Annotated in this window: 69 protein-coding genes, 1 tRNA gene and 1 pseudogene (2 of these 71 running past the window's edge); 55 read left to right on the forward strand and 16 right to left on the reverse strand. The window is 41.3% G+C overall.

Annotated features, from left to right (window positions below):
- The 11 genes from I3B46_RS22375 to I3B46_RS09465 form a co-directional block, all read left to right on the forward strand.
- Window positions 1-694, forward strand: partial view of a conserved phage C-terminal domain-containing protein gene (locus tag I3B46_RS22375; protein WP_196993188.1) — the 3' portion only. It extends 368 nt beyond the left edge of the window; the window shows 694 of its 1,062 coding nt (coding positions 369-1,062); the start codon falls outside the window, past its left edge; the stop codon is at window positions 692-694.
- The gene (locus tag I3B46_RS09420; RefSeq protein WP_140181310.1) at window positions 691-927 is read left to right on the forward strand and encodes a hypothetical protein; all 237 of its coding nucleotides are present in this window, start codon (window positions 691-693) and stop codon (window positions 925-927) included. The genes I3B46_RS22375 and I3B46_RS09420 overlap by 4 nt, the downstream gene beginning before the upstream one ends.
- Window positions 927-1,460, forward strand: coding sequence for a phage N-6-adenine-methyltransferase (locus I3B46_RS09425; protein WP_140181308.1), 534 nt, complete (start codon window positions 927-929; stop codon window positions 1,458-1,460). The genes I3B46_RS09420 and I3B46_RS09425 overlap by 1 nt, the downstream gene beginning before the upstream one ends.
- Window positions 1,457-1,855, forward strand: coding sequence for a hypothetical protein (locus I3B46_RS22380; RefSeq protein ID WP_196993189.1), 399 nt, complete (start codon window positions 1,457-1,459; stop codon window positions 1,853-1,855). Before I3B46_RS09425 ends, I3B46_RS22380 begins: the two co-directional genes overlap by 4 nt.
- Window positions 1,852-2,055, forward strand: a complete 204-nt coding sequence (locus tag I3B46_RS09435) for a hypothetical protein (protein WP_036940668.1) — start codon at window positions 1,852-1,854, stop codon at window positions 2,053-2,055. Before I3B46_RS22380 ends, I3B46_RS09435 begins: the two co-directional genes overlap by 4 nt.
- Window positions 2,048-2,425: a RusA family crossover junction endodeoxyribonuclease gene (locus I3B46_RS09440; protein ID WP_196993190.1), complete on the forward strand. Its 378-nt coding sequence runs from the start codon at window positions 2,048-2,050 to the stop codon at window positions 2,423-2,425. The genes I3B46_RS09435 and I3B46_RS09440 overlap by 8 nt, the downstream gene beginning before the upstream one ends.
- A complete protein-coding gene (locus I3B46_RS09445) occupies window positions 2,422-3,390 on the forward strand; it encodes a DUF968 domain-containing protein (protein ID WP_196993191.1) in 969 nt (322 codons plus the stop codon). Before I3B46_RS09440 ends, I3B46_RS09445 begins: the two co-directional genes overlap by 4 nt.
- Window positions 3,391-3,421: 31 nt before the next feature.
- Window positions 3,422-3,829, forward strand: a complete 408-nt coding sequence (locus I3B46_RS09450; RefSeq protein ID WP_196993192.1) for an antiterminator Q family protein — start codon at window positions 3,422-3,424, stop codon at window positions 3,827-3,829.
- Between the two features lie 905 nt (window positions 3,830-4,734).
- Window positions 4,735-4,983, forward strand: coding sequence for a hypothetical protein (locus I3B46_RS09455; RefSeq protein WP_014657887.1), 249 nt, complete (start codon window positions 4,735-4,737; stop codon window positions 4,981-4,983).
- Window positions 4,984-5,012: 29 nt separating this feature from the next.
- Window positions 5,013-5,088, forward strand: a tRNA-Met gene (locus tag I3B46_RS09460).
- A gap of 81 nt (window positions 5,089-5,169) precedes the next feature.
- Window positions 5,170-5,610, forward strand: a complete 441-nt coding sequence (locus I3B46_RS09465; protein WP_196993193.1) for a DUF1327 domain-containing protein — start codon at window positions 5,170-5,172, stop codon at window positions 5,608-5,610.
- Between the two features lie 3 nt (window positions 5,611-5,613).
- Here the strand turns inward: I3B46_RS09465 and I3B46_RS09470 are convergent, their stop codons facing one another.
- Window positions 5,614-5,856: a hypothetical protein gene (locus I3B46_RS09470; RefSeq protein WP_150376625.1), complete on the reverse strand. Its 243-nt coding sequence runs from the start codon at window positions 5,854-5,856 to the stop codon at window positions 5,614-5,616.
- Between the two features lie 158 nt (window positions 5,857-6,014).
- Between I3B46_RS09470 and I3B46_RS09475 the strand changes: the two genes are divergently transcribed.
- The 29 genes from I3B46_RS09475 (at window position 6,015) to I3B46_RS09610 (ending at window position 30,319) form a co-directional block, all read left to right on the forward strand.
- Window positions 6,015-6,332, forward strand: coding sequence for a phage holin, lambda family (locus I3B46_RS09475; protein WP_004916437.1), 318 nt, complete (start codon window positions 6,015-6,017; stop codon window positions 6,330-6,332).
- The gene (locus I3B46_RS09480) at window positions 6,325-6,741 is read left to right on the forward strand and encodes a structural protein (protein ID WP_154640065.1); all 417 of its coding nucleotides are present in this window, start codon (window positions 6,325-6,327) and stop codon (window positions 6,739-6,741) included. The genes I3B46_RS09475 and I3B46_RS09480 overlap by 8 nt, the downstream gene beginning before the upstream one ends.
- Window positions 6,738-7,133, forward strand: coding sequence for a hypothetical protein (locus I3B46_RS09485; protein ID WP_231405917.1), 396 nt, complete (start codon window positions 6,738-6,740; stop codon window positions 7,131-7,133). The genes I3B46_RS09480 and I3B46_RS09485 overlap by 4 nt, the downstream gene beginning before the upstream one ends.
- Window positions 7,051-7,284, forward strand: coding sequence for an Rz1-like lysis system protein LysC (lysC, locus tag I3B46_RS22670; protein ID WP_439652931.1), 234 nt, complete (start codon window positions 7,051-7,053; stop codon window positions 7,282-7,284). Before I3B46_RS09485 ends, lysC begins: the two co-directional genes overlap by 83 nt.
- Window positions 7,285-7,299: 15 nt before the next feature.
- Entirely contained in the window at window positions 7,300-7,524 is a 225-nt protein-coding gene (locus I3B46_RS09490; protein ID WP_036940646.1) for a hypothetical protein, read from the forward strand.
- A gap of 427 nt (window positions 7,525-7,951) precedes the next feature.
- Window positions 7,952-8,683, forward strand: coding sequence for a hypothetical protein (locus I3B46_RS22385; RefSeq protein WP_196993194.1), 732 nt, complete (start codon window positions 7,952-7,954; stop codon window positions 8,681-8,683).
- Window positions 8,680-9,018, forward strand: coding sequence for an HNH endonuclease signature motif containing protein (locus tag I3B46_RS09500; RefSeq protein WP_196993195.1), 339 nt, complete (start codon window positions 8,680-8,682; stop codon window positions 9,016-9,018). Before I3B46_RS22385 ends, I3B46_RS09500 begins: the two co-directional genes overlap by 4 nt.
- A 36-nt stretch (window positions 9,019-9,054) precedes the next feature.
- Window positions 9,055-9,264: a hypothetical protein gene (locus tag I3B46_RS09505; protein WP_036940637.1), complete on the forward strand. Its 210-nt coding sequence runs from the start codon at window positions 9,055-9,057 to the stop codon at window positions 9,262-9,264.
- A 122-nt stretch (window positions 9,265-9,386) separates the two neighbouring features.
- Window positions 9,387-9,863, forward strand: a complete 477-nt coding sequence (locus tag I3B46_RS09510; protein WP_036940634.1) for a hypothetical protein — start codon at window positions 9,387-9,389, stop codon at window positions 9,861-9,863.
- A 9-nt stretch (window positions 9,864-9,872) separates the two neighbouring features.
- Window positions 9,873-11,390 (forward strand): terminase large subunit, encoded by a 1,518-nt coding sequence (locus tag I3B46_RS09515; protein WP_196993196.1) that lies wholly within the window; start codon window positions 9,873-9,875, stop codon window positions 11,388-11,390.
- Window positions 11,390-12,706, forward strand: a complete 1,317-nt coding sequence (locus I3B46_RS09520; protein ID WP_196993197.1) for a phage portal protein — start codon at window positions 11,390-11,392, stop codon at window positions 12,704-12,706. Before I3B46_RS09515 ends, I3B46_RS09520 begins: the two co-directional genes overlap by 1 nt.
- 5 nt (window positions 12,707-12,711) lie before the next feature.
- Window positions 12,712-13,563 carry a head maturation protease, ClpP-related gene (locus tag I3B46_RS09525; protein ID WP_196993198.1) on the forward strand — a complete coding sequence of 284 codons (852 nt, stop codon included), beginning with the start codon at window positions 12,712-12,714 and terminating at the stop codon, window positions 13,561-13,563.
- A gap of 11 nt (window positions 13,564-13,574) precedes the next feature.
- Window positions 13,575-14,789, forward strand: a complete 1,215-nt coding sequence (locus I3B46_RS09530; protein WP_196993199.1) for a phage major capsid protein — start codon at window positions 13,575-13,577, stop codon at window positions 14,787-14,789.
- 47 nt (window positions 14,790-14,836) lie between these two features.
- Window positions 14,837-15,022: a DUF7210 family protein gene (locus tag I3B46_RS09535; RefSeq protein ID WP_014656488.1), complete on the forward strand. Its 186-nt coding sequence runs from the start codon at window positions 14,837-14,839 to the stop codon at window positions 15,020-15,022.
- Window positions 15,022-15,348: a head-tail connector protein gene (locus tag I3B46_RS09540; RefSeq protein WP_196993200.1), complete on the forward strand. Its 327-nt coding sequence runs from the start codon at window positions 15,022-15,024 to the stop codon at window positions 15,346-15,348. The genes I3B46_RS09535 and I3B46_RS09540 overlap by 1 nt, the downstream gene beginning before the upstream one ends.
- Window positions 15,349-15,357: 9 nt before the next feature.
- Window positions 15,358-15,681: a phage head closure protein gene (locus I3B46_RS09545; RefSeq protein WP_196993201.1), complete on the forward strand. Its 324-nt coding sequence runs from the start codon at window positions 15,358-15,360 to the stop codon at window positions 15,679-15,681.
- Window positions 15,674-16,123: an HK97-gp10 family putative phage morphogenesis protein gene (locus I3B46_RS09550; protein WP_014656485.1), complete on the forward strand. Its 450-nt coding sequence runs from the start codon at window positions 15,674-15,676 to the stop codon at window positions 16,121-16,123. The genes I3B46_RS09545 and I3B46_RS09550 overlap by 8 nt, the downstream gene beginning before the upstream one ends.
- Entirely contained in the window at window positions 16,120-16,452 is a 333-nt protein-coding gene (locus tag I3B46_RS09555; RefSeq protein ID WP_014656484.1) for a hypothetical protein, read from the forward strand. Before I3B46_RS09550 ends, I3B46_RS09555 begins: the two co-directional genes overlap by 4 nt.
- A 61-nt stretch (window positions 16,453-16,513) precedes the next feature.
- Window positions 16,514-16,996, forward strand: a complete 483-nt coding sequence (locus tag I3B46_RS09560) for a phage tail tube protein (protein ID WP_196993202.1) — start codon at window positions 16,514-16,516, stop codon at window positions 16,994-16,996.
- On the forward strand, window positions 16,996-17,388 hold the full coding sequence (locus I3B46_RS09565; protein ID WP_196993203.1) for a phage tail assembly chaperone: 393 nt from the start codon (window positions 16,996-16,998) through the stop codon (window positions 17,386-17,388). Before I3B46_RS09560 ends, I3B46_RS09565 begins: the two co-directional genes overlap by 1 nt.
- Before the next feature lie 62 nt (window positions 17,389-17,450).
- Window positions 17,451-17,690, forward strand: coding sequence for a phage tail assembly protein T (locus tag I3B46_RS09570; RefSeq protein WP_395756058.1), 240 nt, complete (start codon window positions 17,451-17,453; stop codon window positions 17,688-17,690).
- A 54-nt stretch (window positions 17,691-17,744) separates the two neighbouring features.
- Window positions 17,745-18,176 carry a hypothetical protein gene (locus tag I3B46_RS09575; protein ID WP_196993204.1) on the forward strand — a complete coding sequence of 144 codons (432 nt, stop codon included), beginning with the start codon at window positions 17,745-17,747 and terminating at the stop codon, window positions 18,174-18,176.
- A gap of 43 nt (window positions 18,177-18,219) precedes the next feature.
- Window positions 18,220-21,657 carry a phage tail tape measure protein gene (locus I3B46_RS09580; RefSeq protein WP_196993205.1) on the forward strand — a complete coding sequence of 1,146 codons (3,438 nt, stop codon included), beginning with the start codon at window positions 18,220-18,222 and terminating at the stop codon, window positions 21,655-21,657.
- A 5-nt stretch (window positions 21,658-21,662) separates the two neighbouring features.
- Window positions 21,663-21,998, forward strand: a complete 336-nt coding sequence (locus I3B46_RS09585) for a phage tail protein (RefSeq protein WP_196993206.1) — start codon at window positions 21,663-21,665, stop codon at window positions 21,996-21,998.
- Window positions 21,995-22,738, forward strand: coding sequence for a phage minor tail protein L (locus I3B46_RS09590; RefSeq protein ID WP_196993207.1), 744 nt, complete (start codon window positions 21,995-21,997; stop codon window positions 22,736-22,738). The genes I3B46_RS09585 and I3B46_RS09590 overlap by 4 nt, the downstream gene beginning before the upstream one ends.
- Window positions 22,735-23,445 carry a C40 family peptidase gene (locus I3B46_RS09595; RefSeq protein ID WP_113532814.1) on the forward strand — a complete coding sequence of 237 codons (711 nt, stop codon included), beginning with the start codon at window positions 22,735-22,737 and terminating at the stop codon, window positions 23,443-23,445. The genes I3B46_RS09590 and I3B46_RS09595 overlap by 4 nt, the downstream gene beginning before the upstream one ends.
- Entirely contained in the window at window positions 23,442-24,047 is a 606-nt protein-coding gene (locus I3B46_RS09600) for a tail assembly protein (protein WP_014657920.1), read from the forward strand. The genes I3B46_RS09595 and I3B46_RS09600 overlap by 4 nt, the downstream gene beginning before the upstream one ends.
- Window positions 24,048-24,099: 52 nt before the next feature.
- Window positions 24,100-28,920: a TipJ family phage tail tip protein gene (gpJ, locus tag I3B46_RS09605; protein WP_196993208.1), complete on the forward strand. Its 4,821-nt coding sequence runs from the start codon at window positions 24,100-24,102 to the stop codon at window positions 28,918-28,920.
- 64 nt (window positions 28,921-28,984) lie between these two features.
- Entirely contained in the window at window positions 28,985-30,319 is a 1,335-nt protein-coding gene (locus I3B46_RS09610; protein WP_196993209.1) for a phage tail fiber protein, read from the forward strand.
- A gap of 4 nt (window positions 30,320-30,323) precedes the next feature.
- On the opposite strand, the gene I3B46_RS09615 is transcribed toward I3B46_RS09610, so the two are convergent.
- Both I3B46_RS09615 and I3B46_RS22390 read right to left on the reverse strand, forming a co-directional pair.
- The gene (locus tag I3B46_RS09615) at window positions 30,324-30,554 is read right to left on the reverse strand and encodes a DNA polymerase III subunit theta (RefSeq protein ID WP_196993216.1); all 231 of its coding nucleotides are present in this window, start codon (window positions 30,552-30,554) and stop codon (window positions 30,324-30,326) included.
- Between the two features lie 295 nt (window positions 30,555-30,849).
- Window positions 30,850-31,050 carry a hypothetical protein gene (locus I3B46_RS22390; RefSeq protein ID WP_196993230.1) on the reverse strand — a complete coding sequence of 67 codons (201 nt, stop codon included), beginning with the start codon at window positions 31,048-31,050 and terminating at the stop codon, window positions 30,850-30,852.
- Window positions 31,051-31,335: 285 nt separating this feature from the next.
- Here I3B46_RS22390 and I3B46_RS09625 point away from each other — a divergent pair.
- From I3B46_RS09625 to I3B46_RS09645, 5 genes and pseudogenes are all read left to right on the forward strand, one after another.
- Window positions 31,336-31,503: pseudogene (locus tag I3B46_RS09625) on the forward strand (isocitrate/isopropylmalate family dehydrogenase); the annotation flags it as partial.
- Window positions 31,504-31,764: 261 nt separating this feature from the next.
- Window positions 31,765-32,040 (forward strand): hypothetical protein, encoded by a 276-nt coding sequence (locus I3B46_RS09630; RefSeq protein ID WP_104873540.1) that lies wholly within the window; start codon window positions 31,765-31,767, stop codon window positions 32,038-32,040.
- Between the two features lie 246 nt (window positions 32,041-32,286).
- Window positions 32,287-33,464, forward strand: a protein-coding gene (locus I3B46_RS09635) for an IS3 family transposase (RefSeq protein ID WP_104873539.1) whose coding sequence is annotated in 2 segments (ribosomal slippage) — window positions 32,287-32,545 and window positions 32,545-33,464 — 1,179 coding nt in all. Because the reading frame shifts where the segments join, the coding sequence is not laid out codon by codon here.
- A 98-nt stretch (window positions 33,465-33,562) separates the two neighbouring features.
- Complete coding sequence (gene catA, locus I3B46_RS09640) at window positions 33,563-34,204, forward strand: type A chloramphenicol O-acetyltransferase (RefSeq protein WP_104873538.1); 642 nt, start codon at window positions 33,563-33,565, stop codon at window positions 34,202-34,204.
- 311 nt (window positions 34,205-34,515) lie between these two features.
- Window positions 34,516-34,905, forward strand: a complete 390-nt coding sequence (locus I3B46_RS09645) for a nuclear transport factor 2 family protein (protein WP_004920765.1) — start codon at window positions 34,516-34,518, stop codon at window positions 34,903-34,905.
- 149 nt (window positions 34,906-35,054) lie between these two features.
- On the opposite strand, the gene I3B46_RS09650 is transcribed toward I3B46_RS09645, so the two are convergent.
- Window positions 35,055-35,897: an MBL fold metallo-hydrolase gene (locus tag I3B46_RS09650; protein ID WP_014656144.1), complete on the reverse strand. Its 843-nt coding sequence runs from the start codon at window positions 35,895-35,897 to the stop codon at window positions 35,055-35,057.
- Between the two features lie 144 nt (window positions 35,898-36,041).
- A complete protein-coding gene (locus tag I3B46_RS09655) occupies window positions 36,042-37,679 on the reverse strand; it encodes a methyl-accepting chemotaxis protein (protein ID WP_036940590.1) in 1,638 nt (545 codons plus the stop codon).
- Window positions 37,680-38,040: 361 nt separating this feature from the next.
- Here I3B46_RS09655 and I3B46_RS09660 point away from each other — a divergent pair, with 361 nt between their 5' ends.
- Both I3B46_RS09660 and I3B46_RS09665 read left to right on the forward strand, forming a co-directional pair.
- On the forward strand, window positions 38,041-38,379 hold the full coding sequence (locus I3B46_RS09660) for a GlpM family protein (RefSeq protein WP_004920759.1): 339 nt from the start codon (window positions 38,041-38,043) through the stop codon (window positions 38,377-38,379).
- Between the two features lie 149 nt (window positions 38,380-38,528).
- A complete protein-coding gene (locus I3B46_RS09665; RefSeq protein ID WP_041704994.1) occupies window positions 38,529-38,975 on the forward strand; it encodes a hypothetical protein in 447 nt (148 codons plus the stop codon).
- On the opposite strand, the gene I3B46_RS09670 is transcribed toward I3B46_RS09665, so the two are convergent.
- Both I3B46_RS09670 and I3B46_RS09675 read right to left on the reverse strand, forming a co-directional pair.
- Window positions 38,972-39,754, reverse strand: a complete 783-nt coding sequence (locus tag I3B46_RS09670) for a class I SAM-dependent methyltransferase (protein ID WP_053109926.1) — start codon at window positions 39,752-39,754, stop codon at window positions 38,972-38,974. The two genes, I3B46_RS09665 and I3B46_RS09670, sit on opposite strands and share 4 nt — an antisense overlap.
- A gap of 127 nt (window positions 39,755-39,881) precedes the next feature.
- Window positions 39,882-40,367, reverse strand: coding sequence for an N-acetyltransferase (locus I3B46_RS09675; RefSeq protein WP_104873537.1), 486 nt, complete (start codon window positions 40,365-40,367; stop codon window positions 39,882-39,884).
- Window positions 40,368-40,529: 162 nt separating this feature from the next.
- Between I3B46_RS09675 and I3B46_RS09680 the strand changes: the two genes are divergently transcribed.
- On the forward strand, window positions 40,530-40,874 hold the full coding sequence (locus tag I3B46_RS09680; protein WP_036943916.1) for a DMT family protein: 345 nt from the start codon (window positions 40,530-40,532) through the stop codon (window positions 40,872-40,874).
- A gap of 51 nt (window positions 40,875-40,925) precedes the next feature.
- Here I3B46_RS09680 and I3B46_RS09685 read toward each other — a convergent pair whose 3' ends face one another.
- Window positions 40,926-42,077: a pyridoxal phosphate-dependent aminotransferase gene (locus I3B46_RS09685; protein WP_040133232.1), complete on the reverse strand. Its 1,152-nt coding sequence runs from the start codon at window positions 42,075-42,077 to the stop codon at window positions 40,926-40,928.
- A 266-nt stretch (window positions 42,078-42,343) separates the two neighbouring features.
- Between I3B46_RS09685 and I3B46_RS09690 the strand changes: the two genes are divergently transcribed.
- Entirely contained in the window at window positions 42,344-42,847 is a 504-nt protein-coding gene (locus I3B46_RS09690; RefSeq protein ID WP_014656136.1) for a DUF1543 domain-containing protein, read from the forward strand.
- A gap of 63 nt (window positions 42,848-42,910) precedes the next feature.
- On the opposite strand, the gene I3B46_RS22395 is transcribed toward I3B46_RS09690, so the two are convergent.
- Entirely contained in the window at window positions 42,911-43,267 is a 357-nt protein-coding gene (locus I3B46_RS22395; RefSeq protein WP_004920739.1) for a hypothetical protein, read from the reverse strand.
- A 306-nt stretch (window positions 43,268-43,573) separates the two neighbouring features.
- Window positions 43,574-43,795, reverse strand: coding sequence for a hypothetical protein (locus I3B46_RS09700; RefSeq protein ID WP_004920733.1), 222 nt, complete (start codon window positions 43,793-43,795; stop codon window positions 43,574-43,576).
- A 336-nt stretch (window positions 43,796-44,131) separates the two neighbouring features.
- Between I3B46_RS09700 and I3B46_RS09705 the strand changes: the two genes are divergently transcribed.
- Window positions 44,132-44,506 carry a hypothetical protein gene (locus I3B46_RS09705; protein WP_014656135.1) on the forward strand — a complete coding sequence of 125 codons (375 nt, stop codon included), beginning with the start codon at window positions 44,132-44,134 and terminating at the stop codon, window positions 44,504-44,506.
- A 67-nt stretch (window positions 44,507-44,573) separates the two neighbouring features.
- On the opposite strand, the gene I3B46_RS09710 is transcribed toward I3B46_RS09705, so the two are convergent.
- Window positions 44,574-44,948, reverse strand: a complete 375-nt coding sequence (locus I3B46_RS09710; protein ID WP_004920727.1) for a hypothetical protein — start codon at window positions 44,946-44,948, stop codon at window positions 44,574-44,576.
- Window positions 44,949-45,308: 360 nt separating this feature from the next.
- A complete protein-coding gene (locus I3B46_RS09715) occupies window positions 45,309-45,545 on the reverse strand; it encodes a DinI-like family protein (RefSeq protein ID WP_004920724.1) in 237 nt (78 codons plus the stop codon).
- A gap of 651 nt (window positions 45,546-46,196) precedes the next feature.
- Between I3B46_RS09715 and I3B46_RS09720 the strand changes: the two genes are divergently transcribed.
- Both I3B46_RS09720 and yddG read left to right on the forward strand, forming a co-directional pair.
- The gene (locus tag I3B46_RS09720; protein WP_004920719.1) at window positions 46,197-47,654 is read left to right on the forward strand and encodes an alanine/glycine:cation symporter family protein; all 1,458 of its coding nucleotides are present in this window, start codon (window positions 46,197-46,199) and stop codon (window positions 47,652-47,654) included.
- A 183-nt stretch (window positions 47,655-47,837) separates the two neighbouring features.
- Window positions 47,838-48,746, forward strand: coding sequence for an aromatic amino acid DMT transporter YddG (gene yddG / locus I3B46_RS09725; RefSeq protein ID WP_104873536.1), 909 nt, complete (start codon window positions 47,838-47,840; stop codon window positions 48,744-48,746).
- A 26-nt stretch (window positions 48,747-48,772) separates the two neighbouring features.
- Here yddG and brnQ read toward each other — a convergent pair whose 3' ends face one another.
- The 3 genes from brnQ to I3B46_RS09740 all read right to left on the reverse strand — a co-directional run bounded on the left by brnQ (window position 48,773) and on the right by I3B46_RS09740 (window position 51,780).
- A complete protein-coding gene (brnQ, locus tag I3B46_RS09730; RefSeq protein ID WP_163762036.1) occupies window positions 48,773-50,104 on the reverse strand; it encodes a branched-chain amino acid transport system II carrier protein in 1,332 nt (443 codons plus the stop codon).
- Window positions 50,105-50,318: 214 nt separating this feature from the next.
- Window positions 50,319-51,134: a sugar-phosphatase gene (yidA, locus tag I3B46_RS09735; protein WP_004920710.1), complete on the reverse strand. Its 816-nt coding sequence runs from the start codon at window positions 51,132-51,134 to the stop codon at window positions 50,319-50,321.
- Window positions 51,135-51,396: 262 nt separating this feature from the next.
- Entirely contained in the window at window positions 51,397-51,780 is a 384-nt protein-coding gene (locus tag I3B46_RS09740) for a helix-turn-helix domain-containing protein (RefSeq protein WP_104873535.1), read from the reverse strand.
- Between the two features lie 623 nt (window positions 51,781-52,403).
- Between I3B46_RS09740 and mgrB the strand changes: the two genes are divergently transcribed.
- The 3 genes from mgrB (at window position 52,404) to I3B46_RS09755 (ending at window position 54,556) form a co-directional block, all read left to right on the forward strand.
- Complete coding sequence (mgrB, locus tag I3B46_RS09745) at window positions 52,404-52,514, forward strand: PhoP/PhoQ regulator MgrB (protein ID WP_376738365.1); 111 nt, start codon at window positions 52,404-52,406, stop codon at window positions 52,512-52,514.
- A 196-nt stretch (window positions 52,515-52,710) separates the two neighbouring features.
- Window positions 52,711-54,093, forward strand: a complete 1,383-nt coding sequence (locus I3B46_RS09750) for an amino acid permease (RefSeq protein ID WP_004920703.1) — start codon at window positions 52,711-52,713, stop codon at window positions 54,091-54,093.
- Between the two features lie 52 nt (window positions 54,094-54,145).
- Entirely contained in the window at window positions 54,146-54,556 is a 411-nt protein-coding gene (locus tag I3B46_RS09755; protein WP_036940567.1) for a GFA family protein, read from the forward strand.
- A 79-nt stretch (window positions 54,557-54,635) separates the two neighbouring features.
- Here the strand turns inward: I3B46_RS09755 and pagP are convergent, their stop codons facing one another.
- Window positions 54,636-55,017: the 3' portion of a lipid IV(A) palmitoyltransferase PagP gene (pagP, locus tag I3B46_RS09760; protein WP_104873534.1), read on the reverse strand. The gene runs 194 nt beyond the window's last position; the window shows 382 of its 576 coding nt (coding positions 195-576); its start codon lies beyond the right edge, outside the window; it ends in the stop codon at window positions 54,636-54,638.

Consider the following 55,017-nt stretch of genomic DNA (forward strand, 5'->3'; position numbering starts at 1 on the left):
AGCCTCTCGAACAGGTCAAAATGACCTTATCGATAAGCGCAAAATGAAACGTTCGAACGGTACCAAAATGACCTCATCGAACGGGTCAAATTGCCCTGATCTTACAGAGAGTACTACAGAGAATACACAAGAGATTACAACAGAGAGTAACTCTTTTTGTCAGGCTCATGCTGAGCCCGACCATGCGCAAATTGTTTTAAATCATTTTAACAAGGTCACTAATTCAAGTTATCGGGATGGGAAAACCACCATGGGCCATATCAGAGCCCGTCTAGCTGAAAATTACACCTCAGATGATTTGATTTTGGTGACTGATTACATCACAGCCAAGTGGCTGAATGATTCAAAAATGAGTGATTACCTACGCCCGAAAACGCTATTTAGCCCCGAAAACTGCATGGAATACTTTGAAAAAGCACAGAAATGGCATGAGGCAGGGCGTCCTGCATGTGTTAATGGGAAATGGCTTAAGCCTGGTGAAGTGGTTGTTCATGTAGATACAGTTGCGCGCGACGAAGCATTTACACGGATCATCGGGTCACGTTCAAAACCACAAGGGCGTATTGAGGAAATAGCCGCTGCACTGGCTGGAAAAACAGGCATTCGCACGATGAAAGAGTTTCAGGGTCGCCAAACATGGATCAGCATCTGGAAGCAAGCAACAGAACAAGCAGCACAGGAGGCAACAGCATGATGCACAGTGAATCTAAAGAAATTTACGGAGCTAATGTTTTTGGTCTAGTTGCCCTGTTTTGTCATGTTTTTCCACACCGCCAAACAACTCGCAAATTACAGCGAGAGTGGGTTGAAGAGCGCAAGACTTGTGCAGAGCTAAAACAATCTGGTTGGGGTTATGTAGACTTCGAATATCGTTACAAAAATATTCGTCAATTAGCCAAAAGCCACCAGCAGCGAGGTGCTATCTAATGGCTGTTTATTCAAGCAATACCGCACCTGAAGATAAAGATTGCTGGCAAACGCCTCAATGGTTATTTGAAGCTTTAACGCTTGAATTTGGCTTCTGGTTAGATGCTGCGGCAAATGAACAAAACGCCCTGTGTCCATACTTCCTAACCATAGAGCAGGATGCATTACAAAATGATTGGGTAAGTTGTGGCGCCATATGGTGCAACCCCCCTTACAGCAAGATTAAACCGTGGATTGCTAAAGCTGCGGAGCAATGCACAAAGCAAAACCAGCCAATAGTGATGTTATTGCCAGCGGATAAATCAACATCCTGGTATTCATTGGCACTAAAAAGTGTTGATGAAATCAGAACAATCATTGATGGCCGTATTAATTTTGTTGATCCCAACACAGGTGAAGAAAAAAAGGGTAACAGCAAAGGCTCAATTCTTCTTATCTGGCGTCCATTTGTAGAGCCAAGAGCTATTGGCACCCACGTTTCAAAAAATCGCCTGATGGAGATTGGTAAAGCGATTTTAGGAGCAGATGTATGAGCAAAATGAAAGATATTACTTATCAGCGTTGCATTGAAGTTATTGAAACGATGCGAAACAAAGATTTTTTCATGTTCGGTGATACGGCTATTAGCGGGCAGCTTTCACGAACATCTGCTCATTACATCATTCTTCGGTTGTTACGTGCTGGCTCGATAGAGTGCATTGGTCAGTGTGTATATAACAGTAGAATAACTAACTGCTACAAAGTGAAGCAAAATGCAGTTGAATTGCTAGACAAAATGAATGCTGAAATGGAGTTACCTACTTCCGAAAGATTCAAGACTGACAATTTCAGTGGCGGAATGAAAACAGTCAAAAAAGCCAATGTCGCTGGCATGGGATGTGTGCATTTAAAACACTTGGATCAATTACTAGCAGGGGTGAGAGCATGAGTTACATAAAAGATACTCAGTTAATATTTTGGCTAATAGTCTTTGTTGGATGGAGCCAAGTCTCTTTTGAATTAGTTTACTTCCCTGTTTGCGTCGTTATTGCTGCGTTCTTTGTTTATGTGTTTATACCTGCTGCAATTTATGGTCCTAAATTAATTAAAAAACGGATGGTAAAAAAAGAAGGGGGTAACGATGCCTAGATCTTTAAGTTTCACGTTACCTTTTCCTCCTAGTGTTAACGCTTGTTGGCGAACTGTTCGCGGCACTATGATCATTAGTGAAAAGGGGCGCAAGTTCCGCGCTAATGCAATAGCGGCAGTATATGAGCAGCTAAGAAAAAAGCCAATTGCTATTGTGGGCGATGTTTCAGTTATTGTGAAAATGTACCCGCCCACACGGCATAGAAGAGACATTGATAACTACCTGAAAGCTCCATTCGATGCTTTAACACATGCAAAGGTGTGGAAAGATGATGATCAGGTCAAACATGTTGATATGAGATGGTGTGAGGTCGTGAAGGGTGGGCGCTTTGAAATCACAATAAATCACTACAACGGGGAGGTTGCATGACAAACGGCTGGATCCTCCCTGCTACTATTGTGCCTGATATGGGAATTGTGATGTTTAAGCCTGGTGTAAATCAATTAGCTGACTTCAAAGGCTTAATGCAGATAACGCCCGCTCCGAGTGAATCGAACAAATCAGGCAAGGTCACACACAGACAAGCTTTACTTGATGATAAGCGATTACTCCCATTTTTTAGAAATAGAGATGTATTTGCTAAAGCTGGTGGAATTGAGGCATTAAAAGGCCGTCTTAAACAGAACGTTAATTACTGCCAAATTCATGACGATAGTGATGACTATCATCATCACGAGTTAACATTAACGAAGAACGGTCATCATTATATTCGCACTTGTTGGTCACATGACAATCAATTACGTGAAAATCCTGCGCTTTATAATGCGTCATCAATAGCGAAGGATAATTACTATCAAAATATGTTGTGGGCAGTCAGTGAGGGATTATGTTACCCGAAAGGCACCCCTCTATCGTTGGGTGACTTGTTCACATGGACTGTTCAGCATCAAATTTCGCATTTATTACCCGATGAAATATTAAAGCGGTTGCTGGGCGTTAGTGCTCCACCTCTTCACGATGGCCCAACATTCACGCCTCAAGGTGTGGCGATGGAAAAAGCTAAACTTGCGCTTAAAGTAGACCCCGATCCACCAGCGCTGTATTTAAAAAATCCTAAGCGGTATCGATGGGAAAATAAAAGCCTACTTCAAATTATTAAAAAGCTGCCTTGCTGCGTGTGTGGTAACCCTGCCGATGATGCGCATCATATTGTCGGATATGGACTGAGCGGAATGGGTACAAAAGCCCATGATTTTTATGTCATCCCTTTATGCCGTGGTCACCATGATGAATTGCACAGGGATCCGCATAAGTGGGAACAAAAATACGGTTATCAATTAGATTTTCATCGTCAGTGCTTTGACCGCCTTTTCGGTCTTGGCGTATTTGGTTAGTGCGTTGTGCGGAACGCAGGAGATTTTTTGCATGAGAGATATTCAGTTGGTTTTACAAAAATGGGCAGGGTGGACGAGCGATGATCCGAGTATCGATTATTCCCATATTGCTGCAGGCTTTAAAGGCTTAATTGCAAACAAAGAACCATCAAAAGAGTCATGCAGTGATGATGACGGGATAATTATTGATAGCGTTATTGCGAAGCTACGGCAGGTTAGAAAAGAGGAAGAGCTAGAATTAATTGTTTTGCATTACCTTTATGGGGTGTCAAAACGCAATATTGCCAAGAAATGGAAAATGAGCGAGGGGCGAATTCGGCAAATGATGCAAGTTGCTGAAGGCTTTGTTGACGGTTGCTTGGCTATGCTGGGTGTAACTCTGGAAATGGACCCTGAGGTTATTAACAAAGCAAAAGTGATAGATAGTAAAAAGTATTAGTGCGCTACGCAAGTTCAATGTTATTGTGATAAGAGTGAATACGTTGTCACCTAACTTATAGAATGAAACCTCGCCATTTGTGCGGGGTTTTTTGCTTTATAAGCAAATAGAACTTGCTGTTACGTTTGGTCAGAGTTACATGTGTAGTTATGCATAATAACTGAACAAGCAGAGACTTGAAAAAGCAAGTACCATCCCTATATAGGAGATACACCGCATTTCACTCACTTGTGGCGCCCATACTAGGTAAACTTGGATTGCGGTGTAGACCCGTCAGCAATGGCGGGTTTTTTGTTAAAAAAAGCCACCAACTTTTTAGGATGGTGGCAAAGGATCGTTGAGAGCAACGCCCGGTCAGCAAAAACTGGAAAAATAAGTACAGAGTTATTTTAACCATCTAATTTAAAAAAAGAAACAAACTTTATCTGACAGTCTATTTATAACTGGTTGATATTGCTCCGATGCCGGAATTCCGGTATCGCCAATTAAAGCTGTAATGGTTGCTTACAAATCCAACCCTCCGGAATTTCCGGATAGTTCCTTGATATGTGATCTAATGGTAAGAACAACTTAACTATTTAACATATTATCTCTTTGTGTACACAACAATAAGAGGTATTTATGTATCATCATTACTATGTTCATACATCTACTGATAATCATGGCGATTATGAGGTTCATCAAGATGGTTGCGACCATATGCCTAACGCGTCAAACCGGCAATATTTAGGTTATTTTACCAGTTGTGCTCAGGCTGTTTCTCAAGCAAAGGCTAATGGGTATAGAACTGCTGATGGTTGTTATTGGTGTTGTAGAGAATGTCATACATCATAAATAAAAATGTATGAATTAATTAAAGATCGCTTAGGCGGTCTTTTTTATTATCTAAAATAAGGAACGAAATTATGTACGCACTTAAATTAATTACTGAACGTGAAGGACGTAAAGTGGAAGAAGTCCACTGCTTAGGGGATATGTACCGCTTAGAGTTTTATCCTGAATCAGAAAATAAAGATGTCGTGGCGCGGGTTGAACACACAAAGAAAGATGCTATCCCATCATTTGATATTAAACGAACAGACCATGCTTACATTACAACGATAGTCGGCGACACGGTTCGGGTTATTTCCAGAGGAAGAAAAGCTTACCAGTAAGGTCACTTCGGTGGCCTTTTTTCGTATATGCACCAGTAGCTCAACGGTAGAGCAGGCAAGTCATAATTGCTCGGTTATGGGTTCGAATCCCGTCTAGGTGCACCAAATATGCCGCCACAGATTCGACTGCTAATCTTTACCCTCACTAATGAACTGTGCGCGGCTTTCTATTTAAGAGAGGTAGTTATGAGTAAGAAGTATGAATACAGTGCAAATGACTTCACCCATACTGATTCGGCTATCAGTGTTCAGGTATGTGTTGCACCAAGTAATTTTGATTTACTGCCGATTTTTACATTATCAGTACGGGTTGAAAAGAAAGACGGCGAAGATATTAATTATTACCGTGCTGAGGCAATTAAGAAGGCAAAAGAAGTCATCGCTGATATTGCAGAAGATGCCGCGCAAGGCGATTTACATCAAAATAAAGCTGAATTTTCAGGCGTTATTGTCACTAATGGTAATTTAAGCCTAGAAGAACGAGTAACAGCATTAGAGCTTGCATCACATCAACAAGGCGAGGTTATCTCCACCTTAAGCGATAGAATGGGTAAATCGCCAGAAGGTGGAGATGATGTTATTTTTGTAGATAAATTAACAGCACCTCCAATGAAGCTCCGTTCTTAGTAATTACAATTGAACAAACTTACCTTGTTCTTGAGCATTCCCTTTTAATTGCTCAGCAAGGAATTTTAGTTTTTCTTTTACGCTATCATCAAACCCTTGATGGTCAGCCATTGCCACAATTAAATCGGCGAGCGTAACTGCATTATCACGTGGAATTACACATCCGAGATATCCGAATGCAATTCGAAGTGCTGCAACTTCATCTTGTATTTCTCTAAGTGTTTTATCTTTTTCAGTAATCGTCATAAAAGTCCTCACACCGAAGTTAATCAGCCATCGCTTCGGTAAGTTACATAGGGATGAACATTTAACTTATCTCAAATGCTGATTAAATTCATTAATCTAAATCCGGCTACCTGCTGGTGGCTTTCTATTAACTAATTCCTCCAGTAAAGGGGGTGAGTATGGATCATATGAAAGAAAACCCCGAGTTCTGGGATAACGTATTTCAAATTATTGCTGCTCATAAGGAGCAAGGTATTAGCGCATCACTAGCAACAGGCATGGCGATTCTACGCGGCAAGTACAACGGCGGCGGTTGGAAGAAGACGCTATTTGATGGCGCTATGTGTGCACTATTTGCATGGTTTGTAAAAGACCTTCTAACACTGCTTGGTCTTAACCATGAGTTGGCTTACCTAGCGAGTGTCTTCATTGGGTATGTCGGCGTGGATGGTCTGAGTAAAATCATTAAAGGCCGGGCGGGGGTGAACAATGACTAAGCAAGCGCGAGGCATTCGCAATAACAACCCTGGTAACATTGATTACAACAAAGCCAATAATTGGAAAGGGCAATTGCCGCATGACCCAAGTATTGAACCTCGCTTCTGTCGATTCGAAAGCCCTGTTTATGGTATTCGTGCATTGATGGCACTACTTCGTACCTACCAGCGTAAATACGGGTTAAAAACCGTATCAGGCTTGATTAACCGATGGGCCCCGACAAATGAAAACGACACCCGAGCATATATTAACGGTGTAGCTAAAGAGTTGGGTGTATCGCCTACTGATGTTATCAGTCTTGATGATAAGGCAACCACAATTAAACTGGCCAAGGCAATCATTCGTCATGAAAATGGCTCACAGCCGTATGATGAGGCTACGTTCGAAAAAGCGTGGGGCTTGCTGTGAATGAGATAGCCAAAGAGTTGTTAAAAATGTTGGTGAAGTATTTTATTGCTTTTATTCCAATATTTGTCGCTCTCTTTTTCATTTATCAAAACTCAAAGCTAGAGCGTGAAGTTAAGTCACTGAATGGCGAATTAACAGCAAGTCAGCTACTAAACCAAGTAACCTTATCAGCTATCACTCTTCACTATCAAGCATCACTCGACAACATCAAAGCAAAGCAATTAGAGGACTCAGAACATGTCAAAGTTAAGACTGTTATCAAAACAGTACTCAAAGACAATGAGTGCGCTAATACTGCTGTGCCCGATGATGTTGTTAGTGAGTTGCACAAGTACAAAAGAGGTATTGATTCCCGTTCAGCCAGTTCCATTATCCCCACATCTAATCGCTGATTGTGAGCAGCCTGATATTCCAGAAAAAATGGATTGGGGCGATATGCCGCAACTGCTAGTTGATGCGATGAATTCAATAGCAAAGTGCAATTTAGATAAGAAAGCCATTCGAGAGATTGAGGCAGCTAGAAATAACTCAACATTACATTAGAGAGGAGTAACAAGAATGAACAAGTCATTAGGTCAAAAATTAGTAGGTATTAGCTTTAACCCATCATCCTTGTCAGCAGTAGATGAAGCCAAGCAGAAATCAGCTGAACTTATCGATTTAGTGCATGACAGTATGCAAGGCGTGACATCAGAAGAGGCATTGATGATCCACAATGAAGCCATGCGTCGCATTATGGATGCTCAAATGTGGGCGGTAAAAGCTATCACTTGGAAGGATTGAATATACCCTCAGATTGCCGCAAGAGAAAAAAATGCCTTAGTAGCGAGAACTAAGGCAATTATGAGCTTATAACTGTTTTTGTAATTAAATGAATCCTTCAAGGAAGAGTCACTTTCACTTGGAGTTAGCGAATAATATTTTATAAAGAATTATTAATCAATTGATAGTTTGTAACTAAATACGGAAAAGAGCATACAAATTTAATTTGTTATTCAAAGAAGGCGAACTATCACCAGAGACAGCAGAACGGTATTAATTTTATTTAATTCTGCAAATGCTATTCATTGAGTGGCATTGATAGAGTTTTATATATGTTTTTACCACAGGCGGTCTCGGAATTTACAAGATCCATATAAATAAACCTGGAATAATATTCCAAATGGCCATCAGTTAACCGCCGATGGCTTTTTCATTTATGGAGACAATCATGTCAGATAAAAAAGAAATAGCCACTATGCACATAAAGATATCAGTCGATAGCACTGATTTAGATAAGCTAGAAGGACAATTAAAACGTATTGAAGGTCTGATGGTTAGCACTGGATTAAAACAGCAAGCTAAGCAAGGCTTCACAGCGGACATTGGTGTATTCAACCCTAAAGGGCACTTAGAACCGGTGTTTACAGTTTCTCCTGGTGTAACTTACATAAATGAAGCGTGTATTGAGAAGGCCACACTAGAGAAGGCATTGATACAAGCAGCAAAAGAAGGTGCCAAAAAAGGCGCAGAGCAAGCACGGTTTGAAATAACCACAGGCATTAATGATAATTGCGAGCAAGTATCTGCTGAGACGCTTCTTAAGTCTTCCGCTGAAATTACTGAAACAAGTAAGACCATCTCCCGTGAGCAGTCAGCATTCGAAAAGTTTAAGCAACAAGTAGAGTTTCGATTTAATGAGATACAGTCACAACTAACCAATATTCAATGCTCATCAGTCACCAGTGAGCAATCGATAGCGCAACACATTTCAGGGTTGAAACGTCAGCTTATTCAGCTAAGCAAAGAGCTTGAAGAAATGCGACTGAAAGATAGCGCCAATACGGACTCTATCATCAGCTTAAGACAAGCTATGGAGCAGCAAGAAAAGTCGATGAGATCTATCAAGGAGGCTATTGCGGCAGAACTGTGTCGCAGTAGTACTTTGTCGCGTGCGCTATGAAAAAGCCAAATGTTTACGGTGGACGATGGGCAAAGGTTAGGCTTAACTATCTTGCTAAGCATCCCTTATGTGTGATGTGCCAAGAGCAAGGGCGCGTTACTGCCGCAACGGTTGTTGACCATATTACTCCCCACCGTTTGAGGGACGCGCTTGATTCAGGTAACCCTGAGCAGATAGCCAAAGCTCAAAAGTTATTCTGGGATACCAACAACTACCAAAGTCTATGTGCACCACATCATAACTCCACTAAGCAACGGATGGAGAAGAGCGGTATTGTTGTCGGCTGTAGTGAGGATGGCATACCGCTAGATCCTAATTCGCATTGGAATAAATAACATGACTGAATGGTCAGTGGAACAGGACAAAAGAATATGAAGAATGAAAAGCAAGCAAAGCTATCAAAACTCTATCGAGGCGATGCGTTTGTAGGATTTGGATTATCAGTGGATGGAGTTCTGCTGAGCAATCAAACCTTACTTCGTATAGAGCACTCAAATGGACGTCACCCACCACAAGTGACAGTTGTATTTAATTCACATAAAGATTTAACCGTAGACGCTCCTGATATTCACTTGAAATAGTTTCAATATGAAATCATAACGGTAGGGGAGGGTAAAAAGTTCAAAACCTTTACCCTGAATTACCGACCGCTAACCTTCGAAATAACGCTAACCCGATTTTTTTCTTTTTTTACGAGGCACTAATGGCAGGAAAACGAAAGCGCTCCGACAGTGTGAGCGCTGAAATTCAAGCCATGCAAAATGCTGCCGCTGATACCATCGAACCGCCACGCCATGCAGGTTTGGAGAAAAAAGCGGAGCCATTTTGGCATGACAATATCCGCTCGAAAGCCCTAGACAGTTGGACACCCTCTGACCTGTTGGCGGCGGTAGAATTAGCCAATAATCAGCTCTATATCACCGTTTTACGGCGTGATTTACGCAAAGAAGAGCGAATGCGAGGTGAGGAGCGCAACGAAGCGCTGATCAAAGATTTGCGCAAGCAGATCGTGGAGTTACAGCGTACGGTGCTTGCACAACGCCGTGATTTACAAATCCATTCTCACGCCACCAATGGTGAAAGTCGTGACCAACGCAATCGAAACAAAAACGATGCCAATGCCAGAAACACCCTGAATAATATGCAGGATGATGATCTACTGGCGGCTCCCATGCATTAAGGAGGAACCATGACACGAGGTGAACGTGTTATCGCGTTTATTGAGCGTTACTGTATTGTTCCCGAAGGGGAGCTATTAGGCCAACCTATGCGGTTGGATGATTTCCAAAAGCGGTTTATTTTGGCGATCTACGATAATCCACATCGCACGGATAAAGCCTATTTAAGTATTGCCCGTAAGAACGGGAAAACAGGGTTGATTGCCGGTATTTTGCTGGCGCATTTGATTGGCCCTGAAGCGGTGCAAAACTCACAAATTGTCAGTGGTGCCATGAGCCGAGAGCAAGCCGCAATCGTGTTCAATTTGGCAGTGAAGATGATTAATCTGAATCCGACGCTACAAGAGATTGTCCATATCATTCCCAGCGGTAAGCGATTAGTGGGTAAACCGTGCAATGTGGAGTATCGCGCCTTGTCCGCCGAAGGGAAAACCGCGCACGGCTTATCGCCTGTTTTGGCTATTCTTGATGAAGTCGGACAGATAGTGGGGCCGCGCAGTGAGTTTGTGGATGCCATTGTCACTTCGCAAGGGGCACATAAAAACCCCTTACTGATTGCGATCAGTACGCAAGCCGCGAGCGATGCTGACTTATTCAGTATTTGGCTCGACGATGCAAAAAACTCTAAAGATCCACACATTGTGTCTCATGTGTATGAGGCTGATAAAGATGCGGATGTGTTAGATCCCGAAGCATGGAAAGCCGCGAACCCTGCACTGGGTAATTTCCGCTCCTTGGATGATATGAAACGATTAGCGGAGATGGCTTCACGCATGCCGTCGAGTGAAAACACCTTTCGTAACCTGAATTTAAATCAGCGTGTTTCCACGGTATCGCCGTTTATTTCCCGTTCGGTGTGGGAGTCTTGTCAATCACCGGTTCAACCGATTGTCGGCAAATGTTATGCCGGCCTTGATTTGTCAGAATCGAAAGACTTAACCGCCTTAGTGGTGATTGGTCAGTCTGCCGATGGCAAATGGAGCCTGTATCCGTTCTTTTGGACTCCGAAACAGACACTATTAGACCGTGCAAAAACGGACCGTGTGCCGTATGACGTGTGGGCGAAACAAGGCCTACTTCGCACGACCCCCGGCTCTATGGTTGATTACGATTATGTCGTGAAAGATATCGCGGAAATTCTGGCTGATTTTGATATTGAAGTCATTGCGTTTGACCGCTGGCGCATCCAAATGTTTAAGAAGGCGGCTGAAAATATCGGTTTAAGCCTGCCGCTGGTTGAATTTGGGCAGGGGTACAAAGATATGGCCCCTGCGCTTGATAAGCTTGAGCAGATGTTACTCAATAAGCAGATCCGGCATGGCAATCACCCTGTGATGAATATGTGTGCGGCAAATGCCATTACCATTAAAGATGCTTCTTCAAACCGTAAACTGACCAAAGAGAAATCAACGGGGCGGATGGACGGTATGGTTGCTTTTGCGATGGCCGTTGGCGCTTCAAACGGCGTTGAGATTGAGCACGGGGATATCGACGGCTTTTTTGATGATCCAATCATGGTAGGGTGCTAATGGCCAGACGAAAATCACAACGCAAGACTCGGCAGCTACAGGCTAGCCAGCAAAAAACGCCGGTAGGGATTGATACTCAAGATTTATTAAAAGCGCTAGGCGGACTAAGCAGTAGTGGAAAGACCGTATCAACAGATAAGGCGCTACAGCTTTCTGCTGTCTGGTCATGCGTTCGGCTCCTGAGTGAGTCGATTTCAACACTGCCCTTGAAAATTTACCAGTATCAAGCTGACGGCTCTCGGGTGATAGCGAAAGACCATCCTGCTTATCGTGTACTGTGCCGGCGACCTAACGCGGAAATGACTCCATCACGCTTTATGTTGATGGTTGTTGCTAGCCTTTGTTTACAAGGTAATGCGTATATTGAAAAACGCTATATCGGTGGAAAGCTGGTTTCCTTGCAGCCATTATTGCCACAATTAGTGACGGTAAAGCGACTTGATAATGGCCTGTTGGATTATCAATGCGTGGATCAATGGGGGAAGAATCGGCCTATCCCCGTTAAAAACATGATGCACATTCGGGGGTTTGGGTTAGATGGCATTGTCGGACTCACGCCCATTCAGATGGGGCGTAATATTTTAGGTTCGGCGATAGCTACCGATGAAACGGCCGCCAAGATTTTTCGCAATGGGTTGCTCGCATCAGGCTTCTTATCCTCAAAAACGGCACTGACTAAAGAGCAGCGTGAAAAGTTGCGGGGTTACTTGAACGCATTTATCAGCTCTGAAAATGCAGGGAAGTTGATGATCTTGGAAAATGACCTGACTTATAACGGCATTTCCATGAACCCCGAAGATGCGCAGCTATTGCAGAGTCGCTCATGGAGCATTGAGGAAATTTGTCGCTGGTTCCGGGTGCCGCCTTTCATGGTGGGGCATGCCGATAAACAGAGCAGCTGGGCATCCAGTGTGGAAGGGATGAACATGCAGTTTCTGACCAACACCTTGCGGCCGTTACTGGTCAATATTGAGCAAGAAATCAACCGTTGCCTGCTTGATAGTGATGATGACTATTACGCTGAGTTTTCAGTTGAGGGATTGCTCCGTGCGGACAGTGCGGGTCGCGCTGCATACTACACGACGGCATTGCAAAACGGGTGGATGAGCCGAAATGACGTAAGACGGCTCGAAAACTTACCCCCCATTGAAGGGGGAGACATCTATACTGTTCAGCTCAACCTGACGCCCATTGAACAATTGGGAAAAGACACATTGCGTCATGATCCTGAACAGCTCAAGGCGCAAATCACAAATTGGTTGTTCCCTGAGGGTACTCCCACGGTTCAACACAACTCACCTCATATCGAGGAGTAAATTGAATGAAAAAAAGTCATTTGCCAGTTGCGCTGGAGGATCGCCCCTGCGCATCGGTTAGCTATGAACTCAAGCCTAAAGCACTGGATAAGTGGAATAGCGGTATTCGTGCTGCCAGTTCGGATAACACTATTTCGGTGTTGGATGTGATTGGTGAGGATTTTTGGGGGGAGGGCGTTACCGCTAAGCGGATTTCTGCCGCCCTCCGCGCTATCGGAAACCAAGACGTTGTTGTCAACATCAATAGCCCGGGTGGGGATATGTTTGAAGGGCTAGCGATCTATAACTTACTCCGTGCTCACTCGGGAAAAGTCACCGTCAATGTTTTAGGTATAGCCGCTTCCGCTGCGTCAATCATTGCGATGGCGGGCGATGAAATACAAATGGGCCGCGGTGCCTTTTTGATGATCCATAACTGCTGGGCTGTGGGGGTCGGCAATCGCCATGACTTTGCGAAGTTGGCGAATGATCTGGCTCCTTTCGATAAATCCATGTCGGATATCTACGTTGCGCGTAGCGGTCTACCAGAAGAGACCATCAGTCAGATGATGGATAACGAAACCTATATTGGTGCGAATGATGCGATTGAAAAAGGCTTTGCCGATAGCCTGCTCGCTGCCGATGCTATGGATGATGGCGATGAAAGCCCACAAGCGGCTATCCGTAAATTAGATGCCTTACTGGCTAAAGCTAAAACACCACGCTCTGAACGACGAAGGCTCATCAGTGCGTTAACACGAAGTATGCCGAGCGCTACTTCAGATCCTCACGGTATGCCAAGCGCTACCACTGACATTCATCCCGAAACGCTTTCTGAATTGGAAAAGGCAGTCAATGCTTTTGCCACTGTTAACTAATTGGAGACACTATGTCTGATACAAATGAATTACTGAAAAATCTGTCGGCTAAAATTGAAGAAGCCAACGGTAAATTTAATGCTAAAGCCGAAGAAGCGCTAAAAGAAGCGCAAAAAGTAGGCAGCCTTAGCGCGGAAACTAAGGTCGCGGTCGACAAGATGGCGACAGAGCTCAATGCGCTGCGTGAGTCTGAAAAAACACTGAAAGCTTCCTTAGGCGAGTTGGAGCAACATGTCGCTCAAATGCCGCTAGGTAACGCGGTTCAGGCTGCAAAAAGTATCGGTCAGCAAGTCATTTCAGCCGACGTGTTGAAAGATATTAATTCCAGCATTCAGGGCAACAAGCGAATTTCGGTTCCCGTTCAGGCTGCATTGACCTCGGTTGATGTTGCAGAAGGCGTGGTTGAGCCACAACGCTTACCGGGAATTGATGTTGCGCCGAAACAACGCTTATTCATTCGCGATTTAATTGCTTCTGGGAAGACAACCTCACCGGCCATTTTCTGGGTGCAACAAACGGGATTTACTAACGCGGCTACCGTGGTGCCGGAAAATACCACCAAGCCGTACAGCGACATTCAGTTTGCAACCAAAATTACGCCGGTCACGACGATTGCACATATGTTCAAGGCGTCTAAGCAGATCTTGGATGACTTTGCACAGTTGCAGTCATTGGTGGATGCTGAAATGCGTTACGGCTTGAAGTTTGTCGAAGAGCAAGAAATTTTGTTCGGTGACGGCTCTGGCGCGCATTTGCACGGTATCATCCCGCAGGCGTCTAAGTTCAAGGCGGAGTTTGAAGTCGATAAACAAAACGGCATTGATGATTTGCGTTTGGCTATGCTGCAAGCACAGTTAGCGCGTTTCCCAGCCACAGGGCACGTTCTGCACTTCATCGACTGGGCGAAGATTGAACTGCTGAAAGATTCACTGGGTCGCTACATTCTGGCGAATCCGTCGGCATTAACAGGGCCAACGTTATGGGGCTTGCCCGTCGTGGTCACGGAAACCGCCGCATTTAAAGGTAAGTTCTTAACCGGTGCCTTCAACGCGGGCGCTCAGCTTTTTGACCGCGAAGAAACCAACGTGGTGATTTCAACTGAAAACGCGGATGACTTTGAGAAAAACATGATCTCTATCCGTTGTGAAGAGCGTTTGGCATTAGCCGTGAAGCGTCCAGAGGCGTTTGTTTACGGCGATTTTACAGCGCCTGCGTCGGGTGAGTAATCCACTTAGGCGGCCTTTGCGGTCGCCTTTCTTTTGGGAGCATCGAAATGAAACTAAAGCTATTGCGCCCCATTTGCTTTGGCGGTGGCGTGGCCGTTGAAGGTGATGAAATTGAGACGACTGAGCAGCATGGGCGTGAATTGATCCAAAAAGGCTATGCCTCTGACAGTGTTGCCAATCACACCACTGGACAGTCGAGCACAAAGCAAACGAAGGCGAAAAAGGAGAAATAATGCTTTCTCTTGAACTCGTTAAAGCGCATTGCAATATCGAGGCTGATTTTACTGATGATGATAAGTTACTGGCTGTTTATACAGCGGCTGCCGTGAAGTATGTCGAAAACTACACGCGGCGGAAATTGTATGAAAGTGAATTATCTACCGGTTATCAGGACGATCCCGAACCATTACTGCTAAGTGATGATGTCAAAAACGCCATGCTATTACTGATTGGTCAATGGTATGCCAATCGGGAAAATGCGGTGATTGGGTCGTCTTTCTCATCCCAGCCTCTCGCGGTTAGCGCGCTACTTCAACCTTACCGTATTTATGGCTTATAAGGAGGCGGGATGCAAGCAGGGCGATTACGACACAAAGTCACCTTTCAGAAAAACAATCCTGTTGAATTACCGTCAGGCACTTATGATGATCATTGGGTCGATATTGCGACTGTTCGAGCCGAAGTTAAACCGATTAGTGGTCGTGAACTACTCGCGGCGGATGCGGAAATGTCCGAAGTCACGGTGCGTGTTTGGTTGCGTTATCGCTCTGATATCACGCCTGTTTGCCGCATGGTTTACCGCGGCTTAAATTACGACATCCAATCGGTGATCCCTGATGTTAAATTCACACGTCTTGAGTTGTTGTGCAAGCAAGGAGTTTCCGATGGTTGATGTGCGTATTGATTTTGGCGGACTCCATGACGTTTCTAGGGAGTTGGAATTACTTAGTCAGGCAGAAAGTAACAGAGTATTGCGACAGGCGGCTTATGCGGCAGCGAGTGTGCTGCGTGATGAAGCCAGAGCGAAAGCCCCAAAGCGTACAGGGAAACTGGCCAAAAACATTGTTGCAGGTAATCAACGCGGCCGTCAGCGTGGTGAGGTCTCGGCAGGGGTTTATGTTCGAGGCACCAATAAAGCGGGAACAAACAGTGATAGTAAGATGAAAGCGGATGATCCGCACAACGCTTACTATTGGCGTTTCCTTGAAGAAGGGACATCAAAAATGCCCCCGCACCCCTTCATTCGTCCTGCATTTGACAGTAAAGCGGATGAAGCAGCAGAGTTTGCGATCAGCAAGTTAAATCAGGCCATTGATGAGGTGCTGCGACGATGACCGAAGGCGATATCATCCCTCTGTTAAAACCGGTTTTGCCGAACAAGGTCTTTTCTTATGTTGTACCACAAAACAAACCCGTCACAGCGCCTTGGTGCGTTTTGTCTATTTACGACATCCCGAGTGATGTCTTTAGTGGGCAGGCGGAAACCATGACCAATATTCAAATTGATGTCTATGCAAATACAGTTGACGAAGCGCGGATCATTCGTGATGGGATGCGGCAAGCGATTAACGTATTGAACCCTACATCAATAACGGAGCGGCAATCTTATGAGTCGGACACAAAGCTTTTTCGCGCCACCCTAGAATGTCAAGTTTGGCAATAACTTCAAATTACCCTCACAAGCTGCTTCGGCAGCTTTTTTTATGTCTATAGGAAATTAAAGAATGGCTAAATATGAAAGAACGCAAGGCACCAAAATCAGTGTATCTAGACTGGCGGCGACGGATATTGCTGCAGTCGAAACAGATTCGGTGTCGATTGATTGCTCAACGAAAGAAATTAGCTATACGGGCGGTCAAAAGGCCGACATTGATGTTACAACACTATGCTCTACCGAGCAGGAGACCATAAACGGGCTGCCAGCTCAGGCAGAAGTGACTATCAGTGGTAACTGGATACCTGACGAGGGTCAGGAGGTGTTACGTCAGGCGTATGACGACGACACGGTTCATGCCTTTAAAGTGGTTTTTCCCTCGGGTAATGGTTACGTCTTTTTAGCGGAGGTGCGTCAAAATAGCTGGTCAGTTTCCACTGGTGGCGTTGTTAGCGCTTCATTTACGCTGCGCTTGAAAGGTAAGCCAACGCCCGTCGTAAAAGGCAAGTCAGCACCAGCAACGCAGTCTCAACCGACCGGAGGCAGTAAGTAATGGCTAAAGTTAAAAAGTCTAATTTGCGTGATCTAGCCCTCAGTGCAGAGCGTTCATTTCGCACAAAAGAAATCGTTATTCCCGAATGGGATGATGCAGAGGTTATTATTCGTGAGCCCTCTATCAAGGCTCGCATGGATCATCAAGCATTGCTAGATAGCGCTGGAGAAAAAGAGCTTTCAGCGATTGAGCAAACGGAGCTCAACATCAAGGCCGATGTTATTTTGCTCATTGATGTACTTCTTGATAAAGATAAAGAGCCAGTATTTAAACTCAGTGATAGTGACGAGGTATTTAAAACTTATGGTCCTGTCCACTCTCGCATATTAAATGCGGCTTTTGAGCTAACTATGACGGCAGAAATTGCGAAAAAAAAGTTAGAAACCCCTTAATTAACTTCATGATGACGTTAGCTCTCAGGCTTGGAAAAACACTTGATGAGCTAGCGTCAAGTATGAGTATGAGTGAGCTTCAGATGTGGCTTGAGTATGATGCAATCAGTCCGATAGGAGATCACCGCAGTGATATTCATGCCGCTCTAATTTCTTCGGTTGTTCTCAACTCACAGGGTGTAAAAGCCACTGTTGCCGATATGCTGCCCATTTGGAGTTCGGATGAGCAAGTAGAGGCTTCAAATGATGACGTAAGTAGTTTTGAGTCGTTTTTAAGCAATCTAGCACAACGATCTAAGTAGCAGTGAGGTCAGTGATTTTGTATAGTAGCCCTATATCTATTACAGGGCGTCATTATGAAAAAACTGATTGTTACTGCTGTCTTGGCATCTTCATTTTTACTTTTTGGGTGTGGAGATCCAAACCAAGAGATTATTGATAAAGTTACAAAGCACATTGAATCCCGCAAGGATATGTTTCCGTATAAGTTAGAATTCAAAGACTTAACTTTCATCCCTGATACCCCTAAAAACTCAGATAATGGAACGTTATGTGGTGAGATAAAACTGTCTCAAAAGTCCAGCATAAAACCAGATGAACGACCTTATATGTATTTTTCAAATATGAGTGACGAGATTAAGCAAGTTGTAGGTAGTAATGAATATTTTAAATTTGAATACACTTTTAAGCCAGATTCCGGTGATTCGAAGGAAATTGCATCGTTAAGACTCATTTATCCCTATGACCAACTGGGGCTTGATATGTGGCAACGGATTTGCAACAGGTAACATGACCGCTTCGGCGGTTTTTTTTGTTTATGGAGACCGCAAAGTGGCAAAGTTACGTGAATTAATTATAAAGATATCTGCAAATTCCAGCAGTTATCAATCCGAATTGGCGAGAATGTCTCGTCTCAGCAACGATTATTACAAAAACATGGGAGCCAGTGGGCGTCGGTATCAACAGAGCCTTCGCGCGCAACAGAATGCACTTGCTGACATTAATAAGCAACTAAGCACCGTCACCATGACCGCAAAAGGGATGGCAGGTGCTATGGCGGGTTTTTTCTCTGTCTCCGCCATAGTTTCCACGGTAGATGAATGGGGGCAAATGGCAGCCCGTATCAAGATGGCACTAAAGTCTGTGGAAGGTAGTACAAATCAATATGAAAACTTGCAAAATCGTTTTTTAGAGATTAGCAATCGAAACGGTAAGAACATTGAAGACACACAGTTAATGTATGTCACTGCAGCAAAGTCAATGCAGGAGTTAGGTTTTAGCACCGCACAAACCATTGACCTTGTCGAATCCATGTCATCCTCGTTCACCGCAAATGCGACCAGTGTCAATGCAACACAATCCGCGATATCCGCATTTGGTAAAGCTATGATTGCTGGAAAGGTGGCTGGGGATAACTGGAACGCCATTATGAACGCCACTCCGACCATTTTAGGGGATATTGCTGCTGAGCTTCAAAGAACCAATGGCGGAATAAAAGTTACGGAAACCGCAGTAAAAAAACTGGGGGCGGATGGTGCCATCTCATTTAAGCTATTAGCAGACTCCATTATTAATGCTAAAAATGCGAATAATGAGCTGGCTAACTCAATGGATAACACGGTCACCGATGGGTTCACGCGAGTGGCGAACTCAGCTAAAAAATATTTTGGTGAAGCCAATAGCGGGATCGGTGTCACTCGTTCTATGTCTGCTGCGTTAGCTACGGTCAGTGATAACTTTGATAAAGTGGCGGATGCTGGACTTTTATTGATTGGTGTTGGTGTTACTCGGTATTTATCTGGATTAACAACAAGCGCCTTTGCAGCAACAGGCGCACTGATTAACTCCGCTAAAGCAGAGGTGACGCTTGCAGCCGCTCAGGTCAACACTACAAAAACAACAGTGATGGAACAGAAGGCGAAGGTTGCGTCAGCGGCCGCAGCTTTGGCTCATGCTAGAAGTTCTGTTGTGCAAGGTGCCCAATTAGAAAAAGTGGCTTTAGCGGAAGCCAAAGTCACCACCGCCCAGAATAAACTCAACATTGCTATGGCAACAGGCTCAAATAGAGCTATTTTGAGCGCTAAAGCAAAATTAGATAAAGCAAAAGCGTCACTTGCAGCAGCCAAGGCGACAGATGCAGAAGCTGCGGCAGAAAAACGCCTAAATGCCGAAAAAGCCAAACTTGCAAATGATATCTCGAATAATCGAGATGCAAGACGAAATTTAAACCGCACAACATCGGTTATTGGCGCAGCGGGGCGTGGGTTAAAAGGCATAGTAGCGCTGGCGGGTGGCTTGCCCGGCATTCTCATGCTATCGGCTGGCGCGTGGTATATGTACAAGCAGAACCAAGAAGAAGCACATCGCGCCTCCCTTGAGTATGCAAAAACGTTAGATGATATTGCAGCCCGCACGAAAAAAATGTCTCTAAATGAGTCATTAGATGAGGGCAGGAAAACCAAAGATGCACTAAAAGCTCAAACAGAAGAGATAGAAGAACTTAACAGGCAGATCATACAGACAAAAAACAATATCCAGAAAATGCACGATGTGCTAGCAAGCCATGGAAGCACAATGGCTAGTGAAAATAAAGCAGATTACTATAAGCAGATCCAGAAGCTAACAATTGATGTTGCAGCCGCTGAGCAAACATTGATAGAAAAAGAACAAGAGCGCGGGAAAACTATCAGTGTTCTTAATGGGTTGACGGTTCAGACGGTCAAGGCATTCCATGAATTAAACACGGCAAAAAATCAAAAGCTAGCTGTGATGGGGAGAGAAATAGCTCAAGAATCTGAGTTTAATCGCATTTTGTCCATTGGTAATTCCATTCTCTCAAGTCGTCAGCTTCTCACTCAAGCCCCGATGTTAGCGGGTAATCGCCCTGAATTAAATGATCAGCAGAGGCAGATGCTATGGAGTGCTGAGCAGGAGCGTATTCTTGCTGGTATGAAGCAGCGAGATCAGGTTGAGCAGCGAGCCATTTGGGAGGCAGAAAGTACATTTTCTAATGACGAGCACAAAAAACAGTATATTAGCGACAAACTAAAAGCCTTTGATGAACGTGAGCGAATGAGTAAATCGCTTAAATCTGGCACGTCTTTAATGAAAGAAGCGGAGCGAGTCACCGAGCGTTACAAAGATAAAATGGCTGATCTCAGCGTAGCTACAGAAGTTCAGCGTATTAGAGCCCTGCAAGGGGAAAAAGCGGCGGCACTCTATGCGGCAGGTCATGAAACCGGCGCTAAATGGACGGATGAGCAGCGAAAATCAATTCAATCAGCTTCTGTTCAGCTGGCGGAATGGACACAAAAAGCCGATGAAGCTGTGCGTAAACAGCGTGAAATGGCTGATGCTCTTAAAGATCTTCGTGATGCCACTCGCAAATTTCAAGACGATACTGATTTAGCAAAAGGCTCTCACGGCATGGGGGATCGCCAAAAAGACCAGTTTGAAGAACGCCAACAAATTGAGCGTGTTTTCGATAAAACCGATAAAGGCAAAGACGCCATTATCGCAAGACAGCGAGCTCTTGATGCACTAAATCGGAAGTACCGTGAGTCCAAACAAGCTGAAATGGATTGGAGTGCTGGACTGACAAGTGGATTCTCTAACTGGTTGGATGAAGCTTCAAATTATGCAAGTCAAGTCTCAAGCGTTACGCAGTCAACCATGAGCGGCATGGTGGATAATATCTCAGACCTATTGATTGGCAATAAAGCTGATTGGAAAAGCTGGTCTATTGATGTATTAAAAAGTGTTAATAAAGTGCTGCTTAATATGGCAATGGTTAACTCAATGAAAGCAGCGGGGAGTTATTTTGGCGGTGGCTTCGGTAGTTTTATCAGTTCGATTATACCGAATGCCAAAGGCGGTGTTTATGATTCACCTAGCTTAAGTTCTTACAGCGGACAAATTGTTAGCTCTCCGACTTTATTTGCCTTTGCTAAAGGTGCTGGTTTGATGGGGGAAGCGGGACCAGAAGCGATTATGCCACTGACTCGGGGTTCTGATGGTTCATTAGGTGTGCGTGTTCTTGGCTTAGAAAATATTCAAAATGGGTCTACATCTATCACTTCCAATAATGCTATCAATATCGATGTTGGTGATATTAACCTGATTAGTGATGGAACCAAGGAGCAGCAACAGCCAGTGGGTGACGTGAGTGGTGCTAGGCAGCAACTCAAAAATGAAATTGTGAACACTGTCAATGAACAGGCATCAAGAGAAGGCACGCCACTTTGGCTGTTAATTAACAGAAGAAGGTGATCTGTATGATTGAAACGTTCACATGGTGCCCTCGTGTTAACGCCCAAATTGATACGACATTCAGAACTAAAAAAGCACAGTTCGGTGATGGGTATACACAAACGGCAGGCGATGGGATTAATCCACGTTCCGATACGCCATCATTTGAGTTCGTAGGCGAAGAGGCAATGATCAAGCAGATTGTTGCCTTTTTTGATCGTCACGAAGGACACAAGGCATTTATCTTCACTCCGCCATTACGCGAAAAGGGTTTGTTCCGTTGTGAGGCATACAAAACATCGGCATTAGGTGCGGGTGTTTATTCTGTATCAGCAACATTTATTGAGGCTTTCAGCTCATGAATATTACATCTGACGTTCAAAAGCTCGAAGCGGGTAATAAAATTCAACTCATTGAAGTTGATGCTAGCGAGTTTGATGGGCCTGTATTGCGCTTTCATGGCTATAACCTACGACATACCCCGACTGAAATTGAATCGGCAGAGGATGAATTAAAACCCAAGTCGATTTGGTGGCAAGGCAATGAGTACGGTGCGTGGCCTTATGAAATTGAGGGCATGTCAAAAAATAGCGATGGTAGCCCGCCAAGGCCAACATTGAGGGTTGCTAACATCGATGGGCTGATATCGTCATTGTGTTTGCAATTTGACGACATGGCCTTAGCCAAGGTCACTATTTATGAAACTTTTGCTCACTATCTTGATGCTAAAAATTTCACGGATGGCAACCCAACCGCTAACCCTGACGAATGCTTTACTCAAGTGTATTACATTGACCGGAAAAAAAATGAAGTCGCTGGTGAAGCTGTTGAGTTCGAGCTTTCTACCCCGTTTGATTTACAGGGAATTATGATACCCGTTCGCCAGATACATAATCTGTGCTATTGGTGCATGAAAGGGGATTACCGCAGTGGTCGCGGGTGTAACTACACTGGCACAAAGTACTTCAATGAGCGGGGTGAGCCAGTTGATGATCCATCACTAGATAAATGTGGTGGGCTTATCAGTGATTGTAAAAAGCGCTTTGGTGAGAATGAACCTTTGGACTTCGGAGGTTTCCCAGCAGCGGGGTTAATACGATGATCACAAAGAAATTAACTGAACTGATATTTGAGCATGTGAAAGCTGAATATCCCAAAGAGGCCTGTGGTGTTATTTGCCAAAAAAGCCGAGCCAAAAAATATTTCCCCTGCCGTAACCTTTCTGATAGCCCCGATGAACATTTTGAATTGTCGCCAGAAGATTACGCTCTTGCTGAGGACTGGGGTGAGCCAATTGCGATAGTGCATAGCCATTGTGGTGATGGCGTGACAACACAACCGAGTGAAATAGATAAATTACAGTGTGATGCAACTGGATTGCCGTGGGTTATTGCATCATGGCCTGAGGGTGATATTCGAATTATTTACCCTCGAGGTGAGCGCGAATTAGAAGGGCGGCCTTTTGTGCTGGGTTATGCTGATTGTTGGTCGCTCATTATGGACTATTACCGGCAAAAATACGGTATTGAGCTGCATAACTATAGTGTCGATAGGCATTGGTGGGAAGAAGGTGAAAACTTATACATGGATAATTACCAGAAAGCAGGTTTTGTCGACGTTACTGGTGAGCCTAAAGAAGGTGACATGGTGATTATGCAAGTGCAAGCCGATGTACCTAATCACGCTGGTGTTATCTCTAATGGAATGCTGCTACATCATCTTTATGGCCAACTCAGCAGGTTAGTACCCTACAGCGATTACTGGCGAGATCGGACGGTAAAAATAGTGAGACGCAAGGAGTTGGTATGAGTTTAAAAACAATACGGCTTTACGGCGTGCTGGGCGCAAAATTTGGGCGTGAACATAAATTAGATATAGATTCCCCTCGTGAAGCCATAAAAGCATTATCAGTGCTTTATGACGGCTTTGAGCAATTCCTCGCGAATGCACACCTGAAAGGGCTAGAGTTTGCTGTATTTAAAGGTAAGCGCAATATTAGTGAAGATGAATTACATCTTGATACCACAGAAGATATCCGCATAGCACCAATCATTAAAGGAAGTAAACGAGGCGGATTTTTCCAGACTATTTTAGGTGTGGCCATGATTGGTGCGGCAGCATTTTTATCCGGCGGCTTATCTGTTGCATTTACTGCTGCTGGAACATGGGGCGGGGCATTGGCTATGGGCGGTGCTGCGATGGCGCTAGGTGGCGTAGTGCAAATGCTGTCACCTCAGCCGCGTGGCTTATCTGTGCGTCAAGACGCCGACAATAAACCGTCTTATGCCTTTGGTGGCACAGTCAACACCACTGCGCAAGGTAATCCTGTGCCGCTATTTTATGGGCTAGACCGACGCGAAATCGGCGGCGCTATTATCTCTGCAGGGATATATACCGAAGATCAGCAATAACAACAATGAATTTCAGAATAGCCACTTATGTGGCTTTTTTTATGGGTGAAATATGGAAACGATATACGGTGCAAAAGGGGGCGGAGGAGGCGGACATACGCCCGTCGAGTCACCCGATAGTTTATTGGCGGAATCAACCGCGAAAATTTTACTGGCGATTTCAGAAGGGGAAATTGCGGGCGGGTTAGATGAGACGCGTGTATTTCTTGATGATACCCCGATCGCCAACGCTGATGGCTCGAAGAACTTTGAAGACGTTACTTTAGAGTTTAGACCAGGCAGTGAGCATCAAGAATATATTCAAGGTATTCCTTCTGTTGATAATGAAATTGCGGTAGGGCTGGAACTTAAAGATGATCAACCATATGTAAGAAGCATCAACAACACCCAGTTGTCGGCGGTTCGCGTTCGCTTTTCTGTTCCTCAACTGTTGCAACAGCACGATAACGGCGACACTACAGGCTATCGCATTGATTACGTTATAGAACTATCGACAGATGGTTCAGGCTATAAAGAAATTATCAAATCGGCATTTGACGGTAAGACAACTAGTGAATACCAACGATCACACCGTGTCGATTTACCCAAAGCCACTACAGGCTGGCAATTGCGTGTTCGCCGGCTCACTAAGAATCAGAATACCGCCCGTATTGCCGATAAAGTGACAATTGCCGCCGTTGTGGAAGTGATTGACGCAAAACTGCGTTATCCAAATACCGCACTGCTATTTATCACCTTCAACGCCCGTCAATTTAATAACCGCATCCCAAAAATCAGTGTACGGCCTAAAGGTGGGTTACTGATTAAAGTGCCAACGAATTACGACCCGATTAATCGCACATACTCTGGTGTATGGGATGGAACATTTAAGCTTGCAGCAACCAATAATCCAGCGTGGGTGTTTTATGACTTGGTTTTAAATAACCGCTACGGTTGTGGTGATCGCATTAATGCTTCACAAATTGATAAGTGGGATCTGTATAAGATTGCACAATATTGCGATGAAATGGTGCCAGATGGGCGCGGTGGAGATGGAAAAGAGCCTCGCTTCTTGTGTGATGTGTATATTCAATCACAAGAGACTGCCTATACCGTTTTACGTGATATTGCTGCGATATTTAGAGGTATGACGTTTTGGGCAGATAACAAAGTCAATGCCGTTGCAGATATGCCTGAACCTATATTTCGCACGTTTACCAATGCAAATATTGTTGGTGGTAAACCAGCTTATTCAGGCGGCAGCATTCAAAACCGTTATACTCAAGCATTAGTTTCCTTTACCGATATTGATAACCACAGCAATGATGATGTTGAAGCCGTCGCGGACTTAAAGCTTCAGCGTCGATATGGTGTAAGAAAAACAGAGCTATCTGCAATTGGTTGTACCCGTCGCAGTGAAGCCAATCGTCGTGGTCGCTGGGCATTATTGACGAACGCGAATGACCGCATGGTCACTTTTGCGACAGGGCTTGAAGGCGCGATACCTTCTCCTGGTCATATTATCGGGTTAGCCGATTCAACATTGGCAGGTCGTAGCACTGGCGGACGTATTTCCTCTGTTGATGGTCGCAAGATTACGCTTGATAGAACGACCTCTATTAAAGTGGGTGATCGCTTAATTGTGAACTTGCCCGATGGTAAATCAGAAGGGCGCACTGTTACGTCAGTGAATCAAAAAGTTGTCACCGTTTCAGTTGAATATTCGCAAGTGCCGCAAAAAGAAGCGGTATGGGTGGTTGATTCGGATGATTTAGCTATCCAGTTGTACCGCGTTATTAACATCAGCGATAACGGTGATAATACTTACACCATCTCAGGTGCTATCCATAACCCTGACAATTATGAGCATATCGATGCTGGTGCACGTATTGACGAAAGACCCATTACCGTTATACCACCCAAAGTACAGCCAGCGCCTAAAAATGTGCGTATTTCTTCATACACACAAGTAGACCAAGGCATTGCATTTACAACTTTACGGGTTGATTGGGAAGCGGCTGAAAGTGCGATTGCGTATGAGGCGGAATGGCGTCGTGACAACGGTAACTGGATAAATGCCCCGCGTACATCAACGCTGGGTTTTGAAGTTAATGGCATTTATGCAGGCCGTTATCAAGTTCGCGTACGGGCGATTAATGCGTCTGAAATTTCCAGCGTGTGGGCTAATGCAGATGAAACTCAACTCAACGGAAAAGAAGGTAATCCACCAAAACCCTTAAATTTACGAGCCACTTCTGAGGTTTGGGGAATTACTCTCAATTGGGGATTTGATGCGAACACGAGCGACACGCTAAAAACAGAACTGCAATATTCATCTGAAAACACAGTTGAATCTATGCAGCTGCTGGCTGATGTACCTTATCCGCTAAAATCGTATCGTATGTCCGGCCTAAAGGCTGGCGTACGGTTCTATTTCCGTGCAAGGCTGGTAGATAAAAGCGGCAATCAATCCGAGTGGACAAATGTTGTTTTAGGTGAGTCATCAACGGATGTTGAGGGTATTCTGGACGCGGTTGGCGACACCTTCCTCACCAACGAAGCTGGCAAACAGATGCAAGAGCAGATTGACTTTAGCAAAGAAGCGATTGCAGAGCTTGAGTTGGACACGATTGATGTGAAGCAGAAAGTTGTCAGCATTGACAGAGATGTTGAAGCGGTCAGCGAAGCTGTGATGATGAACACTAAGCTCACGACGGAAGTACATTTCAGTTTGAAAGAAGAAGTTGCAGATAGAAAAGCTGAGATATTCCGCATTGAGCAAGTGCAAGTCACTGACAGAGAAGCTGCCGCGCGCTGGCAAGAGCAAATCACCGCAAAAGTCGATTATAACGCATCTGAAATCCTGAATATTAAGGATGCTCAGTCGAGCTATGAGAAAGCAACAGCGCAGCAAATCAGTCAAGTAAAAGCTGATGTCGATGGTGTTAAATCACGCGTCACAACAGTTGAGACAGCAACCGCCGATTTAAAGCAATCACAAGCGAAGTTTGAACAATCAACTACAGCTGAATTCGGCGAGATGCGCGGCTATATCACGCACTTTGAGACGTCATTGTCAAATGTGGAGCTTGCAGTTTCAGAAGCGATAATGCAGACGACAGCTCAAGTGAACCAACATAGCTCTGAGTTGCTACAGTCGAAAGCGGACGTCAAGCGTATTGCGAATGCAACAGCGACGAATGAAAAAGCAACAGCCGAGCTAGCGGAGAGCGTGAAAGCGCACTACGAAGATTCGCAAGCTGAATTCGTGGATGTGCGTAAATCAATCGCAGAGCAAGACAAAGCACACTCTGAGCGTACAGAGCAAGTACGTGCAGAACTCGGGAAAGATATTAACGCTAATAAAGAGGAAATAGACAAGACAAACAAAGAGTTATCAGATATCAGCGCCGCAGTGACAACTAACACAAAGGCCATCGCTGAGACGGATAAGACATTGACGGAGCTTGAGCAAGTGTCTTCTTCACGCTTTGATAGCAATGAAGCGACGATAGCGAACCTTCAAAACACGCAGTCTAACATCGAGTCATCGCAAGCTGAAACGACGCTACAACTCGCAGCGCAGCAAAATGAGCAAGGGTCTGAGCTTTTACGTGCAAAAGCCTCTATTCGTGAGACCAACAAAATTATTGTTGATAACGATAAAGCTTATGCGCAGAAGTTCACGCAAATTGATGCCCAGCTCGGTGAGAACAATGCTCGTTTTACGCGAGTAGAAGAAGCGCTGGCAGATACTCAGCAGTCAGTTGCAAAAAGCCATGAACAGCTCAACGCGAAGTTTGATAGCAGGATTGACACCGTTCAAGCCCAAATTGACACGCAGAAAGAAGCGATTGCGAAGCAAGACCAGGCGATTGCTAAAGTTAACACAGATTTATCTACTCGAATCGGTCAAGCAGAGTCGTCAATCAGTGATAACAAGCAGTCAATCAGCGACAACGAGCAAGCTTTGGCGGATTTCAGTCAGTTGACGAGAGCTGAGTTTGACAATCAGCAGGCAGCGATTGAGCAGCGAGGGCAAACCATTTTTGACCACAACGGCAATGGCTCTGCTATCTACACAATTAAGACCGGCATCAACTGGAACAATCAATATTACGATGCGAAATTCATGATGGGAGCGGAAGTAAGAAACGGCAAGGTGGTCACACAAATCGGCTTTAGCGCCGATACGTTCGGCATTTTCAATCCATCCAGCGGCAAGTTAGAGCCAGTTTTCTTTGTTGAAAATGGGCAGGTGTTTATCAATGAAGCGTTTATTAATCAAGCGACAATTGAAAAGCTGTTAATTGGTTCGACTATCAAATCCAAAAATTGGGATCCTTCAGCTAAAAAAGGTCTCATGCTGGATTTTGAAAACGGGAAGCTGATTGCAAATGACGCTGAAATAACCGGGAAGATTTATGCAACTGATGGTGAGTTTAATGGAACTGTTTATGTTGAAAAGTTAATTGGCGATAATGCGGTAGCAGCAACTTACAAGTATGCCACCAAAGAAGAAATCCATGGTAGTAAATATGACCAAGTCATTGAGTCAAAGATCATTTATACAGGGGGAATGCCGTATGATGTTGATTTATTAATGCCAACGATGCAGTTTGAGTCAGCAGGGTCTTATTCAGACGCAATTATCGATGCCTATGTTCAAATCATTATTGATGGGGTAACACATACACCGCAAACAACAAAGGTGATAAATGGAAGTTCATGGAAATTAGTTTGCTCATTCTACGCAACAATACCTGCTAGCAAAAAAGACGTTGTCGTTACAGTTAGATACACCACATATCATGCAGGGAAGTGTACGACTAAGATACTGCCAGCAATGGTTATTGCCTGCAAACATAACTCATCATCATTTAAAATCAGTTAAAAGTCTATCACATAAACAAGCCGCTTAATTGCGGTTTTTTTGTATCTAAATTTCGGAGAATATTATGTACAACGTAGGAACAGTCACAACGACAGCAAACAGCACAAAACTAATTGGAGTGGGCACTAAGTGGAAAGAGAATATTAATCTTGTACTTCCAATGCAGATGATACAGATTCAAATCGGCAACACTGTTCATAACAACAGCATTCACTCAATACAGTCGAACACAGAACTAACATTAAACTTTCCAATCCCGACAGCACAAACTGGTGCTAAATACGTTATTTTCACAACAACAATGGATTCAATTTCAGCAGCAGCAAACGCGATTGTTGCAATGAATTCATCTAACGTACAGTTCAGTGATATACAGAATCGCATAATGACGGAGTCGGGAGTTATTGATGTCAAACTCCCTGATGGCACTGTGAGAAAAACACGCACAGAAGCAGAGCGGGATAAGCTGCTAGATGGGAAGTTTGATAAAGCGGGTGGAACTATTACTGGTGATGTGACTTTCAGTAAGAACGCAATTAAGTCGACTAAAGGGACGCATACCTTGCCTGATAAATCCGGCACGCTAATGCAAGTTGGGGATTATGGAGTGGGAGGGGTGGGACTCATTTTTACAGATGCTAATGAATTGCGTTTAGAAAGTGGATTTTATTCGGGTGGAGGCGGAGCGACTACGGCAGGTAATAACTTTCATAGTTACTCTCCACTCATTCATGCGTGTCGAGCGGGTGGAGCCGACCAGTCAGGGATGATACTGCAACTTCAAGGAAATACCGCCAAATTACTCGCTTACCGACAAAAAAATAATGGCGTGTGGAATGGCTGGTTTGAAATTTACTCAACAGGCAATACAACAAAAGACTCCAACGGCAACTTAAAAGCAGCATCGCCGGTGGTAAAACTTTTCGCCGATCACATTGAGTTAAACGAAGAATCTGAAGGCGTTGAAATGGAGCACCTTGGTGTAGGGCACTATTTAATTAAAGGCGTTGTCGGTTTTAACTCGGATGGAGCATGGGGTATCAATAACGGCTTTGTTATTCCTCAAGACCACAATGGTAAAAACATGGTGCTTATTGATTACAAGGTGAGACCAGATGGTGATATTGAAGTTTTTGTTTTCCACCAACAGAACGCTGACCTACCGGAGCGTTTTCAGAACAAGCGCATTAAGTACATAGATAAAGACGGCAACCCTGTTTACTACGAAAACTATGAGCCGTGTGACGTTCCTGAATCACGCTGGATAGATATGCGTGTCGAAATGCCGAGTAACTCTATCTACAACCTCAAGCAAGCAGAAGCCGAGCGATTGGCGAAAGAGGAGGCGGAGAGGCAAGCGGAGGAGGAGGCTAAGAACGCCGAAATTGAAGCTGAGTAAGCATCTAGTCTTCTTTGCTGTACTCATACCCTCGCGGAAATCTCTTACTCACTTCACGATAATGAGCTAAACGTTCTCTGAAATACTCGCGCAAGTGCTCGGGTTGTTGTTGCTCGACTTCAATGTCGATGGCTTCTTTCCCGAGTCTTTCGCGATATGCGACTCCGGAGGCGGCTAAATCGACATTCACTTTGTCTTTATCTTCTTTCGATAGTTCTGCGAGATTGTGCATGATGTTTTCCGTTGGGGGTAATGAAATGAGTATAGCACGAAGGGGAAATCACTGTGACGAACTGTGCCGAAATTGTGACACAAAAATGAGAGGAGACTCGATAAGATAGAAGCAGAGCGATTAGCAAAAGAAGCAGCAGAGAAGCAAGCTGAAGAAGATGCTAAGAAGGCTGAATTGGAAGCTGAGGAAGGCGGTGATATATAGTGTAATTGTGTCGTCATTTTACCGTCATTTTACCGCCATTTTACCTTTTTAAAATTTCACCCACAAAAAAACCAACCATAACAGGTTGGTTTTCTTAGGGAATTCTGGTCGGCATGAGAGGATTTGAACCTCCGACCCCCGACACCCCATGACGGGTTTTAATGTATTTAACCAGTACATCCCCTTCGAAACTGGTCAGATTAATTCCACTAGCACTCAAAACGCCTACCAAATAAGCCCATAGAGACTCAGTAATACAGCCAATAATAAGTAAAAAGAATTGGGTTTTGTTCATGTTAACCCCCTTAGAAGAATCAATGCTGCGGAAAGAAAGATAAGCAATCAAACGTGACGCAATGATACAAGATACTAAGGCGATGAGTGTCCCTTCAGTGGTACTGGTTAAATACACTACTCTGATATGCTAACACATTAACTTTATAATTAAAAACCTTTCTGCAAAACTATTTGTTATATATTGATCTTTAAGGGGTTTATAAATTGATAATAATCAGCATTATAGGCCGTTTTATTTGATGTATATTGTTAATTATCAGTATGTTAATTAATTTATCTTATTGTGGTGTTACGTCACATGGGCTGGACTGAAGCGGCTGACCTAATCGTTAAAGGTATGGAAGGCGCAATCGAAGCTAAGACCGTAACTTATGACTTCGAACGTCTGATGGACGGCGCTAAACTACTGAAATGTAGCGAGTTCGGCGACGCAATTATTAGCCATATGTAATTTGTTGCGTAATATAATTAATAACGGGAGCGTAATGGCTCCCGTTTTTTGTTGCCTTAAATTAATTTGATTGTTTTTTTTGGGTTACCTGCCTTAAGGTAGGTATTATATTATTTCTACCATAATTAATTTACCAAAAGACAAAAGTGATAGACCTAGTATTGAAGAGCTTAGAAAAAATATATGGGGAAGATATAAAAATATTTGTTGGTTTGTATTGGTATAAAAGTAATACAATAACATATTAATAACAGGAGTTTTATGGATGGGCTAATTGTTATTACATTCTCAATCATTATCGGTTTTATTGCTCTGGTCCTTATCCTTCCGGTTATTATTTTGTCACTGTTTGATAAAAGCAGGGAAGCAAAGAAGCACTCAGTAACAAAGTATCAACGTGAAATGGAGAAAATAGAGAAGCCAGAGGTAATAGCAAAACAGATTGATAATGAAGAAAGGATGACCTTGATAATTTTTAGTATAGTTATTCTTATCGTATTGGTAGTAACAATTTATATTCTCTTTTGCTACAGATAACCCGCTTCTTAAGGCGAATTACTCGGGAAATGTAGCTGATTATCGTGAGCAACAGCGATAAAAATGACGGGATCATTTAGACATGCTAGAAATATGATGGATGTTTTTAGTTAGGGTTTAGTGTTTGTGCAGAATTTTGCTATTATTATTACCTATCGTATTTTGAGCTAAAAGTGTAGTGGCATAGTGAATTTGGTCACTTAGTTAGAGGTGATATCATCACCTCATAAGTTAACAGGTGACACTATGACAAAACGTACAAGACGACTATTTAGCGCAGAATTTAAGTTAGAAGCAGCGCAGTTAGTCCTAGACCAAAACTACTCAGTGACTGAAGCAGCCCAAGCCATGAATGTGGGCAAGTCCACTATGGATAAATGGGTTCGCCAGCTCAGAGAAGAGCGCCAAGGAAAAACACCTAAAGCTTCACCGATGACCCCTGAACAAATAGAAATTCGGGAATTAAAAAAGAAGTTGGCTCGCCTTGAAGAGCATAATGAAATATTAAAAAAAGCCACGGCTCTGTTGATGTCGGACTCACTGAACAATTCTTGATAATCAAGAAACTCAAGCAGAGCTACAGCGTAAAAACATTATGCGAAGTCTTCAATGTTCATCGAAGTAGTTATCACTATTGGCTTAAACGCCCAACGGTAATTAATGCTGAAACAGTAAAACTGCGCAGCTTGGTCAGTGAGGCTCATGCCGCAAGCAATGGCTCTGCGGGTGCGAGAACCATTGCAGATATAGTCACAAATCAGGGTGTAAATCTGAGCCGATACCGAGCGACAAAGCTTATGAGAACGCTTGGGTTAGTGAGTTGCCAAGTACCAAGACATCGTTACCGAAAAGCTTCACAAGAACATATTGAAGTTCCAAATCACTTAGGTCGTCAGTTTGCGGTTACTGCGCCAAATGAAGTCTGGGCTGGCGATGTTACGTATATTTGGACAGGTAATCGGTGGATGTATTTAGCGGTTGTTATCGATCTTTTTGCCCGCAAAGTGATTGGTTGGTCGATGTCGTTATCACCTGATTCTAGGCTAACAGGCAAAGCTCTTTCGATGGCTTATGAGTCTCGTGGTAAGCCTAAAGGTGTCATGTTCCACAGCGATCAAGGTAGTCACTATACCAGTCGTAAATACCGCCAATTATTGTGGCGTTTTCAAATAAAGCAGAGTTTATCGCGCCGAGGAAATTGCTGGGATAATGCGCCGATGGAGCGCTTCTTTAGAAGTCTGAAAACGGAATGGGTGCCAACGGTGGGTTATCGTAGCTTTGCTGAGGCTCAACAAGAGATCACTCGCTACATCATTGGATATTACTGTCAACTCAGGCCACATCAGTATAACGGTGGTCTAACTCCCAATGAGTCAGAACGATTATATTGGGAAAACTCTAAAACAGTGGCCAATTTTAGTTGACCACTACAAAGTGGAGGGAATATGTTATCCATCCAGACAGAGAGAATGCCCTTCTGATTAAAGTCATTTAGTAAATAAAAATTCAGAAGGGATATGTTATGAACTATACAAAATTTGATGTAAAAAATTGGGTTCGCCGTGAGCATTTTGAGTTTTATCGGCATCGTTTACCATGTGGTTTTAGCTTAACAAGCAAAATTGATATCACGACGTTAAAAAAGTCATTGGATGATTCAGCGTATAAGTTTTATCCGGTAATGATCTATCTGATTGCTCAGGCCGTGAATCAATTTGATGAGTTGAGAATGGCGATAAAAGATGATGAATTGATCGTATGGGATTCAGTCGACCCACAATTCACCGTATTCCATCAAGAAACAGAGACATTTTCAGCACTGAGTTGCCCATACTCATCCGATATTGATCAATTTATGGTGAATTATTTATCGGTAATGGAACGTTATAAAAGTGATACCAAGTTATTTCCTCAAGGGGTAACACCAGAAAATCATTTAAATATTTCAGCATTACCTTGGGTTAATTTTGATAGCTTTAATTTAAATGTTGCTAATTTTACCGATTATTTTGCACCCATTATAACAATGGCAAAATATCAGCAAGAAGGGGATAGACTGTTATTGCCGCTCTCAGTACAGGTTCATCATGCAGTTTGTGATGGCTTCCATGTTGCACGCTTTATTAATCGGCTACAAGAGTTGTGTAACAGTAAATTTAAATAAGCTCAGGTTAAATTAAAGGGTTTCATATCTAGTGAAGCCCTGTTTTATTATGTTTTGAGTTAACTTATCTGCAATGGCGGTCATAGAACCGACTGTTTACCCTCAAATAAATGTGTGAGACGAATTATTATATCATCCTTCCGCAAAAGGCTAAAAACCATAAACAATAAAATATTTTTTGTCGGCTTTTGTTCGCACTTTTTATCTGTTTCTAGGCATTTTATGATAATTTTTTAAAGGTAAGCTTGAAATAATACGTCGATGCCAAGATATCTATCAAATCATGATATATAAACTAAATGGGATGAAGAATGAATAAGATAAAATTTGTTGAACAAGCTCTAACGGATGTGCTTGGCAAAGAGATTGGTTCAGTGGAAGTGATTGAACAATATTTTTCGCCAAACTACATACAAATTGTCGACGGTAAAAAAATTAATTATGAAGAATTTGTTGCGCATCTTAAGGTATTAAAAGAGGCCACGAATAATATTAGTATTACCATAAAATCCATTGCCGAAGGGCAAGACTGTGTACATACCCAACATATTGCACATGCTGAGAAAAAGAGCGGCGATGTCAGTGAATTTGAAGTATTTGCCTGCTTCCATTTATCTGAAGGGAAAATCGTGCGTTGTGAAGAATTAACACGCATGATTGCTGGTGAAAAAGCAGATGGTGACCTTGGCTCTCGAGTTTAATTATAGCACTATCATTAATTTACTAAAAACATTGAAAATAAGTCAATCATGTTAACGCCATGTTGCAATGGTGACTTTTTTACTGTTATTTCGCTGAAAAACATAAAGAGTGACGAAAAAGATTTTTATCGTCACTCAATTTGATTTAATTATGAAGGGTAAGTTAACACTAATCCAACGCCAACTTCTTTAATGGCTGCAAACTTGGAAAGATGAATTTTAGCCGCTAAATCCGTACAATGGCAGGGATGTATTTGATCGACATTAAGTTGGCTAAAATAGTGCCCAGTTTGATTTAAAACCTCATCAGAGGCTTCTTGTAAATGGAAACCGCCGATGACTGTCACTATCTTATCTATTTTTGTCACTTGTTTTGCATATTCAACAATATTGCAAATACCTGAATGCGAACATCCGGTAACTATAATCAACCCTTCCGTGGTTTTTATTGCCAATGCACTATCGTCCCAAACATAGTCATCAATAGTTTGATGGTCTGCATTAATCGTCGTTCCAATAGGTTCTTTCCCTTCAAAAGTATTATTTCTCGGGATCTGCCCTAAGAATATAACATTGTCGGAAAGGTAAAACGGCTTATCTGTTTCATAGTTATCAAAATAAGCCTTTAATACATCTTTAGGTATATTGGCACCAATCACTTTGGTGTCAAATTGCTTTGGAAGAAGTGCATCTGGATGGTAAATCAAGCGGATCTTTTGTGGAAAATAGCAATTACGTCTATCGTAGTGCTGTATTAAATGATTTAGTCCCCATGTATGGTCGTTATGTCCGTGAGACAGGGCTAAATCAGTGATCGTAGCAAGGTCTATCCCTAATGTGTGTGCGTTATCGATAAAAATATCGGAGTAACCAGTGTCAAAAAGAATTTTATGGCCATCAGCTTCGATATGGTAGCAAACACCTGGCTCACCACAAAAGTAGCTATCGATAAGGGTATTGTTATCAACAAGTACAGATATTTTTATTGTCATTTTTACTCATTATTTAATTGGTGAATAGCTAATTAGTCTTACTGTTATATCAGACAAAAAGCAATGAATATCCAATTAAAAATGCTTTTCTAGACAGTCGTAAAGGCAGTTACTGAGTAACTACCTTGTTTGGACGAGTATGGCTTATTCTTGGTTATGCGATTTGGTTGGCGTAGAGGTAGGTTCAATGTGAAAGGTCGCAATGATCTCCTCAAGTAATTCAGACTGAGTTTTTAAGGATTGTAATGAACCTTGCAATTCTTTCGTCATTGCCGCATTCGCTTGGGTGGTGTTATCGAGTTCATTAATTGCAATATGGATTTGTCCAACACCATGAGTCTGCTCATTAGACGCATGCGAGATGTTCTGTATCATTTCATTAATATTAGCGGTACTTCTTGCGATAGCCACAATATTATCGTTAGCATCAGCGGCTAATTGGAAGCAGTGATGAATTTTTTCATTTGAATTATCAATCAGCACTTTGATTTCTTTAGATGCTTGATTACAGCTCATCGACAGCTCACGTACCTCATTTGCAACAACAGCAAAACCTTTGCCATGCTCGCCAACTCGGGCGGCCTCTACTGCGGCATTTAAAGCCAATAAATTAGTTTGAAAGGCAATATTATCAATGGTTGATGTGATTTTGCTGATCTCTTTAGAGAAATCGACGATATCATCCATGTTCTCAACGACGTCAGAAATAAGTTCACTACTCTTATCAATAGTAATGCCGTTCTGTGCCATTAGTTGGCAGGATTCATGAGTATGGGCGCTATTAAGTTTAAAGGATGAATCTAATTCCTCTATACTTGCAGCCGTTTCCACAATAGCAGCAGCTTGTTGATCTGCACGAATAGATAGGTCCTGATTCATTTGAGTGATATCACCGATCTCATCTTTGATAGTATGGGTATTAGAATAGATATTTTTGACGATATTAATTAACTTACTCTGCATATTCGAAACATGCTGTTTCAACAGTTTAATTTCTGCTAACCCTTTATTGTCAAAATGATGGTGAAGGACCCCTTGACTGACTTTTTCTATGCCATCAATGACTTGATTAAGAGGGCGAATAAATAAATGTTGTAGAACTAAACGTACGAGTAAGGTTACCAATGTTAGGCTAATGATCACCGCGATAATACCAATCAGACTTTTGCGATACAATTCTTCGCTTGCCGCGGTGATATCATGATAACCCTGATTTAACTGCTGATGATAATAATTGAAATTTTGTTCGAAAGTATCTTGAAAACCTTGTGTAGGTTGATTTAAGAATTCATAAGTTTTTCCTTGAACTAAAAATAGAGATAGTTCCATTAACGCTGAATGTAATTGAGTATAGCTTTGTTGTAACTCATTAAATGCTAATTCGTTTTTATTTTGTGTTAATTCTGTAAAAGTTGCCCATTGTGATTCGGTTTTATTCATCTTCTCCTGAAATTGTTGAACTAAACTATCAATATCAGTATTAGCAGTTTGCATTTTGTTTATCACTAACAAATGTCTTGAGCTGGCTCTATTTAAGGTATTTCGAGCCTGTAAAAGAGATTGCCATGTATCATTTAGTGCAGACTGCTCTTGATAAATATCATCTAGTCTTTCTAGTGCCGTTTGATAATTTTTAAGATAACTAAAAAATAACCAACATGAAGAGAGTAATAGTAGGATCAGTAATCCAGATAATATCCAAATGAGAGTTGTTGTTTTAAGACCTGAAAATGAGAACCGGGAAAAAGGGGAATCAGTTTTTTGTGAAGTCGCGAACATCATTATTATTTCCTTACATACTGTCGGTAACATGTTTCAACACGTACAAATAAACGACTTATTTGATATAAGGTGATGATCAAATCGCTAAGTGATTTGCTACACACCTTATGGTGGTCATACAGAAGTCAGGTGTAGGTATTCCCTAATGGTATCGGCAGGAAATGCGTATACTTTATATTCAAACTGAATGCTAACCGAAATATAACGAGGGATTAATCGAGGGAATTGAAATTAACTTATTGTTTCATAATGATTATTTTTTGGCGGCACAGCAATATACCTAAGCAAAAAAATAACTGATTACTTTTTTATATTTAGAGATAATATAACTGTTAATGTTATTAAATAATAAGATACCACTATGCTTTCATTGTTCTTAAAGTGTTCATTAGGGGCATTAGCCGTTTTAATTATTGCTTTACTATCAAAAAGTAAGACATTTTATATAGCAGGTTTAGTACCTTTGTTCCCAACATTTGCCTTGATCGCCCATGTGATCATTGTTCAAGAGCAGGGAGCATTAGCACTACGTAAGACCGCATTATTTGGTATATGGTCATTAATTCCATATCTATTGTATTTACTGACAGTCTATTGGCTCGCCACAAAATTTTCAGCGTGGTTTTGTTTAGGGTCTGCGACGGTTGTCTGGTGTCTCTCAGCGGCGATATTGATCTACCTCTGGAGAATGTATCAATAATTCACAAAAGACAGTGTTATATGTCTCCTTATCAGGAATAATTATATTTTAATGTAAATAATTCATTCTGCGCTCACTTATTTGTCGCATTTTGTTACAATTTCAATATAGTAATTAGGTACGTTTTATAAAAAATCGCTGTGGTAAAAATGTTATTAAGAAGCCTAGTTCTGTTGCTTATGGTTGGTGGTGCTTATATTGCGGGTATTATGACGAATATCGCTCAAGTATCAGAATTCGACACTAAAAAGAAAATTGAAAACTCAGTAGAAGATTTTCTCGCTTACCCAACGGCGGCTAAGTATCGAAATGTTAATTACCATGTGCTGAATAAAACCCAGGATGGTGAAGAAACGGGTTATTATTGTGGTGAAGTATTTGGGTTTAAAAATGAGTTACCCTATGGCTTTAAACGGTTTATCGTGCGCTCCCATAAAAATGCGTCAGGTAACACGATGGTATCCATTCCTTTTGTTGAAGAAATTGATGACATTATCCCAATAGAACAATTTGAATTTGTATGGGAAAAATATTGCCAGCCAAACAAGCAGGCTGATTTATCAAAAAATCAGCTTTCATCATTTCTAAATGACTAGGCGGTTTTAATCGCAAATGTCGCTAAAAAAGTCGGCAGGTAATGGTCAATAACAAATCGAGGGTTAGGTTGCCAATCTTCATAAAACCCAGCGAGCTGAAAACCGGCCTTTATTTGTCCACCAATTAAATCGGTTAATGAATGACCAAAAACAAAAGCTTCTTGATTTTGCTGTTTCAAGTGGATTTGTTCCTGGGTTAATGCCTCTATTTCAGAAAAAGGCATTTTATAAGTCGGCTTAATTATTTGTTGCTCCTTATATTGTGGGTCACGGTCACCGACAAAAACGATTGGGTTAAAAAAGCTGGATAGTAGTCTGCCATGTGTATTTAAAACACGATGACATTCACGCCAAACAGGATTTACATCCGGTATATAAAGATTAGAAATAGGGTGGAAAATGAGATCAAAGTGGTTATCTGGGAATACGTGTAGATCTCGCATATCACCTTGGATAGTTTCTAGTTTTAAATTCTCACGAATAGCAACTTGTCTATCTTGTTCTAATTGTTTATCTGATAGGTCAAAAACAGTGACATCAGCACCAGCAGCAGATAAAACAGGGGCTTGTTGCCCTCCTGCTGAGGCTAGACATAGAATTTTTTTCCCTTTTATATCGCCAAGCCACGCTTTAGGTAATGGCGAAGGCGTCAAATGAACTTGCCATTCACCTTGTTTTGCTTTTGCAATGGTCGGAGAGTCAACGGGAATTGACCAAGGCTGTTGCAGTAAAGCTTGCTTATCCCATGCTTTTTGATTAGCAGCTAAAAAATCAGTCATAAAAAGAACTCCTCAAAACATTATTTTACTAATGTAACGTAAGAAACGAGGAATGAAAACAAAAATGTACTAATTGGTACATTTGATGGGGGTATTGTGGAAAATGGAACTGTAGCGCTATGATGGTTTATGGTTTAACTAAATAGTAGAGAACATGCTCGAAGGTAAATTCAGCAATTTTCTGCATACCTAATTTCTGATGTGCTTTTAAAGAGCGTATGTTACTACTATTAATAAATGCGACGGGTTGACCGGTCTGTTTAGCACATATCGTGTCATACAGGGATTTAAGAATACTTTTCCCTCGATATGCAGTATCAATACATACGGGACCGTAAAACCAATTATTTTCTATAATGGGGGCAAAGTGTTGGGTGATATATTGCGCCAATGCAGGGAGGGCTTTAGCGAGAGGGCTAAAACTAAAAACGACGCCAACAATATGTTCATTTTCATAGGCTACAACGGTATGACTTGCGCTAGCAAACATCCCTTTAACTTTACCTAAAGGGTACTCACCTAATAACCCACCACCTTGTGATTGTGCGTTAATTTGCAACAATTGGGCAACTTTTTCACAATCCGTTATTTCCATTAATCGGTACTGGATCATAATACGATTCCTCAAAATCTCTTCATTTATTGATGAATATAGCAGGTGGTTTTACCAATAAGGATCCGCAGTGTCGATAGTGAGAGTGAAAAATAAATTCTAATGAATTTTATTTGTTTTGATCTCATAATGGTCAAAATTATCTGCTCAACGTTAACCAAAATGCTTGCTAAATCTTATCCTATTTTATTATTAGTGATTTCGAATGTTTTTATGATGTTTGCATGGTATGGACACTTAAAGTTTACAGATAAGCCACTGTATAGCATCATTTTTTTCAGTTGGTTAATTGCATTTGTAGAATATTGCTTTGCGGTTCCAGCCAATCGGCTAGGGCATCAATATTATAGTGCAGCTGAATTAAAAACGATGCAGGAAGTTATCACACTTTGTGTCTTTGTGGTGTTTTCTGTGCTTTATCTTGGGGAGAGTATTTCGATAAACCATATTATTGGCTTTATTTTGATCTTTGCGGGCGCCTTTTTTATCTTCAAAGGCCCATTTTAAGGGCTTAAATATGTCTCTCCCCTGTCTTAAATATAGGGGAGAGACGAGCGATTATACCCAACCTTTCTCGCGGAACTGTTTTAATACAATAACAAATTGCTCCATTTCTTCGGGGGTTCCTAGCGTTAAACGGCTCCAACCCATTGCTGGTGGAAATTCACGTCCAACCATAATGTGCGCATCGGCCATTCTTTTTTGGTATGTTTTGACATCACCTTTAACTTTATGAAAGATAAAATTCGCTTGTGAAGGGGCATAGGTAATACCGAGTTCATCTAATGCGGTTTCAACGATTTTTCTAGATAAGTTATTGGATTTCAGACTATATGCAATAAATGATTTATCCTGCAAAGAAGCAAGAGCGGCAACGGCGCCAGCCGTATTGGTATTATCTAAAGGTAAAAACGCATCAATGGCAGCAATAACTTCAGGGGTTGCGATACCGTAACCAACACGCAGTCCTGCTAACGCAAAAATCTTTGAAAAGGTGCGAGTGACAACAAGGTTATTTTTACCCTGTTTCACAAGCTCAATGGCACTGATAAATTTCGGGTCTTCAACGAATTCAGCGTAGGCTTCGTCTACGATGAAGAATTGTTTATCTGAAGATTTATGCATCCATTCGCTTAATTCGCTTGCTGGTGTGATCATCGCCGTTGGGTTATTTGGGTTACAAATATAAATGATTGATAACCCATCAAATTCATCAGCAAGTTGTTCCATTTTTTTTAGGTCGAATGACAAATCTTCTTTTAACGGAACTTTAGTGATTTTACCTGCAAATGATTGAGTATATAACTCGGCGTAATTGAATGTTGGGTCGGGCGTAATAAGTTGAAGTCCTTGATTTTGTTGGCGTGCTTTTGCTGCTAGCATCGCAACAGCAGCTTGGATGGTTTCTGAAGAGCCATTTCCCAATGTGACATGCTTGTCGGTCAAGGCATAGTGTTTACCTAGTGCTGCAATTAGGTCAGCTCTAGCATCATCAGGATAGCGGAATGAACCGGGTAGAGCGGCAATAACGGCATCTTTTGCTTTTGGCGACATGCCGAGTGAATTTTCATTAAAATTAAGCAGCAAAGGGTGTTGCGCATCAAGCAAAAATTGCGTTTTTGTTTCCGCAACAGCTTGATTGAAAAGAGAGTTTACAGCTAATCCGCCCATAATGGCTGAGCTTGTTTTTAGAAAAGAACGACGATCCATGGTGTTTCCTTGCAAAAAAATAGTAATCATTAGATTACTGAAAATAGATTTGTTGTAAATAATTATTTATCACAAGTGATTATTTATTCATTTTGTTAAGATCGGACTTTAAGCAAAATACAGGTTAATTATTACTTTAATATATTGATAAATATAAATAATCACTCAGAATTTATGGTTTGTTGTGATAAAAAATTTCTTTTCATACATCAATGGTTGTATAATGAATTACATATCGAGGGTTGTATAATAATTTGGATGATAAAATGAAGTTATTTATGTTTTATGTTGGTGGCAATGCAGGGAAGTCAAATATAGAAGTTCATGATATTCAATTCGTTGTAGCCGAAAAACCGACAGATGCTTGGCCTGCATTGCGGGAAGCTTGGTTTGGCGATAAGGATAAGATCCATATCGACGGCTATGCAACGATTAATTGGGTGGATGGATTTAAAATCGAACTACATCAGGAGCCTTCTTTAACGACACAGCGGCTATACTTTATTAATGTTGGAGGGTATCAGCCATCTACTCTGGCCGAACTGCATGAGTTTGATCTATTCGTTGCTGAATCGGCGGCGGAAGCAAAGCAAAAAGCGATTAATGCATTATTAGTTAATTGCCAACAGCAGCATAAAGACAATTTAAAGGATGTTGATGATTGTCTCTTATTGGATCAAATTGGCAATTATTATATTCACCTTATCCCTCAGCCAGACGGTGAGCATTTTAAGCCTGAATGGCAAGGCTATCAGCCTATCGGTATATGATTTTTATCTCGTAGGTCGTTTGATGATGTGAGTTGTAGGGCAGTGTTAACTGCCCTAATTCGTTTATCGCTGTTGAGGGGTATTATTGTTTGAAATTTCAATAACGGAGACTCGAACAACGTATTGTTTACCACTTTCTCCCTTTGGCGCATCAGCTGCAATTTTTTTCAGGGTCTCATCTGGCTGAGTTGTCTGAATTGACGTTGAATATTGCATTGCTCCATTATGGCGACCATAGTGACGGCCAGAACCGTTGTAGTGACGGTTATTATCACAAGGGCGGTCATTATATTGTTGCTGATTGTGATAACCATTTTTATGCCAAGCACCATCACAATAATTATTATCGTTATATGCGAAAGAAGAAAAGCTAATGGCAAATAAACTTGCTGAAATAAAAAGAGGCTTTAAATAATTCATATTTATACTCCTGTTGGGTACCGACTAATAATTATTTTGGCTCTTTTATTTATTATTTCAATGTTATTTACCTAAATAAAGAGATATATCATAGTTTCATCACTAACTACTCTTATTTCCTTCACAATGAAAAAAAGTTGTATTGATCTTTAAAATAAAGTAACTATTTTTATTTTTTATAGGCAGTAATACGTAATAAAAATATTGGTATTTTGAATACGCTTCTTCTTTCAATTGCAATTAATTGATTTATAAGTAATTTTTATGTTGATTGGTACGGGTTAAATTGGTTATGGCATGCTACCGTTATAGATCAGAGAAAAACTTCGCTAATTTACTCAATGAACTAATTGAAGCGACGGCAATCTCTTTATTATAATCGTCACATAAAACTAACAATCTATCAATAGCGTCTTCTTGCTCGATTGAACATTTATAATCACCTAAAGCATTAATTGCCGCTATTTTTACATCGTTGTTAGTACCATAAGTAAGCTCAACAAGATTTTTTACGATCCTCTCTTTCATTCTATTCCCATATTTAAATGATAATCATTTCTCAATTATAATATTATGAGTGAAATTAGAAAACGTTTTTTTTATTAATGAATAATGAAAAAATATAAAAATTAAATATCAAATTAATGTGATGGAATATCATATTGAATGAAAAATTAATTAAATTGACAATATTATAAGTTAATTAATAAAAGATAAGATATCCTTAATAACGGCTTATAGAACACGCTTGTTGTATTCACCAATAAATCAAATTTTAGCGAACTTGGCTCATTTTGTTCACATAAAACAAGTTAATATCGTTATAATTAGTCTGACTAGCTAAATGCCAAGAAGGATTATGTATTGAAACGTATAAAAACCAAACTGTTTATCGTCATTTTGATTATTATTGCTGGCTTTGTATATCAATATGTTACAGCAATTCATGACTCCGACATTCAAAAAATGGCTCAGCAATTGGTCGAAAATAAACTCGCCTCACAGCAACCAGTGAACTTCAATGACGTTAAGGTTGTTAAGCGGAATCAATACAAAGAAGGTGAAAGTGTAGGCGTATGCGGCACATATCAGGTCGGTAATGATGGTCGTGCACTACTTTTTGTTGCTAATATTGATATTCGTGACGGGCAATTTTCAGGAAAGAATCAGTTATTGTTGAGCGATAACGAGGACATTCAGGCCTCTATCAAGACGATATGCCAAAAAGAGCAACCATAACAGCTCATGAGATAATAGAATGTGCCCAGTTTCGATAGAGACTGGGTACATTTTTATAGATTGATGCTTATTTCGTTTTGTTCAACAGAAGCTCAGTTTGGATTTTGCAAGCGGAGATTGAGTCATTTAGCGATTTCGCGAATTCGTCCTGGCTCTTAAAGCTACCTTTATTATCGCGGATGGTTTTAATGACAACAGCCAAGTTCTTTTGTAAATCAGCTTCGTTTGTCTCTAATTTAGCGAGATCAACATTTTTACTTTTTAGCTGAGTAAGTGCATCTGCTGCTAATTCGTTGCTGCTTTTATCTGAACGATAGGCATCATTGAGTGTTTGGCCTGTAATATCACAATAATCAATGGCAGTTTGGCTAATATTTAGTGGTTCATTAGCGCCTAGTGCGATAATCGGTGTAAAGCATACAGCAAGTAAAAGACGTTTCATGGCAGTACCTCTAGTTTTACACTAAATGAATTTTAACTTTATCGGATAATAGACAGAGACTATAGCAGAATAGGCCGAAAAGAGGGTGTCCTAAGTATTATTTCGCATTTTGAAACAAAAAAAGAGCCAGTAAAAACACTGGCTGCCATATTGAGCAAAAGCAATGTAAATGAAAATTACGTTATATAATTTATCATACAACGGTAATAAGAAAAGCGGTTTTGTGACTAAGATTAGCTTATTTGTAACAAATATGATCTTGATCAGCAATTGCCATTATGGAGAGATGGAGGAGGAGAGAGTAACCAGCCTTTAATTTAATGAATATAAGTAAAGGCTGGCTAAAACATAGGCGAATAATTATTTTGACCAATGCCCATGATGGAGAACGTCTTCAACTAATTCATGAAGAACGATATGAGCTTCTTTGTCATCATGAAAACCAGAAGTTTCAAATGTAGTTGCTCCAGTATCATGAATAATATAGAGATCGCTACCTGGATAAACTTCTAATACCCTTGCTCTTAGTTCTGAAGCAAATGCGTCATAAAGGCTTTGGGATACAGCATCATCAGAGATTTTAATGGTGATTTTCATTTTTTAACCTTAAATAGGGTTTCGATTTAATTGTAAATTTTATGGTGATGTATAAATAGAAGCAATAATCATTTTTCAATATTCTTTTTACGATGTTTTTTTTAAATGTTCTATTTGCTTATTTAATAAACAGTTTGAGGGTATTCACCCTTAATATAAGGCAATAAATTTATTGAATAATAAACTGAATATGTTGGTGAAATTAAATTATTCATTTTATTAGTAGAGCAGGAATTATTAATAATAAAGAAATATGTATTTATAAAAGGGAATAATATAAGATTTTGATTATTATATAACCAAGTTGGTGAATAAAGCGATAATATCATAAAATCAAATGATTAACTTTATGAGTTCACTCTTGTTGTGAGTGCAATTTGTTGATTTTAAATCAAAAATATTATCTAGCACACATCTTTATATTAGGTATTTATATAACAAATATCAATCTCAAAATTTAAACTTAAAAAATGTTTTACACGGAAGATAAAAAAATATAGTTTTATGACTCTTTGTTTTGTATTTCATTGTGCACGTTTAGGGATTGGTTTCTTATAATCGAAAGGGTGCTTGGTGAGATGAAACATTACAAAGATTATCATTAATTATACAGCGATCTTTATTTACATATAATAAAGTAAGGGGAATGGTTTGGTAGAAATCGTAAATTATCTAAACGACATTGTTTGGGGGTCGCTCCTCATCTATTTATTACTTGGCGTAGGTGTTTACTTTACACTTCGTACAGGATTTATTCAGTTTCGCCATTTTGGTCATATGTTTGGTGTTTTAAAAAATAGTAATCAAGCCGATAAAGCAGGGATATCGTCTTTTCAAGCATTGTGTACCAGCTTAGCGGCTCGGGTGGGAACAGGGAACTTAACCGGTGTTGCCATTGCGATAACGGCAGGAGGCCCTGGAGCCATTTTTTGGATGTGGGTGGTTGCGATGTTAGGGATGGCAACCTCATTTATTGAATCAACCCTCGCTCAATTGTACAAAACAAAAGATGACCAAGGAAATTATCGAGGCGGTCCTGCCTACTATATGCAAAAAGGATTAAACCGCCGTTGGATGGGCGTGTTATTTTCCATCTTTTTAATTATTGCATTTGGATTGGTATTCAATGCCGTTCAAGCAAACTCAATTGCACAAGCAACTGCTGTAGCATTTGATTTTAACCCTCTATATGTTGGCATTGCGCTTGTGGTGATGAGTGGTGTTGTTATTTTTGGCGGATTAAAATCAATTGCAAAGGTTGCTGAGCTAATCGTTCCTATTATGGCATTGGCTTATTTACTGCTAGCATTTTGGGTACTTGGACATCATATTGAACGCTTACCTGACGTCTTTATGATGATTATCCGCAACGCTTTTGGGTTACAGGAAGCGGCAGGGGGGGCAATTGGTTACGGTGTTGCTCAAGCGATGACTCAAGGTATCCAGCGCGGGTTATTTTCGAATGAAGCGGGGATGGGGTCTGCACCGAATGCAGCCGCTTCTGCCGCTCCATATCCCCCACATCCTGCTTCACAAGGTTATGTGCAAATGCTGGGTGTTTTTATGGATACGATTGTTATTTGCAGTGCGACGGCGATCATTATTCTCTCGTCTGGTGTACTTGAAAACCCAATGGATAAAATCAGCGGAATTGAATTAACGCAGCAGGCCTTGTCATCTGTTGTGGGAAGTTGGGGTTCAACCTTTATCGCAATCGCAATCTTTTTCTTTGCATTCACTTCAATTATTGCCAACTATGCTTACGCAGAGAGCAATATGATATTCTTAGAAAATAATCACACCGCAGGTTTGCTTATCTTGCGCCTAGCTGCATTAGGCATGGTGATGTTTGGTGCCTTAGCCGAGATGCCATTGATATGGAAAATGGCGGATTTATCGATGGGGCTGATGGCAATTACTAATTTAATTGCCATCTTGCTACTGTCTGGTATCGCGTTTAAATTAACCAAAGATTATAACTTGCAAAGGAAAGCAGGAAAAATTCCTACATTTGATATTGCTCAGCACCCTGAATTAAAAACGCAGGTAGAAGAGGGGATTTGGGATAAGGAAAATGTAGCCCAGTGGGATAAGCAAAAATCTATTTAATCATCATAAAAATAAGAGTCATGTCATTCTGGCTGGCTCTTATTTCCCTCTTATTGACGCCGATGTCAGCTAGCCCATTTTCACTCAATTTAATAAAGGTTATCAATAATACTTGCTTTCTAATAGGCTGAGCTTTAAGGTTTTTCTCATAAATTCAAAACTAATGGTTAAATTGAGTAAACAATGAAATTAGGGCAACATGCAGCAACATTTTATGGCGTAGTCTCTATTTTACTGTGGAGTACGATTGTTGGTTTAGTGCGAAGTGCGAGTGAAAACTTTGGTGCTGTTGGTGGAGCCGCATTAATTTATAGCCTTGGTACTGCCATTCTGGTTGTATTTATGGGGTTTCCCAAAATTCGTGCTTATCCTAAGCGCTACTTAATTTGGGGAACATTACTCTTTGTTAGTTATGAAATGTGTTTTGTATTAGCTCTGGGGTTGGCAAAAGACCGACAACAGGCTATTGAATTAGGGATGGTGAATTATTTATGGCCCAGCTTTACGATAGCATTAGCTGTTTTGTTTAATCGCCAGCGGTTTACTCTATTGCTTGGTATTGGGCTACTGTTAGCATTTGCTGGGTTAATATGGGTCATTTCGGGTGATCAACCTATTTCAGTTGCGGCAATTGCGGATAATATTTCAAGTAACCCATTAAGTTATTTACTCGTTTTTATTGGAGCTGTCCTCTGGGCGTTATATAGCAATGTGACTAAGCGTATTTCTGGGGGGCATAATGGAATGGTGCTATTTTTTCTACTCACTGCGATAGGGTTATGGATACTTTTTGTGTTTGAACCTAATAAGCAATTCAATATTTCATGGCACAGTATCACATTGCTGTTAGTGGCATCCTTAGCAACAGGCGGTGCGAATGCGTTATGGACGCTCGCTGTGATCCGAGGCAATGTCGCTTTATTAGGTACGTTATCTTACTTTACACCTGTCATATCAACGGCGTTTTCGTCAATTCTATTAAGCACTGCGCTGACATTAGGTTTTTGGCAAGGAGTGGTAATGGTAACTCTTGGGTCGATTATCTGCTTTCTTGCAACTCGGCGGCCATCTAAGGTAAAAAGCGCCCAATAAAGTAGGGCGCTATCGTTGGTAATTAATTATGCTTTTTCATCGGTTAATTGCACGGTTTTGTTGCAAAAGAGGTTGCCAACAAACAGTGAAATTATGAAAGCGATAACACCCGGTATCAACCAGCCCATACCTTGTTCAAATAGTGGTAAGTTTGAAACAAGGAAGCCCTTCACATTATCACTTAGCAACGTCATATTATTTAATGTATCTAATAGGCTCATAAAGACGATAACAGCGATAGTAATACCGTAAGTGACTCTTGGTGCAGCCATATAACGTCTTGCAAATTGCAGGAATACAATGGTGACCGAAGATGGGTAGATCATTAATAGCGCAGGAATAGTCACTCTTAATAATGTGTCTAGGCCGAAAGTAGAGACAATGGTGGTCAGCAATGTGAAAAAGACCACCCAAAAACGGTAACCTAAGCGATGGTGGAAAGTCGCAAAGTAGTCAGCACAAGCACTCGTTACGCCAACAAGGGTTGTCATGCTAGCTAATAAGACAATCCCACACATGATCCATGTGCCAATTGAGCCGAATAATGTATCCACGTAACGTGAGAATATTTGACCACCATTGGTTGCTGTATTGGCTACAAGTTCACTGGTTGCGCCAAGATAGAATAAGCAAATATAGAGTGCAGCGAGTAAGCTAACAGAGATTAAGCCTGCTTTGATGGTCATAAAAGCCACTTGGCGAGGCTGAGTGATATTTTTTGATGCTAAAGCACGAGCGACAATCCCACCAAAGGCCATGGCAGATAGCACGTCCATGGTTTGATAACCATCAATTACCCCACCAAAAAAGGCATAATCGGCATATTGTTTTACTGGTGCATTAATCGGAGATAATGGCTCTGCCACCACAGCGATCCCGACCACAACCAATAGAATAAGCAAGGCTGGGGTCATAAACTTGCCGATTGCGCTGATCATCGTGCCTTGTTTAAGCATAAAGAACAAAGAGCACACGTTAAAAATCAAGGCAAAGGTAAGGTGTGAGGTGGTGCTTTTTTCAATGAAACCTAATGGAATGAAGCCCATTTCAAAAGCCGTATTTGTCACCCTTGGCATCGCAAAGGTTGAACCTACAATTAAGTATAGCGCCACCCAAAAAATGACAGCAACCCACTTAGGTAAATCCACAGACAGGCGCTCACCACGGCCTTTAACGGCGACGGTAACCAGAGTCATAAAGGGCAGGATAACACCCGTAATAATAAAGCCAAGCGATGTGCTGAACCAATCTGTACCCGATTGGTAGCCTGCCATAGGAGGGAAAATAATGTTTCCTGCGCCTAAAAATAGCGCGAAGACCATCATCCCAAGAATTACCATATCTTTAGTCGAAAACATGTTACTACCTGTTTGTAATGTATATTTTGCAATGAATATTTTAGTATTACAGTATTTTTAAGGGGGCAGATAGTATCAAATTTAGAAAGCTAAGTAAGGTTTTAGTCATCCATTTGGCTTTTGGATGTAGGGAAATAGGGAAGGGAATGGGTAAACAAGTAGTCTGATTCTGTAAGATATGATTAATTGGCAGTGAATATCACTGCCAAAAAGATTATTGTTGGTTAATAAATTTATTTAGCGCAACGGCGACACCGTCTTCGTTATTGGTGGCAGTGACAAATTTTGCAATATCACGAACGTTATCGATAGCATTTCCCATAGCGACGGGAAATTTGGCGTATTGCAGCATTTGTATATCATTATTTTGATCGCCAATACTCATGACTTTATCAGGTGTAATGCCGAGTTTTTCACAAATTAGCTGTAGTGCTGCGCCTTTACTTGCCGTTTTACTGGAGATTTCTAAAAAGTAAGGACTGGTTTTTATGAGAGAATAACTTTCAAAAGTATCTTCAGGAATATAACTGATCCCAACGCTCAGCTTTTCAGGCTGGTCTATCATCATCACTTTAGTAAATTTGAGACTGGGATCCATTTCGTTTGCTGGACAATATACGAGTGGAGTATTTGTCAAATAAGCATCATGGACGGTGTAATGGCTAATGTGACGGTTGGCGGTGAACATGGTGTTTTGTGCAAGTGCATGCATATGCACACCAACATCGTTAGCGAGAGAAACAAAATATTGGTAATCCTCAAAATCGAGAAGGTTTTCAATTAAATGGGTACCATCATTGGCTTGATGTATCACACTACCATTATTGCTGATGCAATAATCTGATGCATTATCTAGCCCAAGTTCTTGAAGGTAGGGGAAGATCCCAGAAAATGGCCGCCCAGATGCAAGTACGACACGGACACCTTTATTTTTTGCCTGAATAACCGCCTCTTTAACAGCAGGGGTGATTTGGTGTTGAGAGTTGAGTAAAGTGCCATCTAAATCAATCGCTACCAGTTTGATAGACATCAACGCCTCCGGTTAATGATGTTTTATTGAAATACCTTACTCTATTTACACAAAATGTAAATTAGCTAAAAAAGAGCAATAACGAGAAACCGGTGCAACATGAGCCATTTTATCGTTCGCCACGATCTTAAAATGATTAAGTAAATGATTTTTGCCGCTTATTGATAACCTAACTGAGTTAGAAAATAAAACGGCATAAGTGACAATGGCTTATGGCATTGGGTGATGTAGGGGGAGGGGCCTCAACGCAAATAAGGCATCTTCACTCACCGTTATAGGTTAAATGCAGTGGCTCCTTTACATCTAAATCAATATCAACATTTTGTCTGAAATCAAACGGTGTAATGCCGTATTCCTTCCTAAACATATAGGTAAAATGTGATTGTGAGCCAAATCCAAAGTCTAAGGCGATATCAAAAATAGACTGATCGCTATTTCTTAATAGGTTGACTGCACCCGCCAGTCGACGTTGGCGAATATATTTACCTAATGAAATCCCTGTGACTTCCTTAAAGATTTTCTGCATATGCCAGAGGGAGTAGCCTGAGTAGGCGGCAAGCTCTTCCAAATGGATAACACGACCTAAATGTTCTTCGATCCATTTGCTTAGAGCATCAACAAGTGCTAAGTGGTTGTCTTGTGGCATCTCGATTCAATTACTGAGGTCGTTGACCTTTTGGTGTTAGATTTTTGTTCAAAATACATCTGTTTTGTCGAATTGAGTCAACGAAAGCATTATTCCTCAATCACGTAATAGAAAACAATAGTAAAACAGATTGCATCCGAACCCCATAGGGCGAGTTTATACCCCTTTTAGCATGGTACAGCGATCTCGCATAAACGTATCTACCCAGCTTCATTTATTTAGAGATTAGCTAAGTATTTATTGGTAAGGCTAAAAAATAAACACGAATAGCTAATGGGCTAAATAAGGTAGCTGAAGTATACACAACTTCATTTGATCATGACAAAGGCCGCTTGTGCGGTATTACGATTAAATTGATGAAAAAAAAGCCAATTAAACACAATTTTTGGCAATGAGTAGGAAAAATAAGCATAAAGACGAAAATTGACATGAACTGCTTATTTTCCTCAAATTTTATTCTGATGGCTGAGGTAACATTTGGCATCAAAACATAGTCTATTCGCCAATAGTATCATTCTGTTTATCTTAGCTTTACCGTAATTTATTGATAATTAATAATTATGATGCTGTTTTTTTAAGGGAGAGTATTGTTGAAATACAAATTGATCATCGGTGTATGCATCGTGATAACCTGTATTTTTTTATATCTTTTAGCCATGGATAGCCTTTGCGACCAAGGTGGTGAAAATTTTATATTTGGAATATGTCAAATAACTGACTTGTTACCGTTTTGATTTTATCCTTTAATACGCCATACTGTGCGTCTTGCGCATCTTTATCAGATAACATCAATATTTAATATGATAAAGGCTCAAGATAGGGCAGAGTATGTGTTTCAGTAGTGTTAATAATAAAATTCAAATAAACTTGTATGCTTAGCTCAATCAATAGAGATAACAAGCAAGTACATAGGATGATAAGGGTAAAGTTATGGCGCAAGAGCAGCAAACGCTAAAGCGTGGATTAAAGAATAGGCATATCCAATTGATTGCTTTGGGAGGTGCCGTTGGCACAGGGCTGTTTCTTGGAATAGCAACAACCATCAAAATGGCAGGCCCTTCGGTATTGTTAGGGTATGCATTATGTGGGGTTATTGCTTTTCTGATCATGCGCCAGTTAGGGGAAATGATCGTTCAAGAGCCTGTTGCAGGTTCATTTAGCCACTTCGCATTTAAGTATTGGGGAGGCTTTGCAGGCTTCCTCTCCGGATGGAATTATTGGTTTATGTTTATCCTCGTTGGGATGACGGAACTGACTGCCGCGGGGAAATATATGCAAGGGTGGTGGCCTGATTTACCGATTTGGGTTTCTGCCATCGTCTTTTTTATCGTTGTAAATGCGGTCAACTTTATTAATGTGCGCGCTTATGGTGAAACTGAGTTCTGGTTTGCCTTAATCAAGGTGGTTGCAATTGTTGCGATGATCCTCTTTGGTTGTTATTTACTGTTTAGTGGGCGAGGTGGTTCAGAATCTGGGCTGTCTAACCTATGGGAATATGGCGGCTTCTTTGCTAACGATTTTCTTGGTTTATTAATGGCTCTTGCTATTATTATGTTTTCATTTGGTGGCTTAGAGTTAGTCGGGATCACCGCCGCAGAAGCTGAAAAACCTGAACAAAGCATTCCTAAAGCGATTAACCAAGTTGTTTATCGTATCTTGATTTTCTATATAGGCTCGATATTAATTTTATTGCTGTTGTACCCATGGGTTAAATTAGATAACGATACAAGCCCATTCTATATCATCTTCCATAATTTAGGTGATGCTCTGGTCGCCAACGCATTAAATGTGGTTATGTTGATAGCGGCGCTGTCCGTTTATAACAGCGGCGTATACTGTACCAGCCGTATGCTATTTGGCCTTGCTCAACAAGATAATGCACCTAAGTTTCTGGCGAAAGTCAATAAAGGTGGTGTACCTATTATGGCATTAATTGTTTCAGGTATTGTGACTTCGGTAGGTATCTTGATCAATTTTGTGATGGAAGGGAAAGCCTTTGTATTTTTAATGTCATTAGTTGTGACAACGCTAGTCATTAACTGGATTATGATTTGTATTTCTAACTTAAAGTTTAGAGCGCAAATGAACAAGCAAGGTATTGAAACTAAGTTTAAAAGTATCTGGTATCCGTTCGGCAACTACTTGTGTCTCGCTTTCTTGGCATTGATCTTGATTGTGATTTTGATGATGGAGAGTTTGAGAATTTCTGTACTGATTATGCCATTATGGATAGGCGTCCTGTGGATTGGCTATCAATTCTCAGGTGCGAAAAAACAAGGAATGGCGAAAAAGAAGGCATCGACAGCTAATTAATTAGCACTCATATCAATTAGTGTAATTATTCAATACATTGATAGGAGACACTATGGATACACGGTTTGCTCAGTGCCACTGTGGCAGCGTTAAATTCAAAGTCACACTATCCGATGGATTGAATACCGCAAGAAGATGCAATTGCTCCTACTGTCGTATGAGGGGAGCAATTGCGGTCTCTGCTCCGTTATCAGGTATTGAAATTATCGAAGGCAAAGATAAATTGACGGAGTATCGTTTCAATACACGCCAAGCCGCCCACTTTTTCTGCTCAATGTGTGGCATTTATACCTTTCATCAACGACGTTCAAACCCTGAACAGTATGGGGTCAATGTGGCTTGCCTAGAGGGTGTTTCACCTTTTGATTTCGAGACAGTCAATGTGATGGATGGCGTAAATCACCCAAAAGATGGCGGTGGTGGCGTTATCGGGTATTTAACTTATCGGAAAGTTGCTGAATAACTTCATTTAAACAATAAAATAGCCAGTGACAGAGCGTTGTGACTGGCTATTTTTTTAGGTGCTTAATAAAAGGTTGGTATTACCATTGCCAACGTAACCAAGCAAAGAGCACGTTACCGTTGTTATATGTTCCAGGGATATAGGTTGCTTGCAGTGCTAATCTGTCATACTCCATAGAAACTAATGGAAGAGGAAGTGGCAGCGGGATGTAATAATAATCATCACGCGCGGTTACACTCAAGGTGAAGCCAGCACCCATTTTAAAACCGTCTAGTTCCCCAGGGATCCACATTTTTTGATAAGCATAGCCCGCGATTGGCTCTACTTTATTATGAGAGTCCATGAATGCCATAGCATATAGTGCATGCCAGTCATTGTCTTCATCATAGCGATATTTACCTAGCCCAAATCCCCATGGGGTTTCGTTATAACTATCGGTTTTCTCTTTATCGTAAGTAAAG

The organism is Providencia sp. 2.29 (assembly GCF_015832305.1).
GTDB classification, from domain to species: domain Bacteria; phylum Pseudomonadota; class Gammaproteobacteria; order Enterobacterales; family Enterobacteriaceae; genus Providencia; species Providencia stuartii.

What these genes read in the sequence shown, in the direction of transcription:
- I3B46_RS09420 (WP_140181310.1), top strand. Translation starts at nt 691, where the DNA reads ATGATGCACAGTGAATCTAAAGAAATTTACGGAGCTAATGTTTTTGGT.
- I3B46_RS09425 (WP_140181308.1), top strand. Translation starts at nt 927, where the DNA reads ATGGCTGTTTATTCAAGCAATACCGCACCTGAAGATAAAGATTGCTGG.
- I3B46_RS22380 (WP_196993189.1), top strand. Translation starts at nt 1,457, where the DNA reads ATGAGCAAAATGAAAGATATTACTTATCAGCGTTGCATTGAAGTTATT.
- I3B46_RS09435 (WP_036940668.1), top strand. Translation starts at nt 1,852, where the DNA reads ATGAGTTACATAAAAGATACTCAGTTAATATTTTGGCTAATAGTCTTT.
- I3B46_RS09440 (WP_196993190.1), top strand. Translation starts at nt 2,048, where the DNA reads ATGCCTAGATCTTTAAGTTTCACGTTACCTTTTCCTCCTAGTGTTAAC.
- I3B46_RS09445 (WP_196993191.1), top strand. Translation starts at nt 2,422, where the DNA reads ATGACAAACGGCTGGATCCTCCCTGCTACTATTGTGCCTGATATGGGA.
- I3B46_RS09450 (WP_196993192.1), top strand. Translation starts at nt 3,422, where the DNA reads ATGAGAGATATTCAGTTGGTTTTACAAAAATGGGCAGGGTGGACGAGC.
- I3B46_RS09455 (WP_014657887.1), top strand. Translation starts at nt 4,735, where the DNA reads ATGTACGCACTTAAATTAATTACTGAACGTGAAGGACGTAAAGTGGAA.
- I3B46_RS09465 (WP_196993193.1), top strand. Translation starts at nt 5,170, where the DNA reads ATGAGTAAGAAGTATGAATACAGTGCAAATGACTTCACCCATACTGAT.
- I3B46_RS09470 (WP_150376625.1), bottom strand. Translation starts at nt 5,856, where the DNA reads ATGACGATTACTGAAAAAGATAAAACACTTAGAGAAATACAAGATGAA.
- I3B46_RS09475 (WP_004916437.1), top strand. Translation starts at nt 6,015, where the DNA reads ATGGATCATATGAAAGAAAACCCCGAGTTCTGGGATAACGTATTTCAA.
- I3B46_RS09480 (WP_154640065.1), top strand. Translation starts at nt 6,325, where the DNA reads ATGACTAAGCAAGCGCGAGGCATTCGCAATAACAACCCTGGTAACATT.
- lysC (WP_439652931.1), top strand. Translation starts at nt 7,051, where the DNA reads ATGTTGTTAGTGAGTTGCACAAGTACAAAAGAGGTATTGATTCCCGTT.
- I3B46_RS09490 (WP_036940646.1), top strand. Translation starts at nt 7,300, where the DNA reads ATGAACAAGTCATTAGGTCAAAAATTAGTAGGTATTAGCTTTAACCCA.
- I3B46_RS22385 (WP_196993194.1), top strand. Translation starts at nt 7,952, where the DNA reads ATGTCAGATAAAAAAGAAATAGCCACTATGCACATAAAGATATCAGTC.
- I3B46_RS09500 (WP_196993195.1), top strand. Translation starts at nt 8,680, where the DNA reads ATGAAAAAGCCAAATGTTTACGGTGGACGATGGGCAAAGGTTAGGCTT.
- I3B46_RS09505 (WP_036940637.1), top strand. Translation starts at nt 9,055, where the DNA reads ATGAAGAATGAAAAGCAAGCAAAGCTATCAAAACTCTATCGAGGCGAT.
- I3B46_RS09510 (WP_036940634.1), top strand. Translation starts at nt 9,387, where the DNA reads ATGGCAGGAAAACGAAAGCGCTCCGACAGTGTGAGCGCTGAAATTCAA.
- I3B46_RS09515 (WP_196993196.1), top strand. Translation starts at nt 9,873, where the DNA reads ATGACACGAGGTGAACGTGTTATCGCGTTTATTGAGCGTTACTGTATT.
- I3B46_RS09520 (WP_196993197.1), top strand. Translation starts at nt 11,390, where the DNA reads ATGGCCAGACGAAAATCACAACGCAAGACTCGGCAGCTACAGGCTAGC.
- I3B46_RS09525 (WP_196993198.1), top strand. Translation starts at nt 12,712, where the DNA reads ATGAAAAAAAGTCATTTGCCAGTTGCGCTGGAGGATCGCCCCTGCGCA.
- I3B46_RS09530 (WP_196993199.1), top strand. Translation starts at nt 13,575, where the DNA reads ATGTCTGATACAAATGAATTACTGAAAAATCTGTCGGCTAAAATTGAA.
- I3B46_RS09535 (WP_014656488.1), top strand. Translation starts at nt 14,837, where the DNA reads ATGAAACTAAAGCTATTGCGCCCCATTTGCTTTGGCGGTGGCGTGGCC.
- I3B46_RS09540 (WP_196993200.1), top strand. Translation starts at nt 15,022, where the DNA reads ATGCTTTCTCTTGAACTCGTTAAAGCGCATTGCAATATCGAGGCTGAT.
- I3B46_RS09545 (WP_196993201.1), top strand. Translation starts at nt 15,358, where the DNA reads ATGCAAGCAGGGCGATTACGACACAAAGTCACCTTTCAGAAAAACAAT.
- I3B46_RS09550 (WP_014656485.1), top strand. Translation starts at nt 15,674, where the DNA reads ATGGTTGATGTGCGTATTGATTTTGGCGGACTCCATGACGTTTCTAGG.
- I3B46_RS09555 (WP_014656484.1), top strand. Translation starts at nt 16,120, where the DNA reads ATGACCGAAGGCGATATCATCCCTCTGTTAAAACCGGTTTTGCCGAAC.
- I3B46_RS09560 (WP_196993202.1), top strand. Translation starts at nt 16,514, where the DNA reads ATGGCTAAATATGAAAGAACGCAAGGCACCAAAATCAGTGTATCTAGA.
- I3B46_RS09565 (WP_196993203.1), top strand. Translation starts at nt 16,996, where the DNA reads ATGGCTAAAGTTAAAAAGTCTAATTTGCGTGATCTAGCCCTCAGTGCA.
- I3B46_RS09570 (WP_395756058.1), top strand. Translation starts at nt 17,451, where the DNA reads ATGAGTATGAGTGAGCTTCAGATGTGGCTTGAGTATGATGCAATCAGT.
- I3B46_RS09575 (WP_196993204.1), top strand. Translation starts at nt 17,745, where the DNA reads ATGAAAAAACTGATTGTTACTGCTGTCTTGGCATCTTCATTTTTACTT.
- I3B46_RS09585 (WP_196993206.1), top strand. Translation starts at nt 21,663, where the DNA reads ATGATTGAAACGTTCACATGGTGCCCTCGTGTTAACGCCCAAATTGAT.
- I3B46_RS09590 (WP_196993207.1), top strand. Translation starts at nt 21,995, where the DNA reads ATGAATATTACATCTGACGTTCAAAAGCTCGAAGCGGGTAATAAAATT.
- I3B46_RS09595 (WP_113532814.1), top strand. Translation starts at nt 22,735, where the DNA reads ATGATCACAAAGAAATTAACTGAACTGATATTTGAGCATGTGAAAGCT.
- I3B46_RS09600 (WP_014657920.1), top strand. Translation starts at nt 23,442, where the DNA reads ATGAGTTTAAAAACAATACGGCTTTACGGCGTGCTGGGCGCAAAATTT.
- gpJ (WP_196993208.1), top strand. Translation starts at nt 24,100, where the DNA reads ATGGAAACGATATACGGTGCAAAAGGGGGCGGAGGAGGCGGACATACG.
- I3B46_RS09610 (WP_196993209.1), top strand. Translation starts at nt 28,985, where the DNA reads ATGTACAACGTAGGAACAGTCACAACGACAGCAAACAGCACAAAACTA.
- I3B46_RS22390 (WP_196993230.1), bottom strand. Translation starts at nt 31,050, where the DNA reads ATGAACAAAACCCAATTCTTTTTACTTATTATTGGCTGTATTACTGAG.
- I3B46_RS09630 (WP_104873540.1), top strand. Translation starts at nt 31,765, where the DNA reads ATGGATGGGCTAATTGTTATTACATTCTCAATCATTATCGGTTTTATT.
- catA (WP_104873538.1), top strand. Translation starts at nt 33,563, where the DNA reads ATGAACTATACAAAATTTGATGTAAAAAATTGGGTTCGCCGTGAGCAT.
- I3B46_RS09645 (WP_004920765.1), top strand. Translation starts at nt 34,516, where the DNA reads ATGAATAAGATAAAATTTGTTGAACAAGCTCTAACGGATGTGCTTGGC.
- I3B46_RS09650 (WP_014656144.1), bottom strand. Translation starts at nt 35,897, where the DNA reads ATGACAATAAAAATATCTGTACTTGTTGATAACAATACCCTTATCGAT.
- I3B46_RS09655 (WP_036940590.1), bottom strand. Translation starts at nt 37,679, where the DNA reads ATGATGTTCGCGACTTCACAAAAAACTGATTCCCCTTTTTCCCGGTTC.
- I3B46_RS09660 (WP_004920759.1), top strand. Translation starts at nt 38,041, where the DNA reads ATGCTTTCATTGTTCTTAAAGTGTTCATTAGGGGCATTAGCCGTTTTA.
- I3B46_RS09665 (WP_041704994.1), top strand. Translation starts at nt 38,529, where the DNA reads ATGTTATTAAGAAGCCTAGTTCTGTTGCTTATGGTTGGTGGTGCTTAT.
- I3B46_RS09670 (WP_053109926.1), bottom strand. Translation starts at nt 39,754, where the DNA reads ATGACTGATTTTTTAGCTGCTAATCAAAAAGCATGGGATAAGCAAGCT.
- I3B46_RS09675 (WP_104873537.1), bottom strand. Translation starts at nt 40,367, where the DNA reads ATGATCCAGTACCGATTAATGGAAATAACGGATTGTGAAAAAGTTGCC.
- I3B46_RS09680 (WP_036943916.1), top strand. Translation starts at nt 40,530, where the DNA reads ATGCTTGCTAAATCTTATCCTATTTTATTATTAGTGATTTCGAATGTT.
- I3B46_RS09685 (WP_040133232.1), bottom strand. Translation starts at nt 42,077, where the DNA reads ATGGATCGTCGTTCTTTTCTAAAAACAAGCTCAGCCATTATGGGCGGA.
- I3B46_RS09690 (WP_014656136.1), top strand. Translation starts at nt 42,344, where the DNA reads ATGAAGTTATTTATGTTTTATGTTGGTGGCAATGCAGGGAAGTCAAAT.
- I3B46_RS22395 (WP_004920739.1), bottom strand. Translation starts at nt 43,267, where the DNA reads ATGAATTATTTAAAGCCTCTTTTTATTTCAGCAAGTTTATTTGCCATT.
- I3B46_RS09700 (WP_004920733.1), bottom strand. Translation starts at nt 43,795, where the DNA reads ATGAAAGAGAGGATCGTAAAAAATCTTGTTGAGCTTACTTATGGTACT.
- I3B46_RS09710 (WP_004920727.1), bottom strand. Translation starts at nt 44,948, where the DNA reads ATGAAACGTCTTTTACTTGCTGTATGCTTTACACCGATTATCGCACTA.
- I3B46_RS09715 (WP_004920724.1), bottom strand. Translation starts at nt 45,545, where the DNA reads ATGAAAATCACCATTAAAATCTCTGATGATGCTGTATCCCAAAGCCTT.
- yddG (WP_104873536.1), top strand. Translation starts at nt 47,838, where the DNA reads ATGAAATTAGGGCAACATGCAGCAACATTTTATGGCGTAGTCTCTATT.
- brnQ (WP_163762036.1), bottom strand. Translation starts at nt 50,104, where the DNA reads ATGTTTTCGACTAAAGATATGGTAATTCTTGGGATGATGGTCTTCGCG.
- yidA (WP_004920710.1), bottom strand. Translation starts at nt 51,134, where the DNA reads ATGTCTATCAAACTGGTAGCGATTGATTTAGATGGCACTTTACTCAAC.
- I3B46_RS09740 (WP_104873535.1), bottom strand. Translation starts at nt 51,780, where the DNA reads ATGCCACAAGACAACCACTTAGCACTTGTTGATGCTCTAAGCAAATGG.
- I3B46_RS09750 (WP_004920703.1), top strand. Translation starts at nt 52,711, where the DNA reads ATGGCGCAAGAGCAGCAAACGCTAAAGCGTGGATTAAAGAATAGGCAT.
- I3B46_RS09755 (WP_036940567.1), top strand. Translation starts at nt 54,146, where the DNA reads ATGGATACACGGTTTGCTCAGTGCCACTGTGGCAGCGTTAAATTCAAA.